We start from the raw sequence: 57,671 nt of genomic DNA on the forward strand, positions 1-57,671 counted from the left end.
CACGCTGGACAGCGCGCAGATGAGCGAGGCGCTGCAGTACTACGGGTCGTTCTTCAAGGAGAAGCTCTCCACCACCACCGATCTGGGTGTGCAGGGCTCGCTCGAGCAGAGCTTCGTCACCGGGAAGACCGGGGCGTTCATCTCGGGGCCGTGGCACATCGGGCTGCTGAGCGAACAGGGCGGCGCCGGCTTCACCGAGAAGTTCGGCGTGGTGCGGATGCCCACCCGCAAGTCGTCGACGTCGTTCATCGGCGGGAGCAACCTGGCCGTGTTCAAGGACGGGCACAACCGCGACGGCGCGTGGAAGTTCATCGAGTGGCTGAGCCGGCCGGAGGTGCAGGTGCGGTGGTACAGGACCGTCACGTCGCTGCCGGCGGTGCAGAAGAGCTGGGACGACCCGTCACTGGCCGGCGACCCGTTCCTGTCGGAGTTCGGCGAGCAGCTGAAGTCGGCCAAGGCGCCGCCCCCGATCACCACCTGGGAACAGGTCGCCTCGGCCGTCGACGCCGAGATCGAACGGGTCGCGAAGGCCGGCGCCGACTCCGCCGCGGCGACGAAGGCCATGCAGGAGCGGGCCAGCAGCATCGGCACCGGAACCTGACGTGTCCCGCCGCGCCCTGACCGGATGGGCGTTCGCCGCCCCGTTCATGACCCTGTTCGCCGTGTTCCTGGCCCTGCCGGTGCTGGCGTCGCTGGTGATGAGCCTGACCGACCTGCGTTCGACGGACCTGCGCAACCCGTTGGCGGTCAACTTCGTGGGCGTGGACAACTTCGTCCGGCTCCTCTCCGACGAGCTGTTCCTGCGCTCGATGGTGAACACCCTCGTCTTCGTCGTCGTCGGGGTGCCGCTGACGACGGTGTTCGGCCTCGCCGCCGCGAACGCGCTCAACTCCGGCCTGATCCGGCTGCGGGGACTGTTCCGGGTAGGCTTCTACCTTCCCGTGGTCACCAGCATCGTGGCGATCGCCGTGGTCTGGCGCCTCGTGCTCGACCCGCAGTCCGGCCTCGTCAACAGTTTGCTGGGCGTCGTCGGGGTGACCGGGCCGGACTGGCTGGGCAGCACGTCGACGGCCCTGCCCGCGCTCGTCGTCATCGCCGCGTGGCGCAACTTCGGCTTCCTGATGGTGATCTTCCTGGCCGGACTGCAGACGATCCCGGCCGAACTGTACGAGGCGGCCACCATCGACGGCGCCGGACGGTGGGCCCAGTTCCGGCACGTGACGCTGCCGGCGCTGCGGCCCACCCTGTTGTTCGGCGCGGTGGTCACCGGCATCGGCTATCTGCAGTTCTTCGAGGAGCCGCTCGTCATGACCCGGGGCGGGCCGCTCTCCTCGACGCTGTCCGTCTCGTACCACGTCTACAACCAGTTCGGCTTCGGCAACTACGGCTACGCCGCCGCCGCGAGCTACGTGCTGTTCGTGGCCGTCGTCGCGCTGTCGGTGCTGCAGTTCCGGCTGCTGGGCGAGAGGGACTGATGCCGTCATGTCCACTGTGGACACCCGCACCGCGCCGCGTGGACGGGACCGCGTCGCCCGCGTGGTGCTCTACGCGATCCTGCTGACCGGTCTGCTGGTCGTCGTCGGGCCGTTCCTCTGGATGCTGTTGTCCTCGGTCAAACCGGAGGCGGAGATCCGGCAGGCGACGTGGCTGCCGCGGACCTGGACCCTGGAGAACTACCGCGACCTGTTCGACCGGCTCGACTTCCCGACCTTCTTCGTCAACTCCGCGATCGTCGCGCTCCTGGTGACCGCCGGGAACCTCGCCTTCTGCTCGTTGCTCGGCTACGCGCTCGCGAAGCTCGCGTTCCCCGGCCGGCGGGCGATCTTCCTGCTGGTGCTCGGCACGCTCATGGTGCCCGGCATGGTCACGTTCGTGCCGCAGTTCGTCCTGGTCAGCAACCTGGGCCTGACGAACACGTACGCCGGTCTGGTGCTGCCGTTCCTGGCCGGGCCGTTCGGCGTGTTCCTCATGCGGCAGTACCTGATGTCCATCCCCGACGACCTCATCGAGGCGGCCCGCGTGGACGGCGCCGGCGAGTGGCGCATCTTCCTGCGGATCGTGCTGCCGCTGTGCCGGCCGGCGCTGGCCACGCTCGGCATCCTCACGTTCCTCGCCTCCTGGAACAACTTCCTCTGGCCGCTCGTCGTGGCGACCACCGAGGACAAGTACACGCTGCCGGTGGCGCTGGCGCTCTACAGCGTGGGCCAGAACCGCATCGACTTCGGGCTGCTGCTCGCCGGCGCCGTCGTCGTCGTGGTGCCCGCCCTCGTCGTGTTCCTGGTGCTCCAACGCAGCTTCCTGCGCGGCATCGCCACCACCGGGCTCAAGTAGCCCGGCCGCCGATCACGTTAGGAGAGTCATGCGACGCCTGCTGATCCCCCTCCTCGCCGCCGTCACGGTTCTCGGCGCCGGCACTCCCACCCTCGCCGCCGCACCGGACGGCACCGATCGCACCCTGCGCACGTTCGCCCGAGACACCTGGCGCTCGATGGTCGCCATGACGGACCCCACGACCGGACTGGTCGCGGACAACATCGCCGGTGGCCTCGACCCGGCGAGCCGCTCGCGCTACACCTCGCCGACGAACATCGGCGGCTCCATGTGGTCCGCGGTCGTGGCCCGCGACCTCGGCCTCGTCCCACGCCGCGAGGCGCACGAACGCATCGCGAAGGCCCTGCGCACCCTGGGCCGCCTCGACCACCACGAACCCTCCGGCATGTTCTACAACTGGTACGACCCGCGCGACGGCTCGGTCGTCACCGTGTGGCCGGAGGACGGCAATCCGGTCACCCCGTTCCTGTCCAGTGTGGACAACGGCTGGCTGGCGGCGGCACTGATGGTCGTCCGCGGCGCGGTGCCGGAACTGCGCGCCGAGGCGGACCGGATCCTGCGGCGGATGGACTTCGGCTTCTACTTCAACCCCGCCGCCTCCACACCGATCGGGACGCGGGGGCTGATCCGCGGCGGCTTCTGGGACACCCCGCCGCCCGGCTGCTCGGTCGTGGGCAACTACCGCGGCCGCGGCCCCGACGTCTGGTACACCTGCAACCACTACGACATCACCGTCACCGAACCGCGCATCGCTCTGTACATCGGCATCGCGGCCGGCCAGATCCCGCCGACGGCGTACTACGACACGATGCGCACCCTGCCGGCGAACTGCGACTACGCCTGGCAGGAGATGCGTCCGGAGGGCTTCGACACCACGCACCTGGGCCGGCCGGTGTACGAGGGCTCCTACGTCTACCGGAACATCCGCTTCGTGCCGAGCTGGGGCGGGGACATGTTCGAGGCGCTGATGCCGGACCTGTTCGTGCCCGAGGCGCGCTGGGCACCGCTCAGCTGGGGCCGCAACCATCCGGCCACCGTCGCCGGTCAGATCGAGCACGGCCTGAACGACGCCGGCTACGGCTTCTGGGGGTTCTCGCCCGCATCCCGGCCCTCCGGCGGCTACCAGGAGTGGGGCGTCGACGCGATGGGCATGGACACCAACGGCTACCCGTCCGACGTGGAACGCTCGACCTACGACGCCGGCTTCGAGGGGTGCCGCCCGCCCGGTCCGGCGCCGACCTACGGCGACGGCGTGGTGACCCCGCACGCGGCGTTCCTGGCCCTGCCGTACGCCAGGAACCCGGTCGTGGACAACCTGACCCGCCTGCGCGCCGCCTTCGACGCGTACGGGCCGGGCGGCTTCTACGACGCCGTCGCGGTGCGCAGCGGCACCGTCGCCAGGCGGTACCTGTCGCTCGACCAGGCGATGATCATGGGTGCGCTCGGCAACGAACTCGCGAACGAGGACATCAAGCGGGCGTTCGTGTCGGCGGAGTTCGAACGGCGGATCCGGCCGCTGATCGGCGCGGAACGCTTCAACGTCCCGCCGCAGCGCCTGCCGCAGCTCGGTACGGGAGGATAGCGGCCCGGGCCGTCCGGACGTCACGTGGACGTGCTCAACCGCACGGCGTCGATGGTCCAACGGCTGTTCCAGAATCTCAGCGTGTCGCCCGAGCAGGTGAACTGCTCGGGCTCGACACTGCCGACCATCTCCCCGCTCTCGACCACCCGCCCGTTGACCCTGGTGGTGAGGGTGCCGATGGCCTTCGGGTCGCGCAGGTAGATCGTGGTGTCGCTCGCCTCGTAGGCGAACGTGATGGTTCCTACGCTGGTGATCTCGTATCGGTTGCCACCCTCGGTTCCCGCGCGGGTCACACCGGCACCGAGATACTCCACCACCGCGGTGCCGTCGGGGCGGAACCGGTTGATCGTGCCCGCGCTCTGGAGTTGGACGGTGCGGCCGCCGACCACCCAGGTGGACCGGTTCGCGGTCTGCTGCCAGGTGCCGATGAGGCACTGCGCGGGGGTCAACGACGGGGTCGGTGACGGTGACGGCGACTGCGTTCCGCCGCTGGACGACGCCGGGGCCGGCGACTGGGCCCGGGGGTCGGGTGGCGCGCCGCCCGGGTCGGGTCCGGTGAGTGCCCGGACACCCGCCACGGCGAGCAGGAGCGCGAGCACGGCCGCGACGGCGGCGGCCACCCGCCACCGGATCCGTGCGCGACGGCCGGGGTCGCCGGGCACCGCGACCGGCACCGCCGCCGGCCACCCGGAACCGTCGACCGGCCCCGCTTCGACCTCCCCGCCGTGCCCGGCGGGCGCGCTTTCGGCGGACACGTGCAGGCTGCCCTCGGCGACAGCCAGTTCGGGCTGGTCGGTGACCGTGGCGGGGATGCCGAACTCGCGGTGCACCTGGGTGGCGACCAGGGTGAGCCGGCTGGCGCCGCCGACGAGAAAGACGCCGGCCAGGTCGGTGGCGCGCACCCCCGCCGCGTCCAGCGCCTCCCGCGTCGTGTCGAGGGTGCGCCGCACGATCGGTAGGGCGGCGGCGTCGAGCTGTTCCCGCGCGATCGGCACGTCCACGTCGAACAGCGGCAGGTGCACCATCGTCGCCGTGGTCCGCGACAGCATCTCCTTGGCCGTGCGGATGTCGTCCCAGAACGCCCGGCGCAGCCGTTGTTCCTCCGCACCGGAGGGCGTGGTGAGCCTGGCCCACCGCGCCGGGTCGAGCGCGGCGTACGTCTCGCCGACCTGCTCGACGAGCGCGGCGTCGATGTCGAGACCGCCGGTGCCGGTCAGGCCCCGTTCGGCAAGCACCTCGAACCCGTCGGCGGTGCGCCGCACCACGGAGGCGTCGAAGGTGCCGGCGCCGAAGTCGTACACGGCGGCGACGCCGCCGACCGGCACCCGGCCGGCCGCCGACACGACGAAGTACCGCGCCGCGGCGACCGGCTCGGCGACCAGCCGTACCCGCGGGAAGACCGCCGCCGCCGCGTCCCGCAGGACCTGCCGGCGGGCCGAACCCCAGCCGGACGGACAGGTCAGCACGATCTCCGCCAGTGCGTCGCCGGTCACCCGGGCGGCCTCGGCCGCGACCCGCCGGAGCACCGCCGCGATCAGGTCGACGACCGGTACCGCGGTCTCGCCGAGCAGGACCGCGCCGTCGTCGACGCGCTGCTTCGGATACGGCTCGAACCGCCCCGGCGCGATCCGCATCGAGTGCCAGGCGTCCCGCCCGACCTGGAGCCGCCCGTCCGCCTCGGCAAACACCGCGGACGGCAGCAGCGGCGACCCGTCGAACAGCAGCGGCCGCACCGTGCCGTCGGCGGAGGCGAGCATCGCGACCGTGTTCGACGTACCGAAGTCGATGCCCAGCCGCGCGGCGTCCACCATCCGACGACCGTATCCAACCCGCCCACGGCACGACTACTCGCGGTGGCGTCGTCAGGAACGGTTCGCCCGGTCGAACGTGACGTGCAGCGGCCCGGTGCCGGTCGGGATGACCGTGGTGCCGTCGCCTTCGGTTTCGCCTCCCGTGATGCGCGTCGGCGGGGTGTCGAAGACCGCCACGTCGGCGCCGACCTCCTGGGTCGGCCGCAGCACCACCTCGGCATCGGTGAGCCGGAGCAGTTCGCAGGTGGTCTCGCGCAGCGTCGCGGGGCCGATCCGGATGCCGTACGGCAGCATCAGCCCGGCGCGGGCGGGCAGGTGCAGCCGGCGGCCGCCGAGCACCGGGCGGTCCCGGTAGGCGAGCGTGCAGCGGGACGCCGACGGGGCGACGTTCAGCAGGTGCAGCAGCCGTTGGCCGGCTCCGTCCACTGTGGACGTCACGAGCAGCCCGGGGTCGGCGTCGTGGCGCAGCCGGGGGGTGACGCCGAGGGCCGCCATCGCATCCCGCCAGAAGCCGAGGTCGCAGGGGTAGTCGGCGGCGATCACCATCGCGCGGCCGACGCCGGCCGTCACGTCGACCGCGCAGGGCTCGCCGGTGTGCACCGTTCGCAGCACCGGCGTGCCGCCGGCGAGGAGTTGCGCGTGGCCGACCCGCACCTCGGGCCGTCCGGCGGCCGTCACCGACGGGAAGTAGTCGCTGCGGGCGTCGACGCGGCCGGTGACGCGCAGGCCGAGGGCGTCGGCCAGCACGGTGCACGGCGTGCCGTCGACGTCCCGTTCGGGGAGCAGGCCGTGCAGCAGCAGGCGTCCGCCGTCGCGCACGTAGGCGGCCAGCCGTTCCTGCACGTTGCGGCGCAGGGTCGCGGCGCTCGCCAGGACGAGCACGGGTGGCAGCTCCGAGGCGGACTGCACGTCGACCGCCGGGAACGAGAAGCCGGCCAGCAGCAGCGCCCGGGCCAGCACGTCGCGCGGGCCGGTGCCGCGGAAGCGTTCCAGGTCGGCGACCTGTGCCGCGCGTGCCGCCGACGCCGGATGGCGGTACTCGGTCAGGTAGTGATCGGGCACGAAGGCGAGCGCGAAGCCGTCGTTCTCCTCGTCGGAGTCGGCGAGGATCGCGGCGGCGGCGCGCACCGCGGCGAACACCCGCCGCACGGCACCGTAGCCGGCGTTGAGCGCGCCCTCGGGGCCGACCGGTGCGGCGAAGCCGTGCCGCTCGCCGGTGAACGCGATGCGGTCGTTCCCGTCGCCGACCGGCGTTTCCAGCGGCGGGTTGTGGCCGCCGGCGAAGAGGTACAGGTTCAGCAGGCGGGTGCCCTGTGCCACGCACAGGCGGGTCTTCAGCTCGACCGCCTCCGGCGGGTGCAGGGTCGACAGGTCCTCGCCGTAGTCGCCGCTGCCCGCCTCGAACTCCAGCGACGTCAGCGGCTGGTCGGCGTCGTGCGCGGCGGCCAGGAACGCGTTCGCCACGTACAGGTCGGGCGCGTTGGTGACGGTCAGGTCCCCGAGATACAGGTCCGAACCGGAGGTGAGCTGCGCGATCCCGCGATAGGACTCGAACAGCTGGCTGATCCCGATCGGAAAGGTGCGGCCCCGGCCCTCGCTCGTGCCGTGCACGTTGACCAGGAACGGCACCCCTACGACACCGTGGCGCCGCGCCGACGCGTGCAGGAACGCGACGTAGCGGCGGTACCGGTCGCGCATGTACCGCCCGATGTCGTCGTGAACGGCGAGCGAACGCTCCTCGGCAGGCCGGCGCAGCGCCGCCGCCCACGCCCGCGGGTCGTCGACCGGCGCGCCGACGCGTGCGGCGGCCTCGGCCGGGCCGTACCGCGCGACGGCCCACCGGCGCAGATCCCCGCAGACCTCGTCGGTCAGGTCGGGGGAGTTGGTGATCCACGAGAGCATGCCGATCTCGTTGTCCAACTGGACCGCGACGACCGGGCCGCCGTTCGTGGCCAGCCGGGCGGCGATCGGCGGCATGACCGCGGCGTACCAGCGCTCGGCGGCGTCCAGGAACGCCGGGGCCAGGTAGTCCAGCGTGCGGCTCGGCACGGGGGCGCCGTCCCAGGTGACCGGAACCAGGTGCGGGCTGTCGCGGTACAGCCGGTGCGGGATGCCCTCGTTCTTGAGTTCGGCCATGACGAACGGCCCGGGCCGCACCAGTGCGCGCAGCCCGTGCGCGTGCGCCAGGTCGAGGAACCCGGCCAGGTCCCGCTGCGGATGGGTGCGGCCGTGCAGGTCGACGGTGCCGTCCGGCAGTTCGTGCCACAGCCACGGCACGTAGGTGGCGACGGTGTCGCAGCCCGCGTCGCGCAGCAGGATGAGGCGGTGCGCCCAGGCGTCGGGGGCGAGGCGGAAGTAGTGCACCTCGCCGGCGAGCACCAGCCGCGGCCGGCCGTCGATCAGGATCCGGCGGCCGTCGAGCGAGACGGTGGCCACTCAGGCGACCTCGACCAGGACCGCCCCGGGCTGCGGCAGGTCGAACTCCAGCACCGCGCCGCCGTGGTCCGCAGCGACCGGCACCGGCTCGGCGACGAGCGCGTCGACCCGGCGCAGCGCCGCCCACTGCTCCTCGGTGGGCCAGTCGTCGACGCCGAGCGCCGCCGCGAGCGTGCTGAGATCGCCGTGTTCGCGGTCCAGCCGGGTGAGCGTCGCCGCGCGTCCGGCCGCACCGGCGATCGTCAACCGCACGTGCCGACCCAGCGTCGCAGAACCGTCCACTGTGGACTGGTCCAATGTGGACGACCACACCAGCACCGTCAGGCGGCCGTCGGCGTGCCGGCTCGCCCAGGTCCGCACCAGCCCGTCGGCCCCGTCGCCGTGGGCGCGCACCGGCAGTTCGGTGTCACCGAGGGCGGCCAACATGCGCAGCGCGTGGTAGCGCGGCTTGGCGATGCCGCCGACGGAGATCAGGCCGAAGCCGCCGTGCAGCAGGCGCTGCGGGCGGCCGAGTTCCTCGAAGTGGTCGCTGACCACCCAGTGGGACAGCGCGTCCACCCGGCCGGCGGCCGAGCGCATGCCGGTGAGCAGGAACGTCCCCGCGAACGTCCCGTCGTTGACGGGATTGAAATGGGTGGGTGTCACGCCCCACTCGGTCCACAGGATCCGGGCCCCCGCCCGGCCGTGCCGGGCCAGCGCCGGCCGCAGGTCCAGCGGCGGGCTGCCGTAGGTGTGCGTGCTGACGAAGTCGACCGGCGCACCCGAGCGCGCGGTGTGCTCCAGCAGCGCGTCGACCCAGCCGGCGGCCGCCGAGGAGGGTCCACCGACGGGGATGCGCGGGTCGACGTCCTTGACCGCCCGGGCCGTCACGTCGTACAGCCGCATCCACTCGGCACGCGTGCCGGACCAGAACACCTCCAGGTTGGCCTCGTTCCACACCTCGAAGTCCCAGCCGAGCACCTGCTCGCCGTACCGTTCGCGCAGGTGGCGCACCAGCGCGCGGACCAGGTCGGCCCAGCGGTCCCAGTCCTTCGGCGGGGAGATCACGCCGCGGTACCCGAACACCGTGCGCTCCGGGTCGCGGGCCAGCGCGCGCGGCATGAACCCGATCTCGACCACCGGGCGCAGGCCGGCCGCCAGCACCAGGTCGTAGACTCGGTCGACGCCGGTGAAGTCGTGGACCGGCGAACCGTCGGTGTCCTCCCGGTACACGCCGAGGTCGTCGTGCAGGATCGCGTGCGCGCGCACGGACCGGACGCCCACCTCGTCCCGGACGCGGGTCAGCGCCGCCAGCAGTTCGCGGCCGATCTCGCGACCGCCGGTCAGGTCGCGGCACAGCAGGTGCGACAGGCGTTCGCTGCCGATCATCGGCTGCCACGGCCGGTGCAGCGGCCCGCCCGAAGCGTGCGCGTCGACGGTGACGCCGACCGTCGGCGGTGGCCCGGTCGAGGGCCTCGCGGTGGCGACGACCGGCGCGCTCAGCGGCCCGACCGCGGTCACCTCCGGCACGGCGGCGACGGCGTAGGAGTAGGCGCGGCCGGGCTCGCCGGTGGTGTCGACGTACCGGGTGTCGGGCACGGCGAGCACGTCGCCGCCGAGGTGGTCGACCGGCGCGAATCCCCGACCGCCGTCGGCGCCGTCGGAGAAGATGTCGGCGCGGTGGACGAGATAGCCGGCGGCGCCCTGCACCGGGTCCCAGGCGAGCGTGACGTGGCCGACCCCGGGCCGCGCGCTCAGTCCGGTCGGCGCGCCGAGGTCCGGCGGCGGCGTTGCGGCCGCCGGGTCGGTGCGCAGCGCGACGCGGCTCTCCCAATCGGCCCGGGCACCGGAGGTCGACGGGTTCTCGGCCGCGTGTGCCACCGGGCCTCCTCGGTCAGGATCGGGCAAAGGTGTCCAAGGCACCGTAACCGCTTTCCGCCGACCCCGCCCGTCGACGGGCTACCGCCTCACGAGCATCGTTCGACGGTGAAGTCCTGGTGGCCTCGACCGTCGTGGCGGCGCTGCGTCTGCTTGCCCGACGTGAACCGGTACCGGTTGTCGTCGAGGCGGTGCCGCTTGTCGGTCGAACGGACGGCGTTGCTCAGCCCTTTTGCCGACTTGTCGTGATATCTGTTCACTGTGAGTGTTGAAGCAGCCACGCAGAGTGGGATGAAAGTACTGCTCGTGACGGCCGGCTCGCACGGGGACGTACGGCCGTTCGTCGCCCTGGGCGAGCGGTTGCTCCGCGCCGGCCACACGCCGCTGGTGATCGCGCCGCGGGTGTTCGGGCCGCTGGCCGTGGGGCACCGGGTGCCGTTCGCCCCGCTCGACCTGGACCTGAGCGCGGTAGCCGCCAGCACGCGTGCGGACGCGCCCGGGCCGCTGCACTTCCTGGCGTTCGCGCGGGCTATGGGCGGTGCCGTGCGCCCCGCGCTCGGCCCGCTCTGGGAGGCGGCCGCGGCCTTCCGCCCCGACGTCGTCGTGCACCACCCCGTTCTGCCGCTCGGCCAGCACCTCGCCGAACGCCTCGACGTCCCGGCCGTGCTCGCCCCGCCGCTGCCGGCGTTCGTGCCGACCGGGGAGTTCGCCTCGCCGGTGTGGTCCGTGCGGCTGCCCCGGCCGCTGCACCGGTTCCCGGCGCTGAACCGGCTCTCGTACCGCGCCACCGCGGCCGCCACCGCACACTGGTGCCGCGCCGCCGTCGACGAGTGGCGCGCCGACCTCCTCGGACTCGCCCCCGGGCGGGAACGGATGCCCGAGCGCACGCTGCACCCGTTCAGCCGGCACGTGCTGCCGCGCCCGCACGACTGGCCGGCCGACACCGGGATCACCGGCTACTGGTTCCTGCCCGCGCCGGTCGAACGGGAGCTGCCGCAGCAGGTGCGGGACTTCCTCGACGACGGGCCGCCGCCGGTGTACATCGGCTTCGGCAGCATGCCGCTGCACCGGCCGGCGCGCACCACCGCCGTCCTGTCGCGCGTGCTGGAACGCCTCGGTCTGCGCGCGATCGTGGCCACGGCGAACGTGCCGCCGCGCAAGTTCCCGGCGGTGTCGCGTGCGCTCGTGGTCCGTGACGTGCCGCACGACCTGCTGCTGCCGCACACGTCGGCCGTCGTGCACCACGGCGGCGCCGGCACCACGGGAGCCGCGGTCGTCGCGGGGAAGCCGCAGGTGATCTGCCCGGTCGGGTTCGACCAGCCGTTCTGGGCCGAACGGATGCGCGATCTCGGCGTCAGCGGCGGCACCCTGCCCCTGCACGCGCTGGGTGTGCGCACGCTGTCGGCCGCGCTGCGGCTGGTGCTCGAGGACGACGGGTTCGGCCGGCGCGCCGGCGAACTGGGGGAGAAGGTGCGCGCCGAGGACGGCACCGGCGCCGCGCTCGCCCACCTGGAACAACTGACCGGGATCGGGGTGAACGCATGAGCGGACGCTTGCGGGAGCTCATCATGGAAATCTGCGTGCTCGTGGCTCAGGGCGCCGGGGAGCGAAGCGAGGCGGCGTCATGAGCTACCGGTCGCCGGTGATGCACGAGAGCCTGCCGCCCGGCGCGGAGCGGCGCGTCCTGCGCCTGTCCCGGGGGGACCTCGCCGCCACCAGATGCGACGGCGGCGGCGATCCCGTCGTCATCGTGCCCGGCTACTTCGGCTCGAAGGAGGACTTCTGGCCGCTGTTTCCCGGGCTCGCGGCCGCCGGGTACGACGCGTGGTCGTTCGACCAACTGGGCCAGTACGACTCGGGCGGTCCGGACGACCCGGCGCACTACACGGTCGACCTGCTCGCGCGCGACCTGAACGAGGTGCTGGCCCACGTCGGCGGCGACCGCCCGGTGCACCTGGTCGGGCACTGCCTCGGCGGCTTCATCGCCCGGACGCTCACCCTCGCCACCCCGGAACGCGTCGCCAGCCTCACCCTGCTCGCCTGCGGCCCGGCGCTGCACGGCCGACGGCACCGGATGATGCTGCACGGCTACAGCGGCTACCTCAAGAACGGCGGCCCGCACGACACGGTCAGCCGCCGCATCGAGAAGATGATCCTCGAGGGCGCCGGCCCCTGGTTCGCGCACACCCGCGACAAGATGCAGCGCGCCAAGTTCGGCTTCCTGTGGGGGATGGCGCACTCCGCCTGCGACGAGCCGGACCGCACCGCCGAACTGAAGGCGACCGGCGTGCCGATGTTCGTGCTGTACGGCTCCATCGGCGGCCGGCTCTGGTCCCGCCGCGACCTCGCCGACATGGCCGGGCAGCTGGGCGCGCCGTCGCACATGGTCCACGACAGCGCGCACCACCCGGCGATGGAACAGCCCGCCGACACCACCGAGGCACTGGTGCGCTTCTTCGCCGGAACGGGGGCGGCGTGACCACGGCTCTCGCGCTCGCCGCGCCCGAACTCCTCCTCGCCCGCCTGTGCCGGCCCCGCCCGGTCGCCGACCCCTATCCGCTCTACGAACAGCTGCGCGCCGCCGGGCCGGTCGTGGCGCTCGACGGGGAGGATTCGCCGGTGGCGGTGGTCACCGGCTACGCCGAGTGCGCGAAGGCGTTGCGCGACAACAGGTTCGCGGCGCTCGGCCCGGACTACCACGACACCCGCGATCCGGCGTGGCGGGCGCACCCGTACAGCCGGGCCGCGTTCGGGTCGCTGCTGCTGCGCGACGGCGCGCTGCACGCCGCGCGGCGGGGCGTCGTGTCCCGGTTCTTCACGCCGCGCCGCGTCGCCGGGCTGCGCGACGGGCTGGTCGAAATGCTGGAGCCGGTGCTGGACCGGATGGCCGCCCGCGCCGACGCCGACGGGGCCGTGGACCTGCACGCGGAGCTGGCGATGCCGTTCGCGGCGCGGGTGCTGTGCCGGCTGCTCGGCGTGCCGGACGAGGAGGCGGACGCGCTGGCGCCGCTGATGCGGGACATGTCGGCGGTGTACGAGTTCGCCCTGACGGAGACGCAGTGGCGGCGGGCGCTCGACGCCGGCGCGGCCGCCGGGGAACGGCTGCGCCGGTTGGCCGCACAGCGCCGGGCCCGGCCGGGCGACGACGTGGTGTCCGCGCTCGTCGCCGCCCACGGGCCGGACGACGAGGTCCTCGCCGGCGAACTGGCGCTGTTGATGGCGGCCGGGTTCGACTCGCCGGCCAGCCTGACCGGGCTCGGGCTGCGGCTGCTGCTCGCGCATCCGGACCAGGCCGCCGCGCTGCGGGAGGATCCGGCGCTGGGCGCCGCGGCGACGGAGGAGGTGCTCCGGGCCGATCCGCCCGTCCAGGTCCTCCCGCGGATCATCACGGATCCGGTGGAACTGGGTGAGCGCGGCCTCGCACCGGGCACCCTCGTGCTGCTGGTGACCGCGGCGGCCAACCGCGACCCGTCGGTGGTGGCCGCGCCGGAGCGGTTCGACATCCGGCGCACCCAGCCCGCGGGCCTGGGGTTCGGCGGCGGCATCCACTACTGCCTCGGCGCCGCCGTCGGACGCCTGCAGGGCGAGGTGCTCTTCCCGCGCGTGCTGCGCCGCTTCCCGCGGTTGGCGCTCGCCGCGCCGCCGGCGTTCCGCGCACCGGGGACGATCTTCCGCGGGGTCGACCGGATGCCGGTGCGGCTGTACTGAGTTCCTGCTGCGCGGTTCCTACTGCTCGGGCGGGGTCTCCCGGTCGCGCAGCCGTTCCTCGCGCCGCCGCAGGTCGTCCTCCCAGCGGCGGAGCAGGTCCTCGTCCTCCCGGCGCTGCGCGGCCAGCCCGCGCAGGAACTCGGGGTCGTCGTCCGGCGCGACCGGGCGGGGGCGTTCCCGCTCGGGGAAGCCCGACCCGGAGGCCCAGGTCGGCACGGCTCGGGCGGCCCGCTCGGGACGGCCGGCGATCAGGTACGCGATCGCGCCGATCGGGGAGAACAGCAGGATCAGCAGGACCCAGACCACCTTCGGCAGGGCCCGCAGCTCGTACTCGTCCCGGGACAGGCAGTCGATCAGCGCGAACAGCAGCAGCGCGAGGTGGATGAGGAACAGCAGCGGATACAGTCGGCCCACGACGGACCAGCATCCGGGCTGCGGGCCGCCCGGTCTGCCGGTCCACCGGCCGGTCGGTCCCGGCTCGTCGCCGACGTCGGAGGGCCGAACGGTCAGTCGGTCTCCTCGGCGGAGCGACGCCGCTCGACCAGCCGGTCGTGCCGCTGCTTGGCCGCCTGGGCGCTCCCCAGCCCGACGCCGTGCGCGAGCGCCTGCCACGTCATGCCGCGATGGCGGGCGGTCTCCAGGAGGCCGAGCTCCAGCGCGTCGAGCTCGGCGCGGGCGCGGCCGACGAGGGTGAGCGCGGCGGCGAGGTCGTCGTGGTCGACGGCGGGCCCGTCGGGTCGTGGCCGGGCGGAGCCGCCGGCGCGCATCATGACGAGCCGCGCCGCCTCGTAGGGGGTCAGGGTCTCGTCGCCGTGCCGCCGCGAGACATGCGCCAGGGCGTCCCACTCGCGCCGGGACCGGGAGCGTTCGTCGATCATGCGGTCACTCCATCATTTCAACGGAACGTTGTCAACGGAGTGTTGAAATTTTCAGAGATAGGCGGCCTCGACGAGAACGTGCCCGAAGACCGGGTCGAACCCGTCCGGCCCCGAGTGGCTCTTCATCAGCGGCACCAGCGTCCCGTACACCGGCACCCGCAGCGTGTACGCCAGCATCCGCAGCGTCCGGCGACCGGCCTCGGTGACGGCGGTCTCGCAGCCCAGCAGCCGCACCCGGACGATCCCCGCCCGCCCCATAACGTCCTCCGCCGCCAGTTCGCGGAAGAAGCGGGCGACCGGCGGGTGGAGCATGTCGATCGCGGTCGTCCCGAGGCGCAACAGGTGATGGCCCCGCGTCGAGTGGCCGAGCAGGTCCAGGGTCACCGCCGGCCCGCCACCGTCCCGCGCGGCGGCCCGGAGCTCCAGCACGGCGCGCAGGTCGCCGAGGCCCGCCGCGCGATGCAGCCGCACGCAGCGGGCCGCGGCCCCCGCGAAGAACCCCTCCGCGCAGTCCGGCGAGGCGACGTTGAGCAGTTCAGTCCCCACCGGACTCCGGCCACTTGACGTCGGCCGGCGGGAACGCCACGGCCACCAGGGGCGCGAGCACCGGCGGGCCGGACCGCACCGGCCCTGCCCCCGCCGACGACGGCCCCAGGGCGAGCACGGCGGCGGCCGGCGGAACGAGCAGGAGCGCGGCGGCCGTGCGGCGGCGGCGTTCCGGCGCGCCCTGGTACGGCGGCAGCTTCGGGCTCAACGCGGTCCACTCCGCGGTGCTGACGACCGCGGCCATCAGAAGCCGCCGCCGAGGTGCGCCGGCGGCACGAGCACCGGTGGCGTGTACCGCCTCGGCCGCGGCCCCGACCCGCCCTTGAACGGCGGCAGCTTCGTCTCGACCACGCGCGCGTCGTGGGTGACGACCCCCTCCCGGAGCAGGGGCCGGTCGCCCAACCAGGGCGGGAGCTTCGGGCCGAGCGCCGACCGCTCGACGGAACTGACGATCACGATTCCTCCTCGGTGGAAAGGGTTCCGCTGATCAGGAAGAGCGCACCGGTGCGGCACCCCGCCGGGCCGGTGCGCAGCGTGGTGAGGCTGTCCGGCCCCGCGTCGCACTGTTCGGGGGAGTCGAGGTCGAGCCACATGACCACCGGCCGCGTGTGCGGTTCCCGCGAACGCCCCGGCGCCCACACGGCCACCTTCGCCAGCGAGCCGCGTTCGTCGAGGATCTCGGCGTGGTGGCCGGTGTACCGGTTGCCGGCGCGCCCGTCGGCGGTGCCCGGGTGGTACGCCACCGTCATGCACTCGTAGTCGTGGCAGTCCATCCCCTCCGGCGGGCAGGGCAGCCCGACCCGCGCGGCGAAGGACTCCTCCAGGTACACCGCGCCGGAGAGGGAGAGTTCCGGCCAGCGGGGGCCGAGCGTGGTGCCGCAGAGCGTCCCGTTGGGGCCGGCGAAGCAGTCGTCGACCTCGACCTCGTCCCAGCCGATCTCCTTCGCCGCGGCCGCGGACGGGGTGCGGGCGAGGTCGACCGCGATCAACTGTCCGGGGTCGAACCCGTGGTCGACCGGCTCACGCGTCCAGAACGCGCACCGGGTGTCGCTGTCGATCCGGCCGAGGAATCCGGGTGTCCCTACGAATACGCACCGCACAGAAGAGCGGCGTTCCACCCCGTTCCATGAGGAAAGGTCAGTAGGTCTCGACCTGGACGTAGAAGTCCTGGACGGTCCGGACCACCTCGACGAGCCGGTCGAAGTCCACCGGCTTGCGGACGTAGCGGTCGGCGGGCACGCCGAACCCGCGCAGCACCTGCTCCTCGACCTCGGAGGTAGTGAGCACGACGACGACGATCTCGCGCAGCGCCGGCTCGTTGCGGATGAACTCCAGCACCGTGCGGCCGTCGACCATCGGCAGGTTGAGATCGAGCAGGATCAGGTCGGGTCGCTTCGCGTCCTGGTACGGCGGCTCGCGGCGCAGATAGCCGATCGCCTGGAGGCCGTCGGACAGCACCGTCATGGTGTTGCGCAGCCGATGCTCGGCGAACATCTCCCGCGTGTACGCGATGTCGCCTGCATCGTCCTCCACCATGAGGATCTCGATCGGGGTCGCCACCTTCCGCACTATTGCACAGATCACGTTTCGGTGCCGGCTCAGCCGCTCGGTGGAAGGCCCGCTGAGCGGCCAGGATGCGGAACCTCCACTGACTGGTACAGTCGCGCCCGTCAACGTGGCGGTGCCCCGTAGAGCCGTGTGGAGGACCAGTGACCGATATGTCGACCGCGGGCGCCCGCATCGCCGGACTGCTGCACGAACGGCACGACGAGATCGTGCGGCAGTGGGCCGACGCGGTGACCTATGCCGCGAAGGGTCGACTGACCGTCGCCGAGGTGCAGTCACAGGTCTCGGAGATGTACGGGGCGCTGGCCAAGCTGGTCGACAGCGGTTCGCGGGACCTGCAGGTGCCGGAGGCCGCGGAGCTGCGTGCCGTCCTGGCCGAACTGTCGCGCAGCCGGGCGCGGCGCGGGTTCAGCCCGAGCGAGACGTCGATCGCGGTGCTCGCGCTCAAGGACGCGGTGCAGTCGCAGGTCGACACCTCCGACGCCGGCCTGCTGGCGAGCTTCCTGTGGTTCTCGCGGCTGGTGGACGAGTTCGCGCTGTTCACGTTCGAGACGTACAGCCGGGCCCGCGAGGAGCTCATCGTCGAGCAGGGCGAGCAGATGATGGAGCTCTCCACGCCGGTGATCAAGCTGTGGGACGGCGTGGTCGGCGTTCCGCTGGTGGGCACGCTCGACTCGGCCCGCGCGCAGGTCGTCATGGAGAAGCTGCTGCAGACGCTGGTCGACACCGGTTCGGCGTACGCGATCATCGACATCACGGGCGTGCCGGCGGTCGACACCCAGGTGGCGCAGCACGTGCTGAAGACGGTGATGGCGGCGCGGCTGATGGGCGCCGAGTGCGTCATCTCCGGCATCCGGCCGCAGATCGCCCAGACGGTCGTGTCGCTCGGCATCGAGTTCGGTGACATCGTGACGAAGGCGAGCCTGGCCGACGCGCTGGTGCACACGCTGCGCCGCAGCGGCATCGAACTGGTGCGGCGCGCGCAGCGCGGGGAGGCCTGATGGACCGGGTTCCGGTTCTCAAGATCGGCGACATCCTGCTCGTGTCGATCCAGGTCGACATGGACGACAACACCGCGCTGGCGCTGCAGGACACGCTGACCGAACGCATCGTGGAGACCAGCGCGCACGGCGTGATCATCGACATCACCGCGCTGGACATCGTCGACTCGTTCATCGGGCGGATGCTGTCGACGATCGCGTCGGTGTCGCGGGTGCTGGACGCCGAGACCGTGGTGGTCGGCATGCGGCCGGCCGTCGCGATCACCCTCGTCGAGCTGGGCCTGTCGCTGACCGGCGTGCGCACCGCGCTCAACGTCGAACGGGCGATGGAACTGCTGGAGCTGTCGCGGCCGGCACGGGCGTCGTCGCTCTCCGTCGTGGGCGACGGCCTCGACGTGTTCGACGACGATTCGCCGGTGGCCTGATGTACCCGGCTGCCGCGCCGCAGCAGGTCAACCTCGTCCCGATCGTGCGGGACGACGACGTGGTGCGGGTCCGGCAGGCCGTTCGGACGGCGGCATTGGCGGCGAAGCTGTCGCTGGTCGACCAGACCAAACTCGTGACGGCCGCGAGCGAACTGGCCCGCAACACGCTCATCTACGGCGGCGGCGGGCGGGCCGAGATCGAACAGGCCGACAACGGGCGCAAGCGCGGCGTGCGCGTCGTCTTCGCCGACGAAGGGCCGGGCATCGCCGACCTCGAACTCGCCATGACCGACGGCTACACCAGCGGCAACGGCATGGGCCTCGGGCTCAGCGGCGCGCGCCGGCTGGTCGACGAGTTCGACATCGACACCGCCGCCGGCCGGGGCACCCGGATCACGGTCACCAAATGGGCCAGGTGATCCCGGTAGGGGAGGTCATCGGCTGGTTCCGGGTCGACGAGGCGGCCACGGCCGGTACGGTGCGCCGTGCCGCCACCGAGGCCGGCGAACGGCTGGGCCTGCCCGAGGCACGCCTGGGCGAGATCGCCATCGCGATCCAGGAGATCGCCGGCAACCTGCACAAGCACGCCGATGACGGTTCGCTGCTGCTGCGGACGGTCGTGCAGGACGGCGTGGGCGGGCTCGAGGTCGTGGCCGTCGACTCGGGCCCCGGCATGGACGTGTCCAAGAGCCGCGACGGCTACTCGACGGCCGGCACGCTCGGGTTGGGCCTCGGCGCCATCGAACGCCTCGCCACCAGCAGCCGCATCTACTCCTACCCGGGGCGCGGGACGGTGCTCGCCGCGCGGTTCTGGCCGAAGGGGTTCGTCGCCGATCCGGTGCCGGCCGCCGGCCTGACCCGACCGATCACCGGCGAGAAGGTGTGCGGAGACGGATTCGCGTTGCGCGCCACGGGGTACGGACTGCTCGCGATGATGTGCGACGGACTGGGCCACGGGCCATTGGCGGCGGCGGCCACGGAGGCGGCGGTGGCCGCGTTCCACGCGGCGGACGGGTCGAGCCCGGCGGCGGTGGTGGAGACGATCCACCGCAGGATCGGCCACACCCGGGGTGTCGCGGTCGCCGTGGCGGCCGTGGAGGGCGCGCTCGGCACGGTGCGCTTCGCCGGGCTGGGCAACATCTCCGGGCACGTCGTGAGCCGGGACGCGCCGCGCAGGACGATGGCCTCGCTGCCCGGGATCGCCGGGCACAACCGGCGCACGGTGCGGGAGTTCGACTACGAACTGCCGCCGGACGGGCTGGTCGTCATGCACTCCGACGGGCTCACCGAGCGGTGGGACCTGGACGGCTACCCGCTGCTCGACCGGGATCCCACGGTGGTCGCCGCGCTGCTGCTGCGCGACGCCGGCGTGCGCCGCGACGACGCGGGTGTGCTCGTCGTGGCCGCGGGCGAGTGAGTCCACAGTGGACAGTGTGCCGGAGAGCGCGGAACTGCTGCGGCTGACCGCACGCGGCGAGCGGGACGTGTTCGTGGTGCGGCAGCGGGGGCGGGAGGTGGCCGCCGCCCTCGGCCTGGACCAGGCGAGCCAGGTGCGCCTCGCCACGGCGTTGAGCGAGGTCGGCCGCTACCTGCTGCCGACCGCGCGGCCGACGACTGTGGCGTTCCGGCTGGTGGACGCCTCGATCGTGGTGACGCTGACCGTCCCGGGGGCCGTGCCGGCGCAGCCGGGATCGCCGCTGACCGAGGGGATGCGGGCCGCCGCCCGGCTGATGGACGCCGTGGAGGTGCACCAGCGCCCCTCCTCCGTCGACGTCGTGCTGCGCCGGCACCTGCCGTCGCACTTCGCCGTTCCACCCGCCCCCGAGCTGGCCCGGATCCGCGCGGAGTTGCAGGCCGTGCGCGCCTCCTCCGTTCTGGACGAACTGGGTGTGCAGAACACGCAACTCATCTCCGCCCTGGAGGAGGTGCAGACCCAGCGGGACGAACTGCTGCGCCTGAACGGCGAGCTGGAGGAGACCAACCGGGGCGTGTTGGCCCTGTACACCCAGCTCTCCGACGAGATGGAACAGACGAATCGCGGGGTCGTCGCGCTCTACGCCGAACTGGACGAGCGCACCGCGCAGCTGCGTGAGGCGAGCGAGGCGAAGAGCCGGTTCCTGCGCAACGTCAGCCACGAACTGCGCGCGCCGATCACCGCCGTGCTCGGCATGCTGCGGCTGCTGCTGGACCCGCGTTCGGAGCCGCTGAGCAGCGAGCAGTCGCACCAGCTCACGCTCGCCAGCACCTCCGCGCAGGACCTGCTCGACATGGTCAACCAGCTGCTCGACCTGGCCAAGGCGGAGGCGAACAGGCTGGAGCCGCGCTGGGGCTCGGTCGACCTGCGCGCCGTCTTCGACCAGCTGCGCGGCACGCTGCGCCACCTGGCCCGGCCGGACGTCGACCTGCTCGTCGAGGACCCGGACGTGCCGGTGCTCGTCACCGACGAGGTGATGCTGGTGCAGGTGCTGCGCAACCTGTTGAGCAACGGCCTCAAGTTCACCGCGCGCGGGTCGGTGGCGCTGTCGGCCCGCTACGACGAGGCGGCCCACCGGGCGGTGCTGACCGTGACCGACACCGGCGTCGGCATCGATCCCGCCCAGCACGAACGGATCTTCGAGGAGTTCTACCAGGTGCCGGGCACCAAGGCGGGGACCGGGCTGGGCCTGCCCTACGCGAGGCGGCTCTGCGAGGTGCTCGGGGCGGAACTGACGCTGTCGAGCGAGCCGGGGCGGGGCAGCACGTTCACGGTGTCGCTGCCGCGCAGCCCGGGCGACGCCAGCCCGATCCACACCACCGTCGACCTGAAGCCCATCCCGGCCGCCGCCCGCCGGATGGAACGGGTGCTCGTCGCCGACGACGACACGATGTTCCGGGAGCACGTGCAGCGGCTGCTGACGGAGCGCGGCATCACCGTCACCGCCGTCGCCGACGGGCGGGCCGCACTGGCCGCCGCCCGCGCCGAACGCCCCGACGCGATCGTGCTCGACCTGCGCATGCCGCACCTGGGTGGCCTGGAGGTGCTCGGCGCGCTGGCCGAGGATCCGCGGCTCGACGCCGTCGCCGTGGTGCTGGTGACCGAGGCCGAGCTGGACGAGATCGGGATGGAACGCGCCGCGCGGGCTCAGGCCGTTCTCGACAAGGCGACCCTGACGGACGACGGACTCGTCGGCGCGCTCTACGAGGCCGCGGTGCGACGCGGGCGCGACATCCCCACGCAGAGATCGGGGTCCGATGAGCGATGACTCCGGAGTGGTCTTAGTAGTCGACGACAATCCCACCAAACGGTATGTGATCTCGAGCTGGCTGCGCCGGGCCGGGCACACGATCATCGAGGCCGCCACCGGCGGCGAGGCGCTGCAGACCCTGCGGGTGGAGAGCTGCGACCTGGTCGTCCTCGACGTGCGGCTGCCTGACATGGACGGCTTCACCGTCTGCGAGAGGATCAAGTCCGACCCCCGCACCAGCGCCGTGCCGGTGGTGCACATCTCGGCGACTGCCGTCGACGTCACCGACCGCACCCGCGGGCTCAACCAGGGCGCCGACGCCTACCTCGCCGAGCCCATCGACCCCGACGAGATGCTCGCGACGGTGCACGCGCTGCTGCGCTACTTCCGCGCCCGCCAGCGCGCCGAACGCCTCGCCGCGCGGCTCGCCACCCTCGCCGAGATGACCATCGCGGTGCACCGCGCGGGCACGTTCGCCGACCTGATCACGAACGCCGCGGCGGGCGCGGCGGCGGTCTTCGACCGGCCGGCCGCGATCGCCGTCGTCTCCCCGGCGGGCCGGCCGCTGCTCGCCCGCTGCGCCGGCGCGGGCGCCGAGGCGACCGTGCAGCCGTGGCACAGCACCGACGGCCGCCTCGAACGCGCCGACCGGCTCACCCGCGACACCGAGGACTCGGTGCGCTGGCCCGAACTGGACCGGGTGCCCGACGGCACCCCGCTCTGGGTCAACCTGGCCCGCCCGCGCGCCAACCGCCCGCCCGCCTACGTGATCGTGCCCGCCGCCGAGCTGACCCCCGACGACGCGCACGTGCTGACCCAGCTCGGCCAGACCGTGGCGTTGGCCATCGACGCGATGCGCTCCTACGACGAGGAACGCTCGATCGCGCTCACGCTGCAGCACAGCCTCCTGCCGCGGGAACTGCCCGCGCAGGACGGCCTGGACCTGGCGGTGCGCTACGTGCCGGCCAGCGACCGGGCCGAGATCGGCGGCGACTTCTACGAACTGCTCGTCATCAACGGCACACTGATCGCCGCGATCGGTGACGTCGCCGGCCACTCCCTGCACGCCGCCACCGTCATGGCCGAACTGCGCCACGTCCTGCGCGCCTACGTCGCCGAGGGGCACGGCCCGGCCGAGGTGATCCGCCGGCTCAACAACCTGATGCTGCAGCTGCTGCCCAGCGAGACGGCGACCCTCTGCGTGCTGACGCTCGACCTCGCCGACGGCACCCTCACCGTCGCGAACGCCGGCCACCTCCCACCGGTGCTCGTGCGCCCGGACGGGACGGCCACGCTGATCTCCGAACCGGTGCCGCTGCTCGGCATCGACGTGCCCCGCGACACGCAGACGCGGGACGTGCTGGCGCCCGGCGACACGCTGCTGCTGGTCACCGACGGCCTGGTCGAACGCCGCGGCCGGAACATCACCGACAGCATCGAGGAGCTGCGCGTGGCGGCCGCCACGGTCGGCGACGACCTCGACGAGTACTGCGACCGCCTCCTCGAACGCTTCGTCACGGGGCCGAACGACGACGACATCGCGATCGTGGCACTTCGCCGTAGCGCCGCCTAAGGCGCCGTTCACCTGCCGTTTCCCTGGGGCGTTCAGCATCGGCGCGTGACGTCAGAGACTGTCATCCTCGCCCTGGTGATCGTGGCCGCGCTCGGCTTCGACTTCACCAACGGTTTCCACGACACGGCCAACGCGATGGCGACCTCGATCGCCACCGGTGCCCTCAAACCGAAGGTGGCCGTCACGGTCTCGGCCGTGCTGAACCTCATCGGCGCGTTCCTCTCCGTCGAGGTCGCGCTGACCGTGACCAACGCCGTCGTGCGCATCCAGGGATCGAACGGCGCCCCCAAGCCCGAACTGGTGCAGGACGGCGGCAGCGCGCTGCTGCTCATCGTGCTCGCCGGCCTCGTCGGCGGCATCGTCTGGAACCTCTTCACCTGGCTGCTCGGCCTCCCGTCGAGTTCCTCGCACGCGCTGTTCGGCGGCCTCGTCGGTGCCGCGCTCGCCGGCCTCGGCATCAGCGGCGTCAACTGGAACGGCGACGGTTCCAAGCTCGACGGCGTCGTCGGGAAGGTCGTCATGCCGGCCCTGATCTCGCCGGTGATCGCCGGTGTCGTGGCGGCCGTCGGCACCTGGCTGGTGTTCCGCGTGACGGCCGGCGTGGCGCAGCGCTTCACCGAGAACGGCTTCCGCTGGGGCCAGATCGGCAGCGCCTCCCTGGTCTCCCTCGCCCACGGCACGAACGACGCGCAGAAGACGATGGGTGTCATCACGCTCGCGCTCATCGCCACCGGCGACTGGACCGACACCAAGAACATCCCGTTCTGGGTGAAGGTCGCGTGTGCCCTCGCGATCGCGCTCGGCACCTACCTCGGCGGCTGGCGGATCATCCGCACGCTCGGCAAGGGACTCGTCGAGATCTCCTCGCCGCAGGGCATGGCGGCGGAAAGCTCCTCGGCGGCGGTCATCCTCGCCTCCAGCCACCTCGGCTTCGCGCTGTCGACCACGCACGTGGCCACCGGTTCGATCCTCGGCTCGGGCGTCGGCAAGCCGGGTGCGCAGGTGCGCTGGCGGGTCGCGGCGCGGATGGTCGCGGCCTGGCTGATCACCCTGCCGTCGGCGGCCGTCGTCGGCGCGCTGATGTGGTGGATCGGCGACCTCATCGGCGGGGTTCCCGGTGCGATCGTGATCTTCGCGATCCTGTGCGCGCTGGCCGCCGCCATGTGGATCCGTTCGCGGCAGAAGCCGGTCGACCACAGCAACGTCAACGACGAGTGGGAGCCCGCCGCCGCCGCGCCCGCGTCGCCCGCCGAGCCCGTCGCCGCCTAGGAGGAGAGCATGCACAACTTCGGGTTCGCCCTGGAAGGGGCGTGGCAGGTGCTCCTCGCCGGGCTGGTGCTGGGCGCCGGGCTGCCGGCCCTGTTCGCGCTCGGGATCCGGGCGACGGCGTTCGGGGGCGGCGGGTCGGGGTCGACGGCGGCGTGGGGCCGGCCGGTGGGGTACCTCTGCTTCGCGATCGTGGTGCTGGCCGTTCTTCTCGGGATCACGTTCATCGTGGCGAGCGGCTTCGGCAAGACGTTGGACTTCTCGCACATCTACCCGACCGTCGTCGACAAGCACTGAGGTGGATCGATGAGTGACGGCCGTACGCACTTCCTCGCCCGCGCCGTGGAGTGGCTGCGCGCCGGCTATCCGGCGGGCGTTCCGCGGCAGGACTACGTGGTGCTGCTCGGGCTGCTGCGGCGCAAGCTGACCGAGGAGGAGATCCGCAAGATCGCGCAGAACCTCGCCGACGCCTCGGCCTCCTCCGACGGGGAGCCGATCACGACCGACGACATCGAGCGCATGATCGACGAGTCGGTGTTCCAGGAGGCGAGCCCGGAGGACGTGGTGCGGGTCTCGGCCCACCTCGCCGCCGGCGGGTGGCCGCTGGCGGACCCGCCCACCAACTGACCGAGCGGCGGCCGGCTGACCCTCGCGGAGTCAGCCGGTCTCGTCGTCGATCAGGCCGTACGGGGGCCGGTCGGGCCGCCGGGTGAAACGCACGATCACGTCCCCGTCGGCCACCGGCGGCGGCGCGTTGTCCGCGACCACCACCTGCGCCCCGGCGCCGCGCCCCGCCAGCCAGTCGTGCAGGTGCTGGTAGATCCGTTCGATGGTCACACTGTCGGCGAACTCCGTGTCGCGATCGCCGGCCTGACCCAGATTCTTCTGCGGGCTGTCCAGCATGAGAAAACCGGGATGCGACGAGCGCGTCTCCCACGCCACCTCGAAGACGGCCAGCTGCCACGCCAACGCGATCAGGGTGCGCCCGCCGGAGGACGCCGCGCGGTAACTCTCGCCCCGCACGAACGGCGTCAGGTCCTCCGCCACGTGCGCGTCCGTCAGCTTCGGATACCGCCACAGGGCCAGGATCTCGTGGAACCGCCGGCCGACCCGCCCGATCAGCGACGACCGGTCGGCGCGTGGGCCCGGCCCGACGGCGTCCTCGAACTCCTCCCGCAGCGCCGCCGCGCTCGACTCCAGCGCGGCGACGTCGGCCTCGCGGCGTTCCAGCGCCTGGACCAGCAGCAGCCCGTCGACGGCGCGCTGCATGGCGACCGCCGCCTCCTCGCGGCGCCGCGCCAGCGCATCGCGCTCCGCCAGGAACGGCGTCACCGCGTGCGCGGTACCGGTGTCCACCTCGGCCGCGGCGCGGCGTTCGGCCTCCTGGGCGCGGGCCGCCGCGGTGCGCAGCGCCGGCAGTTCGCCCTCCAGGTCGGCGAGGTAGCCGGTCAGCTCCGCCAGCCGGGCCCGCGCGGCGCGCAGTTCGCCGGAGACGTCGTGATCCTTGTCGTCCCCGGCCTCGGGATGGCGCGCCCGCACCGGGTCGAACAGCCGCTGCGCCTCGGTCAGCATGGTCAACTGGGCCACGTCCTCGGCGTAGCTGGCCCGCAGCGGCACCATCCGCTCCGCCTGCGTCTCCCGGTCACGCAGCAGCGCGGTGGCCGTGTCGGCGTCCTGGGTGGCGCGCCGGTGACGTTCCCGCAGATCCTCGGCGAAGTCGGTCGAGGCGCGCGCGACGGTGTCCAGGGCGGCGGCCCCGGCCTCGGTCTCCGCGAGGGTCGACTTGGCCCGCAGCAGCTCCGCCTCCAGCTCGGCGCGCGGACCGAAGCGCAGGTCGTCGACGAACGCCCGCGCCACCTCCAACGCCGTCCGGGCCGCGGCCAGGCGCTGCTCCACCTCGCGCACCCGCCGGCCCAGCTCCACCGCGCGGTCGTCGTGCACGTCGAAGACGACGTCGACCACCTGGCGCAGCTTCAACTGCTTCATCGGGCTGTCCTCGAACAGCAGGTTGCGGTTGTCCAGCCGCTCGTTGGCCAGGTAGCACAGCCACATCACGTCGCGGAAGCTCAGCGGGTCGGTCTCCGAGTCGCGCCGCGCCGGGACGTCCCGCAGCCGCACGCCCTCCAGCTTGCAGTGCGACAGCAGCAGGCTGGACAGGCTGTCCGGATGGCCGGCCGGGCGCAGCGGCCGGCGCTGCGGCGGCGTGGCGCCCGGCTCGTCCAGCCGGCCCGCGCTCACGTACGCCACCGTCGACGGCACACCCACCGCGCGCTGGATCACGTACGGCGAACCGGACAGCTCGACCTCCAGCGTCGCCGAGCGCACCTTCGGCATGATCTCCGGGTGCCGCGGATGGTCCGAGGCGCCCAGGCAGTAGTCGACGAACTCCAGCACCGTCGTCTTGCCCGTGCTGAACGCGCCCGCGATCACCGACAGCGGCCGCGGCGCGTCGTCCGGGCCGCGAAAGTCCACGTCGTAGGTCCGCTCGGGGCTGTGCAGCCGCAGGCGGCGGAGTCGGATGCCGTTGGGCACGGAGTCACCGGTCATGTCACGTCCCAGGGAGGGGAATCTCGGGGAGGGGATGGGGGAACGACGGTGAGCCATTGACGCAGGTGTGCCCGCAGCCGCTTTCCGCTCATCCGCCGGGCCCGCCGGATGACCACGCGTGCCGCGTCGGCGTAGATCTGAGCGTACCGGGCGGTGAACTGCCCGGCCAGGCCACGACCCGCGTCGGTCAGTCGATAGCGCACCCGGCCGGAGGCGCTCGCCCGGACGAGTTCCCAGCGCACCAGCGTGGCGAGATCCTCCGACAGGCGCAGCTGCGCGGTGACGAACCGCTGCGCCGGACTCGCGTAGGCGAGCGATCGGTCGTCGAACCCGGCGAGGCGCAGCACCCTGCGGTCCGGGTCGCCCTCCTCGCGGGCCACCAGCAGCGGGTGCGCGGCGAGGAAGTCGTAGATGCCGAGGCGTTCCGCGTCGATGCCGTCGGGCTCGGCGTCGGCGGCGATCGCGAGCAGCAGCGTCAGGCGGGCGAGCCGGAACTCCCGGCTGTCCTCGGCGTTCACGCCACCGCTCCGTGCTCGTCCGCGACCGTGCGCCAATGGCGGACCCAGCCGGCGCGGCGGTCCTCGACCACGCGGTGCATGAGCCCGCAGCGGTGCACCGGCCCGGCCCGCAGCATCGACGGGAACGCGCCGGACTCGCGCAGTTCGCCCATGACGGCCGCGTGCAGGCCGGGCAGCCGCGGGTTGGCCGGGTGGCGTTCGCCGATCTCGTTGAACCGGGCCTCCCAGACGCCGTGCACCAGGCCGTCCGACTCGGCCAGCGCCGCCAGTTCGGCCCGCACGCCCTTGTCCGTGATCTCGCGCACCATCAGCTCGGCGTTGAAGAACTCCCGCTTCGCGGCCCCGACCTCGGTGTGCCCGGCGGCCCGCAGCTGCCGGACGAACAGGCACGCGTCAAGCACGGCGTCGGAGTCGGACGCGAGGGAACGCACCGGCGCGCGGGGCGCCTCACCGGGCACGTACGGGTCGTAGTAGTGCCGCCGCACGTGCGCCGCGTCCGGGGTGATCAGCAGGTTGCGCAGGTTCGTCTCGTGCCACAGGTCGATCTCGACGCCGGTCTCCCGCTGCCGGCGCGCCCGCCAGTTGTCCCACCACTGCGCGGTCGGCGCGTCCATGCTGGACGGCACGCACAGTACCCAGCGGCTCACCGCGTAGCCGTGGCGTTCGGCGGCCGCCACCGCCGAGTCGAACGACTCCCGGATCTGCGCCTGTCGGGAACGCGTCACCGCCGGCCAGAAGTACTTGGACTGCCAGATGACCACCAGACCGGACAGGTCACCGAGCAGGACGTCGATGCCCCAGTCGCCGGGGTTGGCCGCGATCAGCCGGGCGCCCGGATGGATCGCGCCGATCAGCATCGCCAGCATCTGCTCGAAATCGTCCCGCGCACCGGCCATGTTGCCCGCGCGGAACTGGTGAGCCGCGAAGTTGATCGGTGGTTCGCCCGCCGCGAGGCCGGTCAGGGCAGAAGCCGCCGTCATCACACCTCCCACCCGAACCGAGCGGATTCACGCGACCCCCAGATGATCAGCATTGCGCGCACCGTCACGGATCGCAACGAACGAAACACCAAGCGGCGGATGTTCACCCTGTTTTCCGTCCTGCGGAACCTATGCTTCATGCAGTCAGTGCCCCTGAGGCGGGCGTGGTCTTGGCATGCCCCAACGGGGAGTTGCAGGTCAGCCGCATGCAGAGCCCGCGGCCGTCCACTGTGGTTGATCGCTACCGGCCTCGGCAACCCGGCGCGTGGATGCACAGTTGGATGCACATGTCGCGCGTTGTAGCCCGCAGCTTCACCCGTTGGGGTGACGCTGGATCCGACGCTGAGGCTACGGGGTCGACGCCATCACCGATCTGTGGTGATCGACGCGCCGATGGCGGCGGCGCCCGCGATCCGCGCGGTGAACGGGCTTTTGGTCGAGCAAAGGCGATCGTGCAGTCGCTGGCCGGCCTACGGTGTCTACCTGACCGGGTTCGGCGGTCCGGAGCAGCCCGACGGCACCACGACGGAACGAGTTGAGATCAGCTACCTCGGGCGAACCATCGCCACCCTGCCACCGGACTCCAGTGGAGGCGTGTACGTCGAGGTGCCGATCGTCGCGACCGGCCCGGTCTCCGTCACCGCCCGCAGCACCAAGGGCACCACGGCTACCGCCACGGCTACCGCGACACCAGCCGTACCGGGCCTGTGGGCCAACAGCACGAAGGAAGGCGCGCTGACCGTCACCGGCGCCGACACCACCGTGACCGGCCCGGTCCACAGCAACGGGAGCCTCTCCGTCACGGGTGCCCGCACCACGGTCCCGGCCGGCGCCGAGTACGTCACCACTCTCACGGTGCGCGGCAACGGGCACCAGGTCACCGCCCCTCGCAAGGTCACCGCCGGCAGCCCGCCAGCGGTAGCCGACATCGCCGCATACCGTCCCGGCGGAGCCGCTGCGAAGGCCGCCGGCAGCATGTACCGGGCCATTCCGGCGAGCGCCTGCAAGAGCGGAACGTGGACCGCGCGTCCGAGCGACATCACAGCAGGCGTGCTGTACGTGCCCTGCACGGTCACAGTGACCGGTTCGGGACGTATCAACGCCACGATCGCCGCAGAAGGTTCAGTCCACCTCGCTGGCACCGACCTCGCCATCGGTCCCGACATGCCGGGCCGGCCGGCGATCGTCTCCAGCACCAAGGGGTCCGCGGTCCAGCTGACCGGGGCGTCCAACCGCATCCTCGGTGCGATCCATGCGGTCAATGGCCAGGTCACCATCGCCGGCGCCCGCAATGTGATCCGATGTGGGGTGGTCGCCGACACCATCACCGTCGTCGGCGCCGGTACACGCGTGGAGGTCGACAACAAGTGCCGAGCGTGACCCGGTACGGCATCGCGGCGGTCGCCATCATGGCGACCGCCGCATGCGGCCTCAACAACAGCCCCTCAGGCGAGCTTCGGACCAACACCGAACGGCCGTGCGGAGGAAACCCAGCCGTGATCGTCGACATCGGATATCCCGGCGACAGCGATGCGCCCGCAGCGGCACACATCACCACCAACGGCGAAACGATCTACTTCACCGCGACCGACTTCACCACCGACGACCTCTTCGACAGCGACCGGCTGCGCCGCACGACAATCTCCGTCGGGCCGGCAGCCACACCACCGGCCTACGACCAGCGGTCCTCTTCCGTCGTCGGTGCCACGGCGAAGATCGTCGTACCCCAAAACACCTGGATACCAATCGACCTGCCGGCCGGCGACTACTGGGTACTCAGCGCCCGCCTGTCCACCACCAACGTGGCGAGCTGCACCGCAGGAGGCGTCACCGGCAGCCGCGCCGCGCGCACCGCTCCATCCCCGACGCCGAGCAACTCCTAGTATCCCGCTGCGTTCCTGCACGCGCGTGGGGCGGACGTCGGGTCAGCCTCCGAGCAGGACGTGTCGTAGTTCTGTCGGTGGCGGCTCGACGACTGTGACGAAACTGTCGGCCAGGTACCACCTTCGGCCTGCCGGCCACAGCCAGGGCAACTCCAACGGCAATGATCAGTGTCGGGTTGAGTTCCCCCGGGACTATCTCGCTAACGGTGATGTCGGGATAGTCCTCGCTCCGGTGCCGCTCGGCCGGGACGCAGGCCGCCCGGTAAGGAAGAGCGGAACGCTCGGCATTTCTTGGCGACGACCTCGGCCGCGTCGTTGCGGGCGTCAAGCCGCAGGGGAGCCGCCTTACCAAGGGCACGGGCTCATGACGCTGCCGCGCACGGCCGGCAACGGCATCGTCAGCGCGGGCGGGGGTCGTGTTCGAGCAACAGCACGTCGGTGTGTTCGAGCGGCATCCGGACGGTCAGGTGGTTGCCGGAGCGGGACAGCTCGACCGGTACCCGGCGGGCGCTGTGCACGTTTCTCCACCGACGCCCTTCGCAGAGCACGACAGACAGCTCGCTGATCGGCTCGGCGGACCAATTGAGCAACACCAGTGCCGTGCCGCGGTCGGAGTCGAGTCGGCATACCTCCACAGGTTCGTGGCTCAGGTGGGCCGGTTTGGCTGCCCCGGCGAGCACGGCCGGAGCGACGGCGAGCCGGCGTCGGGTGTCCTCCCAGCCACGCACCACGGAGGACCGGTCGCGGGGTGTGCGGGCACCGAGCGGGTGGTCGAGCGTGTCGACGTACTGCAGGCCGGGATAGAACCCGTACGCGACGGCCGATCCGTGGCCGAAGCGGTGCCGGGTGATCGCCGCCGCGCCGGAGGCGAATGATGCCACCACCTCCGCGCCGCCGGGCACGGGCACCAGGGGCGTGCCGGGGCCACGCACCGCCAATTCCTGCGTGCCGAACACCGGATCCGCCGGCACGCGCAGGGTGTGATCGTAGAACAGCGGCACGCCGACGCCGTCCGTCCGCTCCGCCGTGCGCGGGCCGATACCGAGTACCTGTTCCAGGAGCGGCGACGCCGTGTCGTACTCGTCGGCGACGCCCGCGCCCGGCCCGACCGCGAGTACCCCGCCCCCGCGCACCCACGCGACAATCCGCTCCAGCGCCACCGACTCGACGTTCGGGCCGGTGAGGTAGAGGGCACTGTACTGCCAACTGCCAGGCCGGTCCGGATCGATGTCGTCGCGGATGCTCTGCTCGTCCACCAGGTCGATGCTGTAGCCGGCGTGGATAAGGGCGATGCTGAGCCGGATCGTCTCCCACATGTAGACGGTGGGCTGCGGGCCGGCGTTCCAGAGGTGGCTGGTGCCCGTGGTCAGGATCGCGACGCTGCCACGGTTCGGCCGCCCCGGATGGATGAGGTGTTCGGCGCGGGCCAGGACCCGTGCCGCATCCGCGATCGACGGGTACGCCAGCGGGTTGTCGGACCAGCCGTCGCCCACCAGCCGGGTCGGGCCGAAGCAGTAGAAGTCGACGGCCTTGCCACCCCGGCCGACCAACGACAGCGCCTTGTAACTGGCCCCGGCCGGATGCCCGGTGAGCATGTTGCCGACGACATAGCCTCCGAACGGCCGGGTACCGAGCGCGGCGGCGGTGCCGAGGGCGCTGGCCCGCACCGACCACAGCACCGCGGTGTCGTCCGGGACCCAGTCCGCCGACCAGAGGTTGTGCGATCCGAGCCGCGCCGAGGTGTACCAGTCGAAGCCGCCCATGCCGGCCCGCGAGCTGACGTCGGGGTTGTTGGCCACCTTCTGGTTCGGCGCGGGGATGTACCACGCGTTGATCCACGAGTTCCAGTTCACGTCCACGGAGGTGCCCGGGCTGAACGCCTTCGCCAACTCGTCGGTGACGAGCCGGTGGCCGCGTGCGGCCGACTCGGCGAAGAACCGGGTTGTCCAGTAGTACAACCGGCGCTGCGCCAACGACGCGCCAGCCGCGTTGGTGACGGGCCTTGCGTCGTCGGCAGCATCCACGTGGTTACGGGCCAGGAACGCCCGGAACTCCGCAAGTTGCCCGTCGTCGAGCATGTCGGCGACGGAAGGAAAGTACCAGGCGGGCTCGTCGGACAGTTTGATGTCCACGACGTCGCCCGGCGTGCCTCCGTTTGCCGTGGGCACGCCGGCGGCCAGGCCCTGCGCCCAGGCAGCCACGTCGTTCGGGTGCCGGCGGAGGTGGAAGTCGAAGTAGGCCCGTGGCGCCGTGTGTGTCGGTCTGCCCTGCAGGGGGTGGTAGACCGCGACCGCCCGCCGGTTCAGCCCGGCGGCGTCCAGGTCGGCGTTGACGTCGGCGGGGTCGAGCGCGGGCCAGGAGTACGCGTTGACCGTGTTGACGCCCAGCGCGGCCAGCGTCGCGGCCTCGGCGCGGAGTTGCCCCCGGTGCCCCTGCCGGCCGATTAGGTGGGAACTCGACACCGTCAGCAGCCGTGGCCGGTCGGCCGCCGCGACGGCGACCGCCTCCGCCCGGCGCAGATGTTCCTGGGCGTAGGCGCTGAGCAGCCGGGTCCGCCGCGGTCGGGTCCCGGGCACGGCGAAGCCGTACCCGGGCAGCAGGATGCCGACCCGGCCACCGGCGACGGTGTCGGTCAGGACGCCGGCGGGGCTAGCACCCGTGTCGTCGAGCGGCTCCAGGCTGACGGTGACAGTCTGCGGCGGTGCCGCGGCGCTGCCGACGGCGACGAAGACGAGGACGTCGCCGGCCTGGTCGCGCAGCAACGGGTCGAGGTCGAACGTCGTCGGCACCCCCACGGCCACCCCGTTGCGCACGACGGTTCCGCGCCCGGCAGTCTCCACGGACACCGCGAATGGGCCCGACGGCGGCGGCGTCACCGACCCGACGGTCACCCGAAGCCGGTGCCCCCGCACCTCGTTGCCGCCCTCGGCCGCTACGGGGGTCACCAGCACGGTGACGTCGCCGTCGGCGGTCACGGTCATCAGCCTGGGCTCCGCACCATGACGCACGCCGACCTGCTCCGGCGGGCCGGCGGGACGCCCGGACGGGTCCAACGGGACCGCCACCAGTTCGGTCCCACACCGGCGCGACGCGGCCGTGTACGCGTCCGGGTAGGTCGCGTTCCGGCACAGCCAGAGCCGCTTCCCCGACCCGTCGACCGCGGCCAGCCGGCCGGCCGGCACGCCGTCGGACACCGGGTCACCGACCGGATGGCCGCTCGAATCGAGGGGCCACATGATGACGGGCGCGTCGGTCGGCATCGTCGCCCGCCGGTACAGCGCCTGCGGCGTGTAGTGGAACATCAGATAACTCGGCGCCGGCGAGCCCCACTTTCCGAGGGCGGAGAACTGCCGCGCCGGCCCGGCCGGGGTCCCGTCGGACCTCATCGGCACGACATCGAGCGTGTCAGGGTGCGTGCCCAGGTACATCAGGTCGCCGGCCGGGCTGAACGCGATGTCGTACTTGCCGACGCCGCCCACCCGATGGCTGCCGCGAAGTCGCAGCGGCTCGCCGTCGGCGTCGAGTTCGTGGACGAACACCCGTGGATCGCCCCACCCGCTGACGTAAAGCAGGGGAAGCGTGGGATGCAGCGTCACGGCCTGTAGGGAACCCTTCTCGTTCCCGGCGTCGTAGCTGCGTGGCGCGCCGACCGGTCGGCCGGCGTCGTCCAGGCTCCAGACGGTCAGGCAGCGGCGCTCGATCGGCCACGGCTGGCGCAGCCCGGGATAGTCAGTCTGTACGCCGAGGTAGAGCCGCCGGCCGCTTGGATGAGTGACGGCCACGCCGACCGACGAGCGCCCGCCGGCCGGCAGCGGCACCGCGCTGTCGGGGAACCATTCGGGTGCGCCGGCTGGCCCACCTTCCGGTCCGACGCCGATGACCCCGAGGTTCAGCCGCCGCCGCTGGGTCGACAGGCTGCGTCCGACGAACACGTGCCCGCCACCCCGGCCGGCCGCCACCGCGCCGGCAGTGACGACACCGATGCCTGTCAGGTCGACCCATCCGGCGGTTCCGTTGCTCATGTCGGGTGTCCTTCCGCTCGCGGGCACGGGGATCCGCAGCGGCGGACTACCCGAATCAACCAGCGGCCGGGCACCGGGGTGACGAGATGACCGGAGGAGCACCAACTGACCGTTCAGATGATGCCCACCGGCATCGTTTCTCAGGTGCGGGGCCACATCCACGATGGCGTGCGGCGTCGGTACAACCGTGAGCACGACAGACTTCGACTATTTGCTGAGGTGAGCGTTGCTCTCGCCTCGACGTACAACCGGTTGGTCATTGAGTTGATGGCGGCGAGCAGAGCCCGCGTCTCTGGCCCCGCTGCCCGCCCGCTGAATCGGTAGAGATCGACGAACAGGGTGTATGTGTCCTGGGAACGGCTGGTGGTACGGGTTCGGCCGCCCGACGGTAGTGCGTTCGGGTGACAGACCTGGGAGGGCAGCCAGCCACGGCGCACTCTGAGAGAATGACGCGCTTGCGGCTCGCCCTCATTGCCGTACTACTGACGACGACTCTCGCGGCGTGCGAGGGCACACCGGACCCGCAACCTTCGGCCAGCGCCGTCGGCGCATCGCCCGGATCGTCAACCGACGACAGTAGCGGGCCAGGACACCAGGTCGGTGTGCCCATTGATGTGAAACGCAACGGTGTGGACGCGCTGGTATGGGTGGACATCGGTCGACACGACACGCAAGACGAGGGCCGAGAGTCCGTCGATTTCAACATCACCGTCGAAGTGTTCGGCGGCACATGGAAATTCGGACCCGATCTGATCGCCTGCGTCGACGACGGCACGTCGACCCCGGCGCATCTCGAGTACGGGTCAAAGGACGCCACCGAGATCAAGGTGGCCGAGCGGAAGTACTGGAAAGTCAGCTGCAGCAACCCGGCTGCGCCGCCCGTGCCTCGGATCGCTGTCTACTTCTCGGCCGGAGAACTCCTCGCCACCTTCTGATCGTCGCCGCCGTCAACACTTTTCAGTCGTTCGGGCTCCGGTTGGAGGCGATGAGCACCTTGGTTCCGGCGACCGGCCCTGCGGTGAAGTCGCCGCGGGGGTAGCCGGCAATCCAGATCGTGCGGTGCTCGCCGATGCTTGCGTGCCACTGATTCTTCCAGTGGCCGCGAACCCAGTGGCCGCGCGGCGGTTCGCCTGCCCTCGCGGCTCGTGCTGCGTCGAGTTCATCCCCGGCATGTTCGGGGCGCCGCAGGTAGACGCGCCGGATCGGCCGGTCGACCTGCCCGGTGCGCGAGAGTTCCTTCCGGGCGGCCTTTGACGCCGGCTCCACCTCGTCGCGGACCAGTGGGGCGCGGCACAACGCTGTCAGCGTCTGCAACAGACGGTGCGGGCCCGCGGACGAATAATCGGGAAGCGTGGCGCCGTATGGGCCGATCGCGTTCATGGCCAGGCGCAGGCCGTTGTAGCGGACGGCGAACCTCGGTTCGTCGAAGTAGTGGATGCCCGTGGCGCGCACCCAGCCGGAAATTGCCAGGAGCGGCGTCCCGTCCGATGTGGAGGCTGTTTCTGCCCAGGTGATGGCACTGAGCCGCTGGTCGGTGGGATTCCATCCGGCGTCGTGCCAGACAATCGGCAGCGGCTTCGCGAAGATGACGACACCGTCGGGGGCGAGAAGGTCCATCATCGGTGGGTCGCACCAGATCGGGTCGACCTGCCGGAACGCGTCAGCGCTGGCCGTAGCGGTCAGCTCGGCGTGCCGCCACCGGGCAGGCTCGTCTGGGAGGCTGTCCGGCCAGTTGCCTTTGTAGAAGTCGCGGTAGAAGCGGTACAGGCCGCGTGTTCCGTCGAGGCTGTCAGCCCACTGGATCAACTTGCCGTACTCGCGCAGGGCGTCGTCGACGCTCCACACCCGTGCGGTGCTCGAGCGCTGTCGGGGAACTGCGCGACGGCGTGTCTTGCGGGCACGACTCATCGTGGTAGCTCCTTACCTGGTGGGAGACGTCAGAGGTCGGCGAAACAGCCCTGTCCCTGCGGGCGAGAGGGGTAGGTGTGGTCGCAATACCGAGTGCGGCCGCAGCAATCGCTGATCGGATGTGTGACGGCGACCGTCGGTAAGTTTCGCGGACATATGCCAGTGCGACGACCAGGTGCTCTTTGACTCCTGGGCCCAGCGTTTGAAGCGGGCGATCTCTCGTCATCGCGGCGATCAACACCGCGGAGCAGGATGCGTAGGACCCGCTGAACCTCATCTGGATGCGGCAGTACTTCGTCTCGTTGGCCGCCTCGTACACACCATAGCCGGAACTGTCGGGGGACAGGCGCCCCGGTTCGGCCACAAACTGACGCGGGGCTCAGGCGAGGTCCGTGAACGCTTGGAAATGTTCGGCTTTGCGTTCGTAGCGACGGACGATTCGGCGGTTGCGTTGCAGTCAGGCCAGGCACGCTTCGACGACCCAGCGATGCCGGGCCGAGAGGCCCGGAGGTGTCGATCACCTTGCGTGCGATCCGCACGGCGATGGCTCGCTGGCGGACCTCCTCGCGCAGCGCTCTGATGTCGTATGCCTTTGTCGGCGTGGAGCTTTGCCGGCCGGTGGCGGGCCGGCCGCGCGGGGGCCGAGGAGGTCACGGGCCCCCAGCAATGGACCTGCGATCCCTCGTCGGTCGAGGGCTGCCGCGACGCCGAAGGAGTGCCCGGCGGTAGTGCAGGCGATAGCACCTGAATGGACTCCAGGTCGCTTGCCAGCGGCGATCCGCAACGCAACCAGGCAACCGAACGGCACCTTCTACCGCACAAAAGGGCAACACCAGACCCGCGCCGGCCAAAACGTGATGACCGGTAGCGGCGACTGCGCCAACCCGAAGTAATCGTCTCGTACGCCCGACTGCAGCCCGCGATGCTCGGCGGATGCCGCCGGCGCCTGCTATGCCTCAGGCACGCAGTCTCCGGGACCGCTCACTTGCGCAATATCGCCCTCACCAGTTCACCGCGGACCCCCCGATAGGGAGTGTCGTCAGCCAGTGGCGAAAGGTTCGTTTAGACGGCTGCTCTGGCTCATATCGCACATTCGCGGGCATCGTAGTGCTAACCGTGACCGTTGATGCGGTTACGCAGTAAGCAACTGCCGCGGCGGGTCGTCCTGTCGATAGCTTCCAACTAGCAACTAGCCTCGCATTTAGTTGAGAACATCGGTTGCCTCATCGAACCTTTCTCGCCCCGTACATAAGGCCACAGGGCCTCGAATGATCGGACCTCGTGAACATCGCCATGCCTGCCCAGGAGGTGCAGATATGATCCTGAAGGGGCGGGGCGGCCGAGTTCAGGTGACGATTGCGCAGGAAGGAGAAATACATGGCAGAGAGGCCGACTTCACACGGACTGGGCATCGGACACGGCAGTCTCATCGACTATCACGACGGAACCGTCGAATATCGGCAAACGGGCAAGCTGATGCCGGCATTCAAAGTGCTGATGCATGACATTTCGGGATTTTCGGTCCGTCAGTTCACCCGAGAGGACAGAAGGCGCTTTGGTGCTTTATCGGGGCACCAAGTCCTGAGTGTCCAAGGCTCCGGCACGACCCTAGCTGAAGTTCCAGTGCTCTACGGGACGGCCGAGAAGATCGAGCAGTGGTTCCGAATGCAGCCTGGCTTTTTGTCATCCAGACAGGTGTCCGCTCCACCGAACAGAGACGGGATGTCGGTTGCGGATGAACTCACAAAGTTGGCGCAACTTCGCGACGCAGGAATTTTGTCTCCCGAGGAGTTCGCCGCCCAGAAGGCGAAGCTTCTAGGCTGATCCGAAGATTTGCTGTTCACGAGCGCTCCTCGCGGGTATCGAGTCCACCCAAGGCGTACGGTGGCGATCAGGTCCCGCCAAGCCGTGTGGTGGATGCGGATCCGTTCGTCACGGTCGTCGTGAACCTCGACGAACGCCTCGACACGGCCGGCGTGGAAGCAGCCGCCGGATGAGCAGCGGCTGAAGCGAATCCCGGTGGTCATCATTCCGCTCGCCGACTGGCTTCATACAGATGGCCGTCGAAATGCCCGATCGCCGTCTTGTAGGCGTCGGAGCTGCGGAGCATCGGGTGTTGGCCGTCGAAGGGCTTCGCTGCGGCGGCGATGTTCGCGAGTGGAGAGCCGACAGGGATTCCGCGCGGGTCGGGTGTGAGCCCGCGGCGCGAGCCGACGAGCCAGACCCTACTGGCGAGCTGGAGCGCCCCGGCTCGATCGGGCGTCTGATCGATGGCTGTCTGCGCGAGGCAGGGCTGCATCCCCGCCATATCAAGCCCCGGGGTGGGGGGTAACGGGGGCAGTAGCCGCGATAACCCATATCTTGGCCGTGCGTAGCTCTGAGGCCGGTTTCCGCGCCAGTTCTGGCGAACGGTCGCCGCTCCAAACGCCGGGCAATTCCAGCTGTCGGCGTAGACGACGACCGTCGACATCTCTACCCCGCCGCCCAACGACTCCGCCAAGCGGTGGGCGTCGTCCGGATGACGCGGCGGTGGCCCGGTGGCAAAGGAGACGTGGTCACGGGTCAGAGCCTCGCCGAGCACGTCGCCGGCCTGGCCACTGCGCTGCGCGCCGGAGCACTCACTGCCGACGCCGTCGCCCTGCAAACCCTCCGTCACCGCCGACGAACAGCTGCTTCGCCTGCCTCCGCGCACCGCAGAAGGGAACCGGCCACGACGCGGCCGCCGAAAGAATCTCGGGCCGGCGACAACCGGAACGCCGCCTACTGCGCCCCTAACGGGTGAGGGGGTGCAATGACGAGCCAGAATGACGGTGAACAGGCGTTCGCCGGGTACTTCGCCACCCGCCAGGACAGTGCGCGCCGCACCGCGTACCTGCTGTGCGGCGACTGGCGCACTCCGGCTCTACCGCAGCGACGCCGGACACGCCCGGTACGAGCAGCGCGACGCCACCGGGCTGCCGACGACGGAGGCGCCGCGGCTGGTCACGCTTCCCGGCGGGATGCTGTGGCGCTCAACCGCGAAGCGGCGTTCCAGTCCGCCGCCGACGGCGCCACCTGGCAGCCCTTCCGTTCGGGTGACCGTCGCCCCGCCCGTGCCGCACACCGCGGCACGGGCACCCGGCTGCCGGCGGTGGTCACGACCGTTCCACTCGGACATGTGCACTCACCTTTGTGCTTGCGGCGTACGCGACGGGATCTTGACCACCGCGAGCCCTCCTCCCCGGGCAATCCATCCGACCTGCGATGTAGCCACAGATCACCTACCAATTACCCAACACTCTCTCCAAGACAGCGAGGGCAGGTGGCCTATGGCCGAGCGGTCGGTGTTCATGGTGGATCTGCCGGCGCAGACGCAGATCAGTGCGGGCGGTGTGGAGACGACGGGCCACCCGACAGGGGCGCTGCGGAAAGAATGCCATAGGAATGCAGCAGACGAGCCAAACGGTGGTCCAACCCAGCGCACCATTGAACAGACCGCTTCCCTGACCGCTGACGACGCCGTCGCTGACGGCACGGCCGCTGAGGGCACAGCGGCGGTGTCCCTGCCGGTGGTGCTGGCCCGCCGCATCATCGACGTTCTGGTCAGCGGGCCAGGGCTCGTCATCCTGCCGCTGCTGCTCACCCTGGCCGTCGCCACTCACCGGATGACAAGCGTGACGCTGTGGCGGGACGAGCTGGCGACCTGGTGGGCCGCGACGATCCCGTTCGAGGACTTCGTGCGCCTGATGCAGCGGGTCGACGCGGTCCACGCCACCTATTACCTGATCATGCGCGGTTGGATCGAAATCTTCGGCGACTCCCCGACGATGCTGCGCATGCCGTCCGTTCTGGCGATGGCCGGGGTGGCGGTGCTGGTCGCCGTGCTCGGCCGCAAGCTCTACGACCCGGTCACCGGACTGTTCGCCGGGCTGCTGTTCGCCGTCCAGCCGGCCGTCAGCCGGTACGGACAGGAGGCGCGCGGGTACGCGTTCATGGTGCTCGCGGTGACCCTGTCGGTACTGCTCCTGGCCCGCGCGCTGGAGAAGCCGACGTGGTGGCGTTTCCTCGGATACGCGGTGACGGTGGTCTTCGTCGGCGCCACCAACCTCCTGGCGCTGGTCATGCTGGTGGGGCATGCCGCTGCGGTCGCCACCGCGTTCCGGACGCACGGGCGGCGGGTGCTGCGCTGGTTGCCGGCGGTCTCGGTGGCGGTGCTCGCGCTCATTCCTCTGGTTATGTGCAGCTATCGGCAGCGCGACCAGATCGCCTGGCTGCCGAGGACCGACGTCGACCGCGTGCTAGCCGCTCCCGCTGCGGTGTTCCTGTCCGGTGAGATCGCTCTGCTGCTCATCGGCCTGGCGGTGACGGCGTTCCGCTTCGACCGGCGCAGTGCCCTGATGTTCGGCTGGGTCGCCGCCGGCCCGGTCACGCTCGTGCTCATCTCCCGGTACGTCACCACGCTCTACGAGCCGCGGTACGTGCTTTGGGTGATCCCAGGTCTGGTCATCCTGGCCGCGGCGGCGGTCCGGGGCATGACGAGGAAGCAGCTGCGCCTCGTGGCCGTGCACGCGGTAGCCATAGCGGTCCTGCTCGGGCTCATCGCGCAGGGCCCGCATCACCACGTCCGCGACTCCGTGACACGGCAGAACTTCAGCTATGACGCCCTGGTCAAGCCGATCATCGACGGATACCGGCCGGGCGACGGAATCGCGTACGTCGAGTACGAGTGGACGTTCATGATGAAACCCGGCATCGCGTACAGCCTGCCCGACCATGTGCGGCCGAAAGAGGTCTTCGTGACCCGGACCGCCGAGGACGCCGGCTGGTGGGGGCCGACCGAGTGCGCGACCGTCGAACGCTGCGAGACCGACGCGCCGCGGATCTGGCTGGTGCGACTCGGCACCGATGACGACCCGCTGGTGGCCGTCTCCGATCTGCCGGAAGCGGTGCTCCGAGCGCAGTACACGATCACGCAGGTGTGGCGGCCGCAGAATCAGCTGGTGGTGCTGCTGACCCGCAACTACAGAGGTTGAATGGCCGACCCTCGCCACGACCCGCACCACGCTTCTGCGCCGCACCGGCGTCGACAATCCACCAGCCGCTTCCCCGAAAAACCCGGCCTACCAACAGATCCTCGTCCTGTTCGCCGCCACCGACAACGGCCTACGCGCCATGGACGTCTGCCACGCCCTCGGTCTGGGCACCACCGCGAACCACACCGAGGGTCTGCGCGCCAAACTCAAACGCCTGGTCGACCGAGGCGTACTTACCGAGCCCGAACCCGGCCTACTCACCCTCGCCGCGACCGCTACCGGCAGCCCTCACCAGGCGCCAGAGCCAAAGCGGACACATCCTCACGGACCGTCCTCTCGCGCGAGCAGCTCTTCAAACCCGGGCCGGGTCACATGAGGCAGGCCAATGGGCGTATCAAGTGGTTCTGCTGGTGGACTCCAGAGCCGGATGTCGCTGAATCCGGGAGCCACTGGGATCTACCCGATCTCGATGTTGCGAGTTTGGGAGCCACCGTCGACCACGGCGCTACGCCAGTTGGTCGAGATACTCGCTCGCGCCGTCACGGGAGCGGGAATGCGGCTGCGCGCCGTCTGCGGCAGGTCATCGCGCTCCGGTGGCCGTCGGTCGCCTCAAGATCCGAGCCGTCTGGCGTATGTGGACATTGTGAGCGAAGGCTAGCGTGACAGCATGCGAGAGATCGTCAGTACCTCCGACGCGCCGAGCTCACCCTTGTACAGCCAGGCGGTGAAGGCCGGCGGCCTAGTCTACGTTTCGGGCCTGGTCGGCATCGACGTGACCACCGGTAGCCTGGCTGGATCGACGATCCAGGAACAGACCCGACAGGCGCTCGCCAACTGCCGCGCCGTCCTACGGGCGGCGGGCGCGGCATGGGAGGACATCGTTGAGGTGGGTGTCCTCCTGACCAACCCCGCCGACTTCGCTGGCATGAACGAGGAGTACGCGACCTGGTTTCCCAGCGCGCCTCCGTCGCGCTATGTCGCGAAGCTCGGAGTGGAACTGCCTGGCGTCCTTGTGTCGATCCGCATGACCGCATTCGCAGACTGACGGGACTGCTATTCGGCACTTCGACAGCCGACGGCCGTCGCCAGCTCGCCGGAAGCAATGGCCTGCGCAACCCTGCCGAGCCCGCACATCGGCCAGAAGCGCGCATCGTCCCTCGTCCGCGTGCGCGGCATAGATGCACAGAAGGTGACGGAGCAGGCGTCCGCAGAGCGGTCCCTAACTCGCTCCATGGTTGACAAGCGGCGCACGCGATCAAGCGCTGCCCAGGACTCTCTCCAACGCGTCGGCGGCCACGGCGTGCTGCTCGGGCGGGATGCCGCCGTACACCGTCTCGGCCATCTTCTCGCTGTGGCCCAGACGTGCGGCGATGGCGCCAACGTCGCCCCGGCGAGGCGAAGCCACGCCGCATTCGAGTGCCGTAGGTCGTGCGGTGTAGGGCGAACCTTCAACCGATCCGGGCAGTCACAGCCGGAGATGGCGTCGGACGCAGCGCCGATGTGGACGTGACAGCGGTCCCATCCGGCCTTCACTGGCCTTTTTGCATCGGCCACCGCCCCGGGTGACCCCGCCGTTGTCGCCGCAGGTGGGTCCGCAAAGCTCCGCCCACGGAACTCTTCGGCCCCGTGGCGCCGGAGGATGGTTCCTCACACCGCATCGCTGCCACGATCGCCGGATTCCATATTCGGACGATCCAGTCCACATGACGCACCGGAAGTCCTTGCGGTGTGGTGAACACCAATGCGTCCGGGGCTCGACCGTCGAGTAGCGGCCTCACCGCCTCGAACGTAGACGGCGAGATGGTCACCCAACGCTTCTTCCGGTCCTTCGGCAGTCCGATGTAGTAGCCGCGTCCGTCGTTGCGTTTCCACGCACGCCGCACGTGCACGGCAGTGCCGCCGGCCGTCTTGAACGCGCCGACCTGAACGGCGGTGGCCTCGCCGAATCGGGTACCGGAGCCTGCCATGAACTCGATCAGAGGTCGATCGTGCGGGTCGGCGGAGAACAAGATCCGGCGGTACTGCCGCAGCGTGAGATACACCGGCTCGTGCTGGTCGCCCGGGTTCTCGTCAACCCGCTCGAACGGCTTGTTCGGCATGGCGTGAACGGGGTTGAACTCGATGTGCCCTTCGCTGACGGCGTAGCCGAACATGCCGAGCATTACCGTGGTGTGCTTGTCGATCGTCTCGTATGCGTAGCCACGCTCACGAGGGCTGCGCAGTACCGCCGCGACGGTGGACCCCTTGACCTCGTCCAGGCGCAGGTGGCCGATCAGCGGCAGAATGTTGGCCTTCAGATGAGATCGGTAGGGGCTTTGCTGGACGGCTGTATGGCCTTGTCCTGCAACCACAACGGCGCGAAATCTGCCACCAACGGGCATGTGGACGCGGGCTCTTCGGGCGTGATCGAATCCGCTCCCGGAATCGCCTCATAAACCGCGGCTTTGGTGATGCGGTGCCTGTGGTCCTCGGCGATCTTCTTGGCTTCGTGGGCGAGTGTCTCGTCTGTCCATACCGTGTACTGGGTGGGGCCGCCGCGGCGTCCGTCGAGCCGCCAGTAGCAACGCCAGGTGCCTTCGCCTCGTCACTGAACCGTCGCCATGGCGGGCACTTTAGCGTGCGTCCCGGATGCACCGGAACTACATCGGTGGACATTTTGTGGATACCGAATGTTGCTTTTCGTACGTCTATGCTACATCTGGCCCAGGTCAAAGACCTTCTGGCAGACCGGGTGTATCGCAATGCTTTCTGTTCTGCGGAACCTACGCTTAATGCAGCCGGCGGTGCTCACGGCGGGGTTGCCCTCGCCCCGCCGCGACGGAGTTTGCAGGTCAATCGCGCGTGGACCGCGCGACCGTCCACTGTGCTCGATCGCTGCCGACCTCGGCAACCCGGTGCGTGGATGCACATGTCGTGCGTCGTAGCCCGCAACTTCACCCGTTGGGGTGACTCTCGGCCCCGACGCTGAGGATCCGATACTTTGTAGTCGCCGTCGTCTCCTCGACGACGAGGCGGGTGCCGACGGCGGGTCCGGGCAGGGCGTCGGCGCCGATCCGATACGTCTTCGCCGACTATGGCTTCGCCGGTCGGCTCGTCGACTGGGCCGCCACGATCCTGTGCACCACCCTGCACATCGTGCGCAAACCCACTGATCAGCAGGGCTTCGCAGTCATCTCGGGCCGTCGAGCGGACCCTCCCGTGGCTCACCGCGCACCGCCGCCTCGCCCGCGACTACGAACGCCGGACGGCCACGTCGGAAGCCATCATCCGCTGGGCCGCCATCACCACCATGACCAGCCGAATCGCCCGAGGCTTCCAGTTGTTGCGGCGAGTACCGCAGGACGCCGTCGCCGGCCATGAACGCGTGAAACTGTGCTGTGCGTAGGGCACTCCGGCCGGCAGCGGGGCGACGTGCCAGTGCACATGCGCATTCCCTTGCATGCTGCCCAGCGAAATGGCGCTCCCCGACGGTGGTCTGACCGCTGCGCGAGTGATAGGTGGTGTACTCGTACCCGTTGCTCTTTCCGTTGAGGTAGACAGTGGACTGCCGGGTGTTGTAACAACCTGCGGCCGAGGCCGGCGACGCTCCGGCAACGAGGAGACTGGTCATCGCCACCAGCGACGCCAGAAGCCCGAACACCGCTTGTCTGCCCCGGGACATGACTCTTCCCATTTCGCTTTCCCTTCGGGTCAAAAGCACTCCGAGCGATCGGCGGCCTTGCCCAGATAGGTGCAGGGCTCTGCTGGCGCTTGGCCGACATGGGGACTTCCCCGCGACCAACAGGCCGGCTGTCAGGGCCGGGGTGCCGAGGCGGCGGAGCACACGGTGCACAACGTTCCTTCCCACATCGATTGAACTGCTCAGGTCCGAGCGGTCGAAACCTGAACGTCGCTTTCGTACCTTTGCGCTACCTGTGACCCCAGGTCGAAGGTCTTCTGGCGGACCGGGTGTATCGCAACGTTTTCTGTTCCCGTAAGCCGGATGGGCAGGTCGGCGCACTGTTCGGGTGCCGTTATGCTCGGCGGCCATGACCAGCCCGTCACCGCACCGTCTCGGGGTCGACCTCGGAACGTCGACCACCATAGCGATGCTTCAATGGCCCGACGGGCGGGTCCGGCCGCTGCTGTTCGACGGCTCGCCGCTGCTCTCCTCCGCGGTGCTGCTCGGCGCCGACACCCGGCTGCACACCGGCCGCGACGCCACGTACCTCGGCCGGGGCACGCCGGAGCGGATGGAGCCCAACCCGAAGCGCCGGGTCGACGACGACACCGTGCTGCTCGGCGAGCGCGAGGTGCCCGTTCGTGACCTCCTCGCGGCGGTGCTGACGCGCGTGGCCACCGAGGCGCAGCGCGTCGCCGGACGGATCGGCGAGGTCGTGCTGACCCATCCGGCCGCGTGGGGGAGCCGACGCGTCGGGCTGCTCGTGGAGGCCGCCGGGCAGGCCGGGCTCGGTCGCCCGCACCTCGTCGGGGAACCCCTCGCCGCGGCCACCTACTTCGCGCGGCTCGGCGGGCCGTTCGCCACCGCGGCGCGCGTGCTCGTCTACGACCTCGGTGCCGGCACCTTCGACGTGACGCTCCTGCGCCGGCACGCGCACGGGTTCGAGATCGTCCGCTCCGACGGCCTGAACGACGTCGGTGGGCTCGACATCGACGCCGCGATCGTGGCGTTCCTCCAGGCGACCTACGGGCAGCCGTGGAACGACGCCGTCAGCCGCCGGCAGCTGTGGGAGGACGTGCGCGGCGCGAAGGAGATGCTGTCCCGCGCCAGCAGCACGGTGATCACGCTGCCGACGACCGGTACGGAGGTGCCGCTCGGGCGGGAACAGTTCGACGGGCTGGTGGCGCCCGTGCTGCGGCCGACCGTCTCGATGACCCGGGCGCTGCTGCGCGACGCCGGTGCCGAGGGCGGCGAGACGGCGCTGGTGCTGGTGGGCGGGGCGAGCCGGGTGCCGCTGGTGGCGACGATGCTCCAGGAGGCGCTGGGGCTCGCGCCGATCGTGATCGAGCAGCCCGAACTGGTCGTCGCCGAGGGCGCGCTGTACAGCCTGCCGGGCGGGCCGGATCCCGCTGCCGCGCCGGCCGGCTCCCCGGCGTCGGGCGGCCCATCGGCGCCGGTCTCGGGGCCGGCCGGGCCCTCTGTACCGGTGTCCGGCGCGGTCGGGGCCGGCGGCTACGGCGGGGACGGCACCGGCGGCTACGGGCCGAGCGTGCCGGGGTCGGGGGTGTTCGGCGTCACCGGGACGGGTGCCGGGGTGTACGGCGCGCCCGCGTCGGGCGCGGGAGCCTACGGAGCGGCCGCTCCGGTCTCCGGCGCCGCCGGACCGATCTCCGGTGCCGGCGGACCGGTCCCGGGTGGCGCCGGACCGGTTCCGGGCGGCGCACCCGTCTCCGGCGCGGCGGGCGGCTACGGCGCCGGCTCCGCGGGCGCCTTCGGCGGTGCGGCTCCGGGCGGACCCGGTGTCTACGGCGGGCCCGGGCCGGGTGGGTTCCCGGGCGGTGGTCCGCAGGGGTTCGGGCACGGTCCCGCCGTCCGGCCGCCGCGGCCGGCGCGCAGCGGGGCGGCCGTCGGGGTGACCGCCGCCGTTGCCGTTCTGGTGGTGCTCGGCCTGCTCGTCGGCATCGGCGTCGTGGGCTGGCTGGTGACCCGCGGCGACGACACCGGCAACCGGGCCACGGGCGGTCCGAGCGCCGGCCCCACGACCGGTCGAGAGGCCGCGGGCAGTCCCACCGGCCGGCAGAACGCGCAGGCCAAGTACGAGGTGACGGTCATCCCGGAGAACCCGTGCTCCAAGGTCGACATCGGGGCGTTCGCGCAGCAGTTCTCGGAGCAGAGCATCGACCCGACGGCGAGCCGCCAGTTGACGACGGGCTACGGCTACGGCTCCTGTTCGCACTCGCGCACCCGTAACACGACCGAGGCGGTGCTGACCCTCACGTACACCCTGTCGGTCTTCGACGACCCCAACGTGGCCGTGACGACGCAGAAGCAGGCGTACGACAACGCGAAGCTGAACAGCCAGTTCGTGCCGACGATCTCGGGGCTGGGCGAGGAGGCGTACCTGACGGACCGGGTGGGCAGTGCGGCGACCTCCGACCGGGACGTCAACTACACGTTGGAGATGCGCGACGGCAACCTGCGCTGGTCGGTGCTGCTGATCGCGTCCAGCGTCACCGGTGGGCCGTGGACCGAGCAGCAGCGGGCGCAGTTCCGCACCGACCTGGAGGCGTCGGTGCGCGGCAGCCACAAGAACCTGACCGGCTGAGGGGCCCCGCCCGGCGGGCCGGCCGGGCGGGACGTCACCGAAGGATCGGCAGCGCGGCGGCGGATCCGCGAAGAACCGCGTCTTGTTTGAGGGTGGGTGTGCGCGGTATGCCGGTGAGATGGGCACCAGCACCGAGATCGAACGAAAGTACGAGGTCCCCAACGGCTTCCAGCTACCCGACCTGGCCGGCGTCGCCAGCGTGACGGGCGTCGGCGACCCGGCCGAGCACAGCCTGGACGCCACCTACTTCGACACGCCGGGGTTGACCCTGGCGAAGAACCGGATGACGCTGCGCCGGCGCACCGGCGGTCACGACGCGGGCTGGCACCTGAAGCGGCCGGCCGGTGCGGACCGCTCCGAGACCCGCGTTCCCCTGGGCAAGAACCCCAAGAGCCCGCCCGGCGCGGTCGTGAAGCAGATCCGCGACCTGGTCGGCGGGGACGTTCTCGCCCCGGTCGCACGGATCCGCACCCGCCGCGTCGAACGTCCGCTCCGGGCCGCCGACGGCGCGGTCCTCGCGCTCGTCGCCGACGACGTGGTCACCAGCGAGACACCGGGCGACGTCGCGCTCGTGCAGCGCTGGCGGGAGATCGAGGTCGAACTGGTCGACGGCCCGCGCACGCTTCTCGACGCCGTCGACCGCGCCTTGCGCGCGGCCGGTGCGCGGCCGGCCCGCGACGTCAGCAAGCTCGCCCGCGCGCTGGGCGACCGGCTGCCGAAGCGGGAGAAGGAGCCGACGGCGAAGCCGGAGCAGCGGCCCCTGCCGGACACGCCGCTCGCCAGGTACCTGGACGCGCAGCGGGCCGCCATCGCGCAGCACGAACCGGGTGTGCGCGCCGGCGACCCCGAGTCCGTGCACAAGATGCGGGTGGCGACGCGACGGCTCCGCTCGACGCTGAAGACGTTCAAGCTGAAGGCGGAACTGGACGCGGAGCTGAAGTGGCTCGCGGACCGGCTGGGTGCGGTCCGGGACGGGGACGTCCTGACCGAGCGCCTGCACGCGGCGATCGACGCGCTGCCGCCGGAGAACGTCGTCGGCCCCGTCAAGGCCCGCATCCGCGGCACGCTCGCGGCGCAGACGGCCAAGGGCCGGGAGGAACTCAACGCCGCGCTCGACAGCGACCGCTTCCGCCGCCTCGTCGCGGCGGTGACCGCGCTGCCGCACGCGAACGGCACCGGCGACCCGAGAACCCGCGTCCGCAAGGCGGTCCGGCGGGCCGACCGGCGCCTCGACGCGGCACGGCGGGCCCGACGCGACCGCGACGAACGCCTGCACGACGCCCGCAAGGCCTACAAGCGCGCCCGCTACGCGGTCGAGGTGCTCGAACCGGCGGCCGGAAAGCCCGCGTCCCGTCTGGTGGAGCGGCTGACCGAACTGCAGGACACGCTCGGCGCGCACCAGGACTCGATCGTCGCCGGGAAACTGCTGCGCCAGCACGGCATGCGGGCCCACGCCGCCGGCGAGAACGCCTTCACCTACGGCATCCTGCTGGCCGAGCAGCGGCACGCGGGCGAACGCAGCCTCGCCGAGGTTCCGCGGGTGAGCCGGAGGGCGGGCAGCGCCAAGGTGCGCAAGTGGCTCACGAGGTGAGGCCGGCCGCCAGGGCCAGCAGGCCGGCCTGGGTGCGGTTGTCGCAGTCGAGCTTCAGCAGCAGCCGCGACACGTAGCCCTTCACGGTCGCCTCGGACAGGTGCAGGCGGCGTGCGATCTCCTGGTTGGAGCGGCCGGCGCCGAGACAGCCGAGCACGTCGACCTCGCGTGCGGTGAGGCCGAGGCCGTCGAGGCGTTCGCGCGCCGCGTGGCGTCGCACGCGGGGGTCGAGGAGCCGGTGCGTGGCGGCCGGCGACAGCACGGTGTGTCCGGCGGCGGCCACCCGGACCAGGTCCACGAGATCCTCGGGCGCGGTCGACTTGAGCAGGAACCCGACCGCGCCCGCGCGCAGCGCCCGCAGCACGTACTCGTCCACGTCGAACGTCGTCAGCGCCACGACGCGCGGCGCGGCCGGGAACGTGACGATGCGTTCGATCGCGGCGAGGCCGTCGACGCCCGGCATCCGGATGTCCATCAGCACCAGGTCCGGCCTGTGCCGCAGGACCGCCTCGACGGCCTCGCCGCCGTCGTACGCCTCGCCGGCCACCTCGATGTCCGGCGCCGCGCCGAGGACGGTGCGCAGGTGCGCGCAGACGAGGCGTTCGTCGTCGACGAGCAGGACCCGGATCACGGGCGGGTCCCCGTCGGCACGTAGACCGGCAGCGCCGCCCGCACGGCGAAGCCACCGTCCACCGTGGACCCCGCCGCGAGGGTGCCGCCGACCACCTCCACCCGGTGGCGCAGCCCGGCGAGGCCCGAGCCGCCGCCGGTCACCGCCGGATCCTTCGCCCGCAGGGGTTTCGTGTTGCGCACGGTCGCGCGGACCCCGTCGGGTCCATAGTGGACACTGATGTCCACGGTGGAACCGGGTGCGTGCTTGAGCGCGTTCGTCAGCGACTCCTGCACGACGCGGTAGAGGGTGCGGCGCACCGTCGGGGCCACCACGGCGGCATCGCCCTCCTCGGCCAGCCGCACGGGTAGGCCCGCGGCGCGGGAGTCCTCGACGAGGGCCGTCAGAGCTGACTCCGGAGAGGTCCCGGTCGACCCGGGGTCCGGGACGGCTCGCCGCGGCCCGCCGCCGGCCGGGCGAGGGGTTCGCAGCACGCCCACCACGTCGCGCAGTTCGGCCAGGGCCTGGCAGCCGGCGACGCGCAGTTCCTCGGCGGCGGTGCGCACCGCCGGGTCCGAGGACGCCACGCGCAGCGCGCCGGCCTGCAGCACCATCAGGTTGATCCGGTGCGTGACGACGTCGTGCATCTCGCCGGCGAGGCGGAGTCGCTCGTCGGCGCGGGCCTGCTCGGCCAGGAGGTGGGCGCGCCCGGTCAGCTCCTGGACGAGCTGCCGCCGGGAGCGCACGTACAGCCCGAGCAGGGTCGAGAGCAGGAACAGCAGCGGGCCGGAGAACGGGTCGTCGATCGCCCAGGCGCGGGCCCCGACCAGCCAGCACGCCACGGTCGTCAGCAGCACCGCCCAGGAACGCCACCGCACGCCGCCGTGCACCACCACCGCGTACGGCGCGAGGATCGCCGCCCAGGCCGGCACGAGCAGGCTGAGCGCGGCGATCGTGAGGGTGGCGGCGTGCGGGCGGGAACGGCGCCACAGCAGCGCCCCCGCCGCCAGCAGCTGGGCCGCCACGTACACCCACACCGGCCCGGCGAGGTGCTTGGTGTCGTGGCCCGGGGACCCGATCTCGCGCGCCGAGCCGGCCGCCGCGGCGCACAGGACGAGCGCGGCGTCGAACGCCCACGGAGGAATCCGCCGGCGGTCCATCCCTGCAATCTAGCCGCCGCGGATAGGGTCCACATGCGACGAAAGTAGGTAACCGGCGCCGTGGAACGAGCAGAACGCATCGTCGAACTCGACGCGCTGCGCGGTGCGGCACTGGCCGGCATCGTCATGGTCAACATCGTGCAGCTGACCGGCCTGCGGCGTCCGGACGGGCCGGCGGCCGCACACCCCACGGCGTTCGTGTGGGAACTGCTCTTCCTGCAGCGGCCGTTCCCGGTCTTCACGTTCCTGTTCGGGGTGAGCTTCGCGCTGATGCTGCGCACCGCGTCGCGGTTCGTGCTGCTGCGCCGGCTGCTGTGGCTTGGCGTCATCGGTTTGCTGCACAGCCTCCTCCAGCCGAACGAGGTGCTGCGGCACTACGCGGCGTTCGGCGTCGTGGTGCTGCTGCCCGCCTCGTACCTGCCCCGCCGGTGGGTCCTCGGGCTGGGCGCCCTGCTGCTGGTGCCGGCGATGATTCTGCACGGCATCTGGATCATTCCGGGGCTGTTCCTGCTCGGGGCGGCCGCCGCGGGCTACGGGCTGCCGGAGCGCCGCGCGCTGGTACGGGCGTTCGCCGTGGCGCTGCCGGCCGCCGCGATCGTGGGCCACGAGCAGTACCGGCACGGCGTCGGCCCGTCGGCGTACCCGTGGACGCTGCCCGCGGGGCTCGTCTTCGCGTTCCTCTTCGTGGTGGGCTTCCTGCTGGTGGGCCGCCCCACGCACGCGGTGCTGGCGCCGATGGGCCGCATGGCGCTGACGAACTACGTCCTCGCGTCCGCGCTGATCCTGGGCGCCGACGCGACGTTCCACATAGGACAGAGCGACGGGTACGGCCGCGTCGTCGCGGTCGGAACCGGGATCGGCGTCGCGCAGGCGCTGCTCAGTCTGCTGTGGTTGCGGCACTTCCGGCACGGGCCGCTGGAGTGGCTGTGGCGCGGCCTCACCCTGTGGCGGGTACCGCCGATGCGCCGATAGCGAGCGGGGCGGTCGGCGGCCCGCCCCGCTCGCCCGCTACCCGCTCCGGCCCGGGGACGGGCTCGGTGACGCGGGCGGCGGTGCCTGCGCCAGGGATGCCACCGTCGCCTCGTCCAGCGTCGGCGGCAGCTTTCCGCCGAAGCCACCGGCGAAGACATAGCCGCCGCCCTCGACCACGTAGATGCCGTCGTCGCCGGTGATACCCAGGGGCCGCGCCGGGTCGCTCTGGTCGGGCCGTACGAACAGCAGGTACGTCCGGTCGACCCGCATCAGCTGCGACGTGTCGGGTGAGGGCGTCCGATCCGTACCGAGCTGCCGGATCTCGAACTGCGGCGGTGGGGTGTCCCCGCCGACCACCGTCGTCACCGACACCGTGGTGATCGTCATCGGGAAGCCGTCCCGCTCGCCGGTGCGGCTCGCCGTCGCGCGGGCGAGGATCACCGACCTGCTGTCCCGGCGCAGGGCCGCGAGGTCGGTGTACCGATGGACCCGCGTCACCGCGATCGGTCGGTTCGTCGTCGCCGCCTCGGGACGGTCCTCGGCGCAGGCCACGAGGGGGAACGACGTGATCGCGAGCAGGCCGACGAGAAGCGCGTGACGCGCGGGACGTCCCATCTCAGTAGATGGCGTTGACGCCGTTGATGTCGTCCTGCTTCGGCCCCCCGGACCAGCCGCACTCGTCGTAGGCCTTGTCGATGTCGACCTCCATGAGGACGAGGTTGCATCCGGCGTGGTCGACGTGGGCGAGGCCCAGCGCGTGGCCGATCTCGTGCATGATGATGACCTCACGCTTTGCCGGGGTTTCGAAGTCGGTGTAGTACCGGTTGAACCACGCGACGATCGTCGTGTCCCAGGTCTCGTCGCTGCACGAGTAGACGTGCGGGAGCCGCTGGCTGGTGTCGAGGATGATCCCCTTGAACACCAGCTCGTTCCACTCGGCACCGAAGTTGCCGTCGCTGACGCGGATGTTGGCCCCGCTGGTCACCTTGGTCAGGTTGAACTGGGTGCTGGCCGAGTTCCAGTGCTCGACGGCCCGGTTGGCGGGGACCGAGTACTCGGACCGGGTCGTGGAGTCCTGCCACTTGAGATTCCCGGTGGTGAAGTTGCAGTGGAGGAGCTTGTAGGCGGAGGCCGGCGCCGCGGGTACCAGTGCCATCGCGGCACCACACAGCAACGCGGCCATCCCAGCCAAGATCTTCTTCACGGGCGTCCCTTCCGTCGGGTGCTGCAAGGTCATCACGAGATCTCCCGTCCATCAATGTGTGCAACTGCCTCCCGTACTGCCCCAAGCGCACCTGACCTGCGTGAACGCCGCCGACGCGAGGGTATCGGGGGGTGTGTGGCGCACACCTAGGCTGCTGTCGCAGCCAATCGGGGGAGGGGCCTGATGTCGTTCGAAGACGGCGGACCGGTGGAGATGATGCCCGTGGGGTCGCTGACCCTCTCGGGATCGCCCCGCCTCGACGGCGAGAACTCCGCACACGTCAGGCTCCTCGCGGGTTCGGACGCGCCGCTGCCGCCGATCGTGGTGCACCGCCGCACGATGCGGGTCATCGACGGGATGCACCGGCTGCGGGCGGCGGTGCTGCGCGGCGACCGGCTCATCGCGGTGCGGTACTTCGACGGCAGCGACGACGAGGCGTTCCTGCTGTCGGTGCGGGCCAACATCGCGCACGGGCTGCCGCTGTCGCTGGCCGACCGGCGGGCCGCCGCGAAACAGCTCATGACGCGCTTCCCGACCTGGTCCGACCGGGCCATCGCGGCGGCCGCCGGACTGGCCGCGCCGACCGTGTCGGTGCTGCGCCGGGCGGCCGACCCGGCGGTGCGCGACGTCGAACGCCGGGTCGGCCGCGACGGCCGGTCCCGCCCGTCGGACCCCGCGGAGGGGCGGCGGCTCGCCGAGGAGTTCATCGCGCGGCACCCCGACGCGTCGCTGCGGGAGGTCGCCCGCGCCGCCGGCATCTCCCCGTCGACCGTGCGCGACGTGCGCAGGAAGCTGCGCGGTTCGGAGGAACCCGGCGCGGAGCGGGCCGACCGGCCGGCGCCGGCCGACCGCGCACTGCTGGTGGAGAGCCTGCGCAACGACCCGTCGCTGCGGTTCAGCGACGCCGGCCGCAGCCTGCTGCGCTGGCTGGTGCCGCGGGCCACCGGCGCGGAGGGCTGGGACCGGGTCACCGAGGAACTCCCGCCGCACGCCCTCTACCTGCTGGCCCGCATCGCCCGCCAGTGCGCCTCCGAGTGGTGCGACGCCGCGGACCGGCTGGACGCCCGGCTGAACGCGATGCCCTGAGCGCGCGGAAACCGTTCGACCGTAAGGACTTTCAGTTGGACGCGAGCCGCGAGCGAACCGCGTCGGCGACCGGGTTGTCGAGATCGGTGAGGATGCGCAATGCCTCCCGCCAGTCGGCGGCGCCCGACGCGCCGGCCGCCTGGGCGTTGTCGCCGAGCCGCACCAGGGTCTCCGCCTCGTGATAGCGGTCGCCGATCTCGCGCAGCAGGGTGAGGCCACGCTGATAGCTCCGCGCCGCCTCGGCGTACCGCCCGAGATGGTGCTGCGCGAGGCCGAGCGTGTCCCACGCGTGCGCCTCGCCCTCCGGATTGGCGATGGCCCGGTTGGACTCCAGGGACTCGGCGCACCAGGCGAGCGCCTCCTCCGGGCGGCCGAGGTGGATGTGGCACCAGGCGACGGCGTTGAGGGCCTCGGCCTCGCCCCACCGGTTCCCGGCGGCGCGGAAGAGGCGCAGGGATTCCCGGACGTGTTCCAACGCCCGGTCGAACTGGCCGGAACGCTGGCTGACGAAGCCGAGGTTGTGGTGCGTCTGCGCCTGGCCGGCGAGGTCGCCCGCGTGCGTGAAGCGTTCCAGGGCGAGCTTGAAGTGCTTGCGGGCGGCGTCGAACTCACCCAGCCGGGCGTGGCCGCCGGCGATGTTGCGCTGCGCGTGCGCCTCGGCGAGGCCGTTCTCCAGGCGGCGGGCCGCGTCCAGCCCGGCCTGCCACACCACGAGCCGGTCCGTCCAGCGTCCTCCCCGGTTGAGGAACGTGTCGAGCACCCACGCCAGCTGCCACAGCCGTTCGTCCGACGCCGCCCGGGGGAACTGGCGCATCGCGGCCAGCAGCGGTCGCAGGTTGACCTCCAGCCAGGCCATCGACTGGCGGGCGTCGGCGAGCGGGTCCACGGTGGTGCCCGTAACGGCGGGGCGCAGCGGGATCGGCATCGGGTCGCGCGCCGGGTGCAGGTGCCGTTCGGCGGCGTGCGCGGTGTGCACGTAGTGGTCGAGCAGGCGGGCGACGGCGGCACGGCGTTCGGGCTCCGGCTCGTGGGCGTCGACCAGCTCGGCCGCGTGCGCGCGCAGCAGGTCGTGGGTGCCGAACCGGCCGGGTCGTAGCTCGGTGAGCAGGTTGGCGTGGGCCAGTTCGGCGAGCAGGCGGCGGGTCGTCGTCAGGGACAGGCCGGCGAGGCTGGCCGCGGCCGACGCCGTCACCTCGGGGCCGGGGTGCAGGCCGAGCAGGCGGAACAGCCGCGCCGCGGGAGTGCCGAGCGCCGCGTACGACCACGAGAACACCGCCCGGACGCTGGCGCCGGCGTTCCAGGTGTCGAGGGCGTCGAGGCGTTCGCGGCTGTCGGTCAGCTCGTCGGCGAGGGTCGACAGGTCGAACCCGGTCTGCCGGGCCCGCGCCGCGGTGATGCCGAGCGCCAGCGGCAGCCCGGCGCAGGCGCCGACGATGCGCTCCGCCGCGTCCGGCTCGGCGGCCAGCCGTCTGCGGCCGATGCGCCCGGCGAGCAGTTCGCGCGCGTCGCCGGTCGGCATCGCCTGCAACGCCACCGGATGCGCGCCGTCGAGCGCGACCAGGGCGCTGAGCAGGTTGCGACTGGTCACCACCGCGAACGCCGTCGGCGTGCCGGGCAGCAGCGGCCGGACCTGCTCCGCGTCGCGGGCGTTGTCCAGCACCACGAGGACGCGCTTGCCCGCCACGAGGCTGCGGTACAGGCCGAGCTGCGCCTGGAGCGTGGCCGGGATGCGGCCGGGCGGCACACCGAGGCTGTCCAGGAACCCGCGTACCGCCTCGGCCGTCGCCATCGGGCCGGCGTCGTCGAACCCCTGCAGGTTGACGTACAACTGCCCGTCCGGGAACCGCGCCGCGACCCGGTGCGCCCAGTGCAGGGCGAGGGCGGTTTTGCCCACTCCGGCCGTTCCCCCGATGGTGGCGATGACGACGGCACCGGGGTGACGGCCGGACTCGGCCAGGAGGGCGTCGAGCCGCTCCAACTCGGGCCGGCGCCCGGCGAAGGCCGCGATCCCGGCCGGCAGCTGGGCCGGGACGAGCGGCGGGGCCTCCGGCAGCGCGGCCCGCAGCTCCGGCCCGGGTGCGATGCCGAGTTCCTCGGCGAGCCGCGCGCGGATGCGCTCGTAGGCCTCCCGGGCGGCGGCCTGCTCGCCCTGGCCGAGCAGGGCCCGGACGAGCCGCTCGTGCAGCCCCTCGTGCAGCGGCTCGTCGTGGGCGGCCCGTTGCAGGAGGGGCACGGCGCGCTCGGGCTGCCCGGCGCCGTCGGCGCCGTCCGCGAGGGCGAGCGTGGCGGCGACGCGGCGCCGGTCCAGCGCGACCAGGGTCGGGTGGTGTCCGAGCCGGTCGCGCAGGTCGGCGAGTGCGGGCCCGCGCCACAGGTCCAGCGCCTCCTCGTAGCGGGCCTGTTCCAGCATCCGGTCGAACGCCGCCAGGTCGAGCCGGTGCTCGTCGAGCCGCAGCCGGTAGCCGCTGTCCTCGGCGACGAGCGCGTGCCCCGGGGCGCCGGCCGGCCGCTCCGGCTCGATGAGGGCCCGCAGCCGCCCGATGAGAACGTGCACCTGATGGCGGCCGGTGCGCGGCGGATCCTCGCCCCACAGCGCGTCGACGATGTCGTGCACGCCGACGGTCTGTCCATTGTGGACGGCCAGCAGGCCGAGCAGCTGCCGCTGCCGCGCGGAGGTCACCGGGACCGGCTCGTCGTCGCGCCGCACCACCAGCGGCCCGAGAACGCCCAACCAGAAGCCGCTGCGCGCCGGGCGCACGGCGGCCAGGAGCGCGTCCCGCTCGGCGGCCGACATGCCGACGGCGTCCGCGAGCCGCTGCACGGAACGGGCCCGGGGACGCGCCCGCCCCTGCTCGATGTCCCGCAGGCTGCGCAGGCCGACGCCGGCGCGCGCGGCCAGTTCGCGCTGCGTCAGCCCGGCCCGCAGCCGGTGTTCGCGAAGCGCCTCGCCGACGCTGTTACCGGGCATTGTCGCCGATGCTAACGACGTGAAACGGGGTTGTGCGTTCTCCGCCGAGGCTGCCCGAAATGTCGCCGCGCGCCCGTGTCGACGCACGCACGCACGGTGCCGGCGACGTCAGGCGGCCTGGAAGATCGCCCGTTCCACGCGGTCGAGCGCGGTGTCGAAGGGCCACGCCGGCACCACGGGCACCCCGGCCGCGCGGGCGGCGGCGGCGAGTGCCGCGCCGTGCAGGACGCTCACCCGGGCCCGTTCCGGCTGCGGCCCGGCGTCGGGCTCCCGGCGCAGGTAGTTGGCGGCGATCCGGTCCTCGTCCGGTTCGCCGATCACGACCGCCCCCGCGCCGTCGATCCCGGCCACGAGGTCGGGCGTCAGCCAGTCGCCCTCCATGACGACCCTCTGCCGGAACGTCACATGGTCGGCCACCACCGCCCGAAAGCCCGGCGCCAGCGCGGCCGAGACGGCGAGCAGGTGTGCCACGATCTCCTCGGGCGGCCGGCCCATCGCCGAGCGGTGCAGCACCGGGTGGCTCTGCGGGGTGGTGAGCGCGAGCAGTGCCGTCACGACGTCGTCCGCCTCGGCCAGCGGCACACCCCAGCGCATCGCCAGGGGCCGGGCGACGCTCGTCTTCCCGACGCCCGACGCGCCGCAGATCAGCGTGACGACCGGCGGGTCCACAGCGGACACCCTACCGGCGGCCACCGACACCCGCCCAGCGTCTGAGCGACTCGACGGCCCCGTCGTAGGCG

At 71.7% G+C, this 57,671-nt stretch carries 53 protein-coding genes and 1 pseudogene (2 of these 54 running past the window's edge); 27 read left to right on the forward strand and 27 right to left on the reverse strand.

Annotation, left to right across the window (positions count from 1 at the left end):
* The 4 genes in view from Val02_RS01110 to Val02_RS01125 are tightly spaced (at most 28 nt apart) and all read left to right on the forward strand, a layout consistent with a single transcriptional unit that may run on beyond the window.
* Positions 1-601: the 3' end of a sugar ABC transporter substrate-binding protein gene (locus Val02_RS01110; RefSeq protein ID WP_203896931.1), read on the forward strand. 668 nt of this gene lie to the left of the window's left edge; 601 of the gene's 1,269 nt are visible here — the last part of the coding sequence; its start codon lies off the left edge, out of view; the stop codon is at positions 599-601.
* Between the two features lies 1 nt (position 602).
* Positions 603-1,475: a carbohydrate ABC transporter permease gene (locus Val02_RS01115; protein WP_239151304.1), complete on the forward strand. Its 873-nt coding sequence runs from the start codon at positions 603-605 to the stop codon at positions 1,473-1,475.
* A gap of 7 nt (positions 1,476-1,482) precedes the next feature.
* Complete coding sequence (locus tag Val02_RS01120) at positions 1,483-2,331, forward strand: carbohydrate ABC transporter permease (protein ID WP_203896932.1); 849 nt, start codon at positions 1,483-1,485, stop codon at positions 2,329-2,331.
* Between the two features lie 28 nt (positions 2,332-2,359).
* Complete coding sequence (locus Val02_RS01125) at positions 2,360-3,913, forward strand: glucoamylase family protein (protein WP_203896933.1); 1,554 nt, start codon at positions 2,360-2,362, stop codon at positions 3,911-3,913.
* 20 nt (positions 3,914-3,933) lie between these two features.
* Here Val02_RS01125 and Val02_RS01130 read toward each other — a convergent pair whose 3' ends face one another.
* From Val02_RS01130 to Val02_RS01145, 4 genes are all read right to left on the reverse strand, one after another.
* Positions 3,934-5,724 carry an Hsp70 family protein gene (locus tag Val02_RS01130; protein WP_203896934.1) on the reverse strand — a complete coding sequence of 597 codons (1,791 nt, stop codon included), beginning with the start codon at positions 5,722-5,724 and terminating at the stop codon, positions 3,934-3,936.
* 51 nt (positions 5,725-5,775) lie between these two features.
* Entirely contained in the window at positions 5,776-8,160 is a 2,385-nt protein-coding gene (locus Val02_RS01135; protein ID WP_203896935.1) for a beta-galactosidase, read from the reverse strand.
* Positions 8,161-10,020 (reverse strand): GH39 family glycosyl hydrolase, encoded by a 1,860-nt coding sequence (locus tag Val02_RS01140; protein WP_239151316.1) that lies wholly within the window; start codon positions 10,018-10,020, stop codon positions 8,161-8,163.
* Positions 10,021-10,106: 86 nt separating this feature from the next.
* Entirely contained in the window at positions 10,107-10,277 is a 171-nt protein-coding gene (locus Val02_RS01145) for a hypothetical protein (protein WP_203896936.1), read from the reverse strand.
* 31 nt (positions 10,278-10,308) lie between these two features.
* Here Val02_RS01145 and Val02_RS01150 point away from each other — a divergent pair, with 31 nt between their 5' ends.
* The 3 genes from Val02_RS01150 (at position 10,309) to Val02_RS01160 (ending at position 13,725) form a co-directional block, all read left to right on the forward strand.
* On the forward strand, positions 10,309-11,562 hold the full coding sequence (locus Val02_RS01150; protein WP_203896937.1) for a glycosyltransferase: 1,254 nt from the start codon (positions 10,309-10,311) through the stop codon (positions 11,560-11,562).
* 79 nt (positions 11,563-11,641) lie between these two features.
* Positions 11,642-12,496: an alpha/beta fold hydrolase gene (locus Val02_RS01155; protein WP_203896938.1), complete on the forward strand. Its 855-nt coding sequence runs from the start codon at positions 11,642-11,644 to the stop codon at positions 12,494-12,496.
* Positions 12,493-13,725 (forward strand): cytochrome P450, encoded by a 1,233-nt coding sequence (locus Val02_RS01160; RefSeq protein WP_203896939.1) that lies wholly within the window; start codon positions 12,493-12,495, stop codon positions 13,723-13,725. Before Val02_RS01155 ends, Val02_RS01160 begins: the two co-directional genes overlap by 4 nt.
* Positions 13,726-13,743: 18 nt before the next feature.
* On the opposite strand, the gene Val02_RS01165 is transcribed toward Val02_RS01160, so the two are convergent.
* From Val02_RS01165 to Val02_RS01195, 7 genes are all read right to left on the reverse strand, one after another.
* On the reverse strand, positions 13,744-14,139 hold the full coding sequence (locus Val02_RS01165; RefSeq protein WP_203896940.1) for a PLD nuclease N-terminal domain-containing protein: 396 nt from the start codon (positions 14,137-14,139) through the stop codon (positions 13,744-13,746).
* A 92-nt stretch (positions 14,140-14,231) separates the two neighbouring features.
* On the reverse strand, positions 14,232-14,603 hold the full coding sequence (locus Val02_RS01170; RefSeq protein WP_203896941.1) for a DNA-binding protein: 372 nt from the start codon (positions 14,601-14,603) through the stop codon (positions 14,232-14,234).
* A gap of 51 nt (positions 14,604-14,654) precedes the next feature.
* A complete protein-coding gene (locus Val02_RS01175; protein WP_203896942.1) occupies positions 14,655-15,149 on the reverse strand; it encodes a hypothetical protein in 495 nt (164 codons plus the stop codon).
* A complete protein-coding gene (locus Val02_RS01180; protein ID WP_203896943.1) occupies positions 15,139-15,393 on the reverse strand; it encodes a hypothetical protein in 255 nt (84 codons plus the stop codon). The genes Val02_RS01175 and Val02_RS01180 overlap by 11 nt, the downstream gene beginning before the upstream one ends.
* A complete protein-coding gene (locus Val02_RS01185; RefSeq protein WP_203896944.1) occupies positions 15,393-15,605 on the reverse strand; it encodes a hypothetical protein in 213 nt (70 codons plus the stop codon). Before Val02_RS01185 ends, Val02_RS01180 begins: the two co-directional genes overlap by 1 nt.
* The gene (locus Val02_RS01190) at positions 15,602-16,249 is read right to left on the reverse strand and encodes a hypothetical protein (protein WP_203896945.1); all 648 of its coding nucleotides are present in this window, start codon (positions 16,247-16,249) and stop codon (positions 15,602-15,604) included. Before Val02_RS01190 ends, Val02_RS01185 begins: the two co-directional genes overlap by 4 nt.
* A 37-nt stretch (positions 16,250-16,286) precedes the next feature.
* Entirely contained in the window at positions 16,287-16,709 is a 423-nt protein-coding gene (locus Val02_RS01195; RefSeq protein ID WP_239151342.1) for a response regulator, read from the reverse strand.
* Positions 16,710-16,867: 158 nt separating this feature from the next.
* Here Val02_RS01195 and Val02_RS01200 point away from each other — a divergent pair, with 158 nt between their 5' ends.
* Genes Val02_RS01200 through Val02_RS01240 form a run of 9 tightly spaced genes read left to right on the forward strand, consistent with a single transcriptional unit; the run spans position 16,868 to position 24,831 of the window.
* Positions 16,868-17,716, forward strand: coding sequence for an STAS domain-containing protein (locus tag Val02_RS01200; protein ID WP_203897503.1), 849 nt, complete (start codon positions 16,868-16,870; stop codon positions 17,714-17,716).
* Positions 17,716-18,141, forward strand: coding sequence for an STAS domain-containing protein (locus Val02_RS01205; protein ID WP_203896946.1), 426 nt, complete (start codon positions 17,716-17,718; stop codon positions 18,139-18,141). Before Val02_RS01200 ends, Val02_RS01205 begins: the two co-directional genes overlap by 1 nt.
* The gene (locus Val02_RS01210; protein WP_203896947.1) at positions 18,141-18,560 is read left to right on the forward strand and encodes an anti-sigma regulatory factor; all 420 of its coding nucleotides are present in this window, start codon (positions 18,141-18,143) and stop codon (positions 18,558-18,560) included. Before Val02_RS01205 ends, Val02_RS01210 begins: the two co-directional genes overlap by 1 nt.
* The gene (locus Val02_RS01215; protein WP_203896948.1) at positions 18,548-19,558 is read left to right on the forward strand and encodes an ATP-binding SpoIIE family protein phosphatase; all 1,011 of its coding nucleotides are present in this window, start codon (positions 18,548-18,550) and stop codon (positions 19,556-19,558) included. The genes Val02_RS01210 and Val02_RS01215 overlap by 13 nt, the downstream gene beginning before the upstream one ends.
* Before the next feature lie 7 nt (positions 19,559-19,565).
* A complete protein-coding gene (locus Val02_RS01220) occupies positions 19,566-21,383 on the forward strand; it encodes an ATP-binding response regulator (protein ID WP_203896949.1) in 1,818 nt (605 codons plus the stop codon).
* Entirely contained in the window at positions 21,373-22,938 is a 1,566-nt protein-coding gene (locus tag Val02_RS01225; RefSeq protein WP_203896950.1) for a SpoIIE family protein phosphatase, read from the forward strand. Before Val02_RS01220 ends, Val02_RS01225 begins: the two co-directional genes overlap by 11 nt.
* A gap of 45 nt (positions 22,939-22,983) precedes the next feature.
* Positions 22,984-24,207: an inorganic phosphate transporter gene (locus tag Val02_RS01230; RefSeq protein WP_203896951.1), complete on the forward strand. Its 1,224-nt coding sequence runs from the start codon at positions 22,984-22,986 to the stop codon at positions 24,205-24,207.
* Between the two features lie 9 nt (positions 24,208-24,216).
* Positions 24,217-24,501 (forward strand): hypothetical protein, encoded by a 285-nt coding sequence (locus Val02_RS01235; protein ID WP_203896952.1) that lies wholly within the window; start codon positions 24,217-24,219, stop codon positions 24,499-24,501.
* A 9-nt stretch (positions 24,502-24,510) separates the two neighbouring features.
* Positions 24,511-24,831, forward strand: coding sequence for a DUF3349 domain-containing protein (locus tag Val02_RS01240; protein WP_203896953.1), 321 nt, complete (start codon positions 24,511-24,513; stop codon positions 24,829-24,831).
* 30 nt (positions 24,832-24,861) lie between these two features.
* Here the strand turns inward: Val02_RS01240 and Val02_RS01245 are convergent, their stop codons facing one another.
* The 3 genes from Val02_RS01245 to Val02_RS01255 are packed head-to-tail and all read right to left on the reverse strand — an operon-like array spanning position 24,862 to position 28,249.
* Entirely contained in the window at positions 24,862-26,751 is a 1,890-nt protein-coding gene (locus Val02_RS01245; RefSeq protein ID WP_203896954.1) for a DNA recombination protein RecN, read from the reverse strand.
* Complete coding sequence (locus Val02_RS01250) at positions 26,748-27,269, reverse strand: hypothetical protein (protein ID WP_203896955.1); 522 nt, start codon at positions 27,267-27,269, stop codon at positions 26,748-26,750. Before Val02_RS01250 ends, Val02_RS01245 begins: the two co-directional genes overlap by 4 nt.
* Positions 27,266-28,249 carry a hypothetical protein gene (locus Val02_RS01255; protein WP_203896956.1) on the reverse strand — a complete coding sequence of 328 codons (984 nt, stop codon included), beginning with the start codon at positions 28,247-28,249 and terminating at the stop codon, positions 27,266-27,268. Before Val02_RS01255 ends, Val02_RS01250 begins: the two co-directional genes overlap by 4 nt.
* A gap of 375 nt (positions 28,250-28,624) precedes the next feature.
* Here Val02_RS01255 and Val02_RS01260 point away from each other — a divergent pair, with 375 nt between their 5' ends.
* Both Val02_RS01260 and Val02_RS01265 read left to right on the forward strand, forming a co-directional pair.
* Positions 28,625-29,629: a hypothetical protein gene (locus Val02_RS01260; RefSeq protein ID WP_203896957.1), complete on the forward strand. Its 1,005-nt coding sequence runs from the start codon at positions 28,625-28,627 to the stop codon at positions 29,627-29,629.
* Positions 29,630-29,745: 116 nt separating this feature from the next.
* Positions 29,746-30,132: a hypothetical protein gene (locus tag Val02_RS01265; protein WP_203896958.1), complete on the forward strand. Its 387-nt coding sequence runs from the start codon at positions 29,746-29,748 to the stop codon at positions 30,130-30,132.
* Positions 30,133-30,530: 398 nt separating this feature from the next.
* On the opposite strand, the gene Val02_RS01270 is transcribed toward Val02_RS01265, so the two are convergent.
* Entirely contained in the window at positions 30,531-34,154 is a 3,624-nt protein-coding gene (locus Val02_RS01270; protein WP_203896959.1) for a type 1 glutamine amidotransferase family protein, read from the reverse strand.
* 446 nt (positions 34,155-34,600) lie between these two features.
* On the opposite strand from Val02_RS01270, the gene Val02_RS01275 reads away from it, so the two are divergent.
* Complete coding sequence (locus tag Val02_RS01275) at positions 34,601-35,089, forward strand: hypothetical protein (RefSeq protein WP_203896960.1); 489 nt, start codon at positions 34,601-34,603, stop codon at positions 35,087-35,089.
* Between the two features lie 22 nt (positions 35,090-35,111).
* On the opposite strand, the gene Val02_RS01280 is transcribed toward Val02_RS01275, so the two are convergent.
* On the reverse strand, positions 35,112-35,999 hold the full coding sequence (locus Val02_RS01280; protein WP_203896961.1) for an AcrVA2 family anti-CRISPR protein: 888 nt from the start codon (positions 35,997-35,999) through the stop codon (positions 35,112-35,114).
* A 1,440-nt stretch (positions 36,000-37,439) separates the two neighbouring features.
* Here Val02_RS01280 and Val02_RS01285 point away from each other — a divergent pair.
* The gene (locus tag Val02_RS01285) at positions 37,440-37,886 is read left to right on the forward strand and encodes an SHOCT domain-containing protein (protein WP_203896962.1); all 447 of its coding nucleotides are present in this window, start codon (positions 37,440-37,442) and stop codon (positions 37,884-37,886) included.
* 202 nt (positions 37,887-38,088) lie between these two features.
* Here Val02_RS01285 and Val02_RS01290 read toward each other — a convergent pair whose 3' ends face one another.
* Both Val02_RS01290 and Val02_RS01295 read right to left on the reverse strand, forming a co-directional pair.
* Positions 38,089-38,718: a hypothetical protein gene (locus Val02_RS01290; RefSeq protein ID WP_203896963.1), complete on the reverse strand. Its 630-nt coding sequence runs from the start codon at positions 38,716-38,718 to the stop codon at positions 38,089-38,091.
* A gap of 246 nt (positions 38,719-38,964) precedes the next feature.
* Complete coding sequence (locus Val02_RS01295) at positions 38,965-39,219, reverse strand: hypothetical protein (RefSeq protein ID WP_203896964.1); 255 nt, start codon at positions 39,217-39,219, stop codon at positions 38,965-38,967.
* A 151-nt stretch (positions 39,220-39,370) separates the two neighbouring features.
* Between Val02_RS01295 and Val02_RS01300 the strand changes: the two genes are divergently transcribed.
* Together Val02_RS01300 and Val02_RS01305 are read left to right on the forward strand one after the other, a co-directional pair.
* Positions 39,371-41,074, forward strand: a complete 1,704-nt coding sequence (locus Val02_RS01300; protein ID WP_203896965.1) for a glycosyltransferase family 39 protein — start codon at positions 39,371-39,373, stop codon at positions 41,072-41,074.
* 667 nt (positions 41,075-41,741) lie between these two features.
* Positions 41,742-42,119: a RidA family protein gene (locus Val02_RS01305; protein ID WP_203896966.1), complete on the forward strand. Its 378-nt coding sequence runs from the start codon at positions 41,742-41,744 to the stop codon at positions 42,117-42,119.
* 210 nt (positions 42,120-42,329) lie between these two features.
* Here Val02_RS01305 and Val02_RS01310 read toward each other — a convergent pair whose 3' ends face one another.
* Together Val02_RS01310 and Val02_RS01315 are read right to left on the reverse strand one after the other, a co-directional pair.
* Positions 42,330-42,479, reverse strand: a complete 150-nt coding sequence (locus tag Val02_RS01310; protein ID WP_203896967.1) for a hypothetical protein — start codon at positions 42,477-42,479, stop codon at positions 42,330-42,332.
* A gap of 124 nt (positions 42,480-42,603) precedes the next feature.
* The gene (locus tag Val02_RS01315; RefSeq protein WP_203896968.1) at positions 42,604-43,455 is read right to left on the reverse strand and encodes a tyrosine-type recombinase/integrase; all 852 of its coding nucleotides are present in this window, start codon (positions 43,453-43,455) and stop codon (positions 42,604-42,606) included.
* A 673-nt stretch (positions 43,456-44,128) separates the two neighbouring features.
* Between Val02_RS01315 and Val02_RS48605 the strand changes: the two are divergent.
* The 3 genes and pseudogenes from Val02_RS48605 to Val02_RS01330 all read left to right on the forward strand — a co-directional run.
* Positions 44,129-44,459, forward strand: a pseudogene (locus Val02_RS48605) (hypothetical protein); the annotation flags it as partial.
* Positions 44,460-45,102: 643 nt separating this feature from the next.
* Complete coding sequence (locus tag Val02_RS01325; RefSeq protein ID WP_203896970.1) at positions 45,103-47,340, forward strand: Hsp70 family protein; 2,238 nt, start codon at positions 45,103-45,105, stop codon at positions 47,338-47,340.
* Between the two features lie 118 nt (positions 47,341-47,458).
* On the forward strand, positions 47,459-48,931 hold the full coding sequence (locus Val02_RS01330) for a CYTH and CHAD domain-containing protein (RefSeq protein WP_203896971.1): 1,473 nt from the start codon (positions 47,459-47,461) through the stop codon (positions 48,929-48,931).
* Here the strand turns inward: Val02_RS01330 and Val02_RS01335 are convergent.
* Entirely contained in the window at positions 48,921-49,562 is a 642-nt protein-coding gene (locus Val02_RS01335) for a response regulator (RefSeq protein WP_203896972.1), read from the reverse strand. The two genes, Val02_RS01330 and Val02_RS01335, sit on opposite strands and share 11 nt — an antisense overlap.
* Entirely contained in the window at positions 49,559-50,701 is a 1,143-nt protein-coding gene (locus tag Val02_RS01340; protein ID WP_203896973.1) for a sensor histidine kinase, read from the reverse strand. The genes Val02_RS01335 and Val02_RS01340 overlap by 4 nt, the downstream gene beginning before the upstream one ends.
* Positions 50,702-50,761: 60 nt before the next feature.
* On the opposite strand from Val02_RS01340, the gene Val02_RS01345 reads away from it, so the two are divergent.
* Entirely contained in the window at positions 50,762-51,673 is a 912-nt protein-coding gene (locus Val02_RS01345; protein WP_203896974.1) for a DUF418 domain-containing protein, read from the forward strand.
* A gap of 36 nt (positions 51,674-51,709) precedes the next feature.
* Here Val02_RS01345 and Val02_RS01350 read toward each other — a convergent pair whose 3' ends face one another.
* Together Val02_RS01350 and Val02_RS01355 are read right to left on the reverse strand one after the other, a co-directional pair.
* Positions 51,710-52,288: a hypothetical protein gene (locus Val02_RS01350; RefSeq protein ID WP_203896975.1), complete on the reverse strand. Its 579-nt coding sequence runs from the start codon at positions 52,286-52,288 to the stop codon at positions 51,710-51,712.
* 1 nt (position 52,289) lies between these two features.
* On the reverse strand, positions 52,290-52,829 hold the full coding sequence (locus tag Val02_RS01355; RefSeq protein ID WP_203896976.1) for a matrixin family metalloprotease: 540 nt from the start codon (positions 52,827-52,829) through the stop codon (positions 52,290-52,292).
* A 231-nt stretch (positions 52,830-53,060) separates the two neighbouring features.
* Here Val02_RS01355 and Val02_RS01360 point away from each other — a divergent pair, with 231 nt between their 5' ends.
* Positions 53,061-53,963, forward strand: coding sequence for a ParB/RepB/Spo0J family partition protein (locus Val02_RS01360; protein WP_203896977.1), 903 nt, complete (start codon positions 53,061-53,063; stop codon positions 53,961-53,963).
* A 31-nt stretch (positions 53,964-53,994) separates the two neighbouring features.
* Here Val02_RS01360 and Val02_RS01365 read toward each other — a convergent pair whose 3' ends face one another.
* From Val02_RS01365 to Val02_RS01375, 3 genes are all read right to left on the reverse strand, one after another.
* Positions 53,995-56,931 carry a BTAD domain-containing putative transcriptional regulator gene (locus Val02_RS01365; protein ID WP_203896978.1) on the reverse strand — a complete coding sequence of 979 codons (2,937 nt, stop codon included), beginning with the start codon at positions 56,929-56,931 and terminating at the stop codon, positions 53,995-53,997.
* Between the two features lie 108 nt (positions 56,932-57,039).
* Positions 57,040-57,600, reverse strand: a complete 561-nt coding sequence (locus tag Val02_RS01370) for a hypothetical protein (protein WP_203896979.1) — start codon at positions 57,598-57,600, stop codon at positions 57,040-57,042.
* A 10-nt stretch (positions 57,601-57,610) separates the two neighbouring features.
* A protein-coding gene (locus Val02_RS01375) for an NAD(P)-dependent oxidoreductase (RefSeq protein ID WP_203896980.1) crosses the window boundary here: on the reverse strand, positions 57,611-57,671 show its final stretch. Its footprint extends 659 nt past the window's final position; the window shows 61 of its 720 coding nt (coding positions 660-720); the start codon falls outside the window, past its right edge — the gene reads right to left on this strand; its stop codon occupies positions 57,611-57,613.

It is taken from the genome of Virgisporangium aliadipatigenens, assembly GCF_016863615.1.
In the GTDB taxonomy this organism is placed as follows: Bacteria; Actinomycetota; Actinomycetes; order Mycobacteriales; family Micromonosporaceae; genus Virgisporangium; species Virgisporangium aliadipatigenens.

Coding starts and splice junctions, on each gene's coding strand:
- Val02_RS01130 (WP_203896934.1), bottom strand. CDS start 5,724: ATGGTGGACGCCGCGCGGCTGGGCATCGACTTCGGTACGTCGAACACG.
- Val02_RS01275 (WP_203896960.1), top strand. CDS start 34,601: ATGACGCGCTTGCGGCTCGCCCTCATTGCCGTACTACTGACGACGACT.
- Val02_RS01270 (WP_203896959.1), bottom strand. CDS start 34,154: ATGAGCAACGGAACCGCCGGATGGGTCGACCTGACAGGCATCGGTGTC.
- Val02_RS01180 (WP_203896943.1), bottom strand. CDS start 15,393: ATGGCCGCGGTCGTCAGCACCGCGGAGTGGACCGCGTTGAGCCCGAAG.
- Val02_RS01360 (WP_203896977.1), top strand. CDS start 53,061: ATGTCGTTCGAAGACGGCGGACCGGTGGAGATGATGCCCGTGGGGTCG.
- Val02_RS01170 (WP_203896941.1), bottom strand. CDS start 14,603: ATGATCGACGAACGCTCCCGGTCCCGGCGCGAGTGGGACGCCCTGGCG.
- Val02_RS01330 (WP_203896971.1), top strand. CDS start 47,459: ATGGGCACCAGCACCGAGATCGAACGAAAGTACGAGGTCCCCAACGGC.
- Val02_RS01200 (WP_203897503.1), top strand. CDS start 16,868: ATGTCGACCGCGGGCGCCCGCATCGCCGGACTGCTGCACGAACGGCAC.
- Val02_RS01155 (WP_203896938.1), top strand. CDS start 11,642: ATGAGCTACCGGTCGCCGGTGATGCACGAGAGCCTGCCGCCCGGCGCG.
- Val02_RS01285 (WP_203896962.1), top strand. CDS start 37,440: ATGGCAGAGAGGCCGACTTCACACGGACTGGGCATCGGACACGGCAGT.
- Val02_RS01235 (WP_203896952.1), top strand. CDS start 24,217: ATGCACAACTTCGGGTTCGCCCTGGAAGGGGCGTGGCAGGTGCTCCTC.
- Val02_RS01245 (WP_203896954.1), bottom strand. CDS start 26,751: ATGACCGGTGACTCCGTGCCCAACGGCATCCGACTCCGCCGCCTGCGG.
- Val02_RS01300 (WP_203896965.1), top strand. CDS start 39,371: ATGGCCGAGCGGTCGGTGTTCATGGTGGATCTGCCGGCGCAGACGCAG.
- Val02_RS01125 (WP_203896933.1), top strand. CDS start 2,360: ATGCGACGCCTGCTGATCCCCCTCCTCGCCGCCGTCACGGTTCTCGGC.
- Val02_RS01340 (WP_203896973.1), bottom strand. CDS start 50,701: ATGGACCGCCGGCGGATTCCTCCGTGGGCGTTCGACGCCGCGCTCGTC.
- Val02_RS01350 (WP_203896975.1), bottom strand. CDS start 52,288: ATGGGACGTCCCGCGCGTCACGCGCTTCTCGTCGGCCTGCTCGCGATC.
- Val02_RS01120 (WP_203896932.1), top strand. CDS start 1,483: ATGTCCACTGTGGACACCCGCACCGCGCCGCGTGGACGGGACCGCGTC.
- Val02_RS01215 (WP_203896948.1), top strand. CDS start 18,548: ATGGGCCAGGTGATCCCGGTAGGGGAGGTCATCGGCTGGTTCCGGGTC.
- Val02_RS01365 (WP_203896978.1), bottom strand. CDS start 56,931: ATGCCCGGTAACAGCGTCGGCGAGGCGCTTCGCGAACACCGGCTGCGG.
- Val02_RS01305 (WP_203896966.1), top strand. CDS start 41,742: ATGCGAGAGATCGTCAGTACCTCCGACGCGCCGAGCTCACCCTTGTAC.
- Val02_RS01355 (WP_203896976.1), bottom strand. CDS start 52,829: ATGGCACTGGTACCCGCGGCGCCGGCCTCCGCCTACAAGCTCCTCCAC.
- Val02_RS01240 (WP_203896953.1), top strand. CDS start 24,511: ATGAGTGACGGCCGTACGCACTTCCTCGCCCGCGCCGTGGAGTGGCTG.
- Val02_RS01150 (WP_203896937.1), top strand. CDS start 10,309: ATGAAAGTACTGCTCGTGACGGCCGGCTCGCACGGGGACGTACGGCCG.
- Val02_RS01255 (WP_203896956.1), bottom strand. CDS start 28,249: ATGACGGCGGCTTCTGCCCTGACCGGCCTCGCGGCGGGCGAACCACCG.
- Val02_RS01325 (WP_203896970.1), top strand. CDS start 45,103: ATGACCAGCCCGTCACCGCACCGTCTCGGGGTCGACCTCGGAACGTCG.
- Val02_RS01225 (WP_203896950.1), top strand. CDS start 21,373: ATGAGCGATGACTCCGGAGTGGTCTTAGTAGTCGACGACAATCCCACC.
- Val02_RS01295 (WP_203896964.1), bottom strand. CDS start 39,219: ATGTCCGAGTGGAACGGTCGTGACCACCGCCGGCAGCCGGGTGCCCGT.
- Val02_RS01315 (WP_203896968.1), bottom strand. CDS start 43,455: ATGCCCGTTGGTGGCAGATTTCGCGCCGTTGTGGTTGCAGGACAAGGC.
- Val02_RS01210 (WP_203896947.1), top strand. CDS start 18,141: ATGTACCCGGCTGCCGCGCCGCAGCAGGTCAACCTCGTCCCGATCGTG.
- Val02_RS01205 (WP_203896946.1), top strand. CDS start 17,716: ATGGACCGGGTTCCGGTTCTCAAGATCGGCGACATCCTGCTCGTGTCG.